46 protein-coding genes (1 of these 46 only partly in view) are annotated in these 51,209 nt (G+C 68.6%); 32 read left to right on the forward strand and 14 right to left on the reverse strand.

What is annotated here, in order from left to right; translation table 11 throughout:
- The 3 genes in view from EV653_RS34165 to EV653_RS34175 are tightly spaced (at most 1 nt apart) and all read right to left on the reverse strand, a layout consistent with a single transcriptional unit that may run on beyond the window.
- Positions 1-1,551 carry the 5' portion of an ABC transporter permease gene (locus EV653_RS34165; RefSeq protein WP_134109156.1) on the reverse strand. It extends 1,083 nt beyond the left edge of the window, so only the first 1,551 of its 2,634 coding nucleotides appear in the window; it begins with the start codon at positions 1,549-1,551; its stop codon lies off the left edge, out of view.
- Position 1,552: 1 nt separating this feature from the next.
- Positions 1,553-2,335 carry an ABC transporter ATP-binding protein gene (locus tag EV653_RS34170; RefSeq protein ID WP_134109158.1) on the reverse strand — a complete coding sequence of 261 codons (783 nt, stop codon included), beginning with the start codon at positions 2,333-2,335 and terminating at the stop codon, positions 1,553-1,555.
- Positions 2,332-2,757: a DUF1707 domain-containing protein gene (locus tag EV653_RS34175; RefSeq protein WP_134109160.1), complete on the reverse strand. Its 426-nt coding sequence runs from the start codon at positions 2,755-2,757 to the stop codon at positions 2,332-2,334. Before EV653_RS34175 ends, EV653_RS34170 begins: the two co-directional genes overlap by 4 nt.
- A 162-nt stretch (positions 2,758-2,919) precedes the next feature.
- Between EV653_RS34175 and EV653_RS34180 the strand changes: the two genes are divergently transcribed.
- Positions 2,920-3,633 carry a TetR/AcrR family transcriptional regulator gene (locus EV653_RS34180; protein ID WP_134109162.1) on the forward strand — a complete coding sequence of 238 codons (714 nt, stop codon included), beginning with the start codon at positions 2,920-2,922 and terminating at the stop codon, positions 3,631-3,633.
- 63 nt (positions 3,634-3,696) lie between these two features.
- Positions 3,697-4,854, forward strand: coding sequence for a serine hydrolase domain-containing protein (locus tag EV653_RS34185; protein ID WP_166679656.1), 1,158 nt, complete (start codon positions 3,697-3,699; stop codon positions 4,852-4,854).
- 6 nt (positions 4,855-4,860) lie between these two features.
- Here EV653_RS34185 and EV653_RS34190 read toward each other — a convergent pair whose 3' ends face one another.
- Both EV653_RS34190 and EV653_RS34195 read right to left on the reverse strand, forming a co-directional pair.
- Positions 4,861-6,024 (reverse strand): glycoside hydrolase 5 family protein, encoded by a 1,164-nt coding sequence (locus EV653_RS34190; protein WP_238160614.1) that lies wholly within the window; start codon positions 6,022-6,024, stop codon positions 4,861-4,863.
- A 305-nt stretch (positions 6,025-6,329) separates the two neighbouring features.
- On the reverse strand, positions 6,330-7,346 hold the full coding sequence (locus EV653_RS34195; RefSeq protein ID WP_134109166.1) for a LacI family DNA-binding transcriptional regulator: 1,017 nt from the start codon (positions 7,344-7,346) through the stop codon (positions 6,330-6,332).
- Positions 7,347-7,432: 86 nt separating this feature from the next.
- Here EV653_RS34195 and EV653_RS34200 point away from each other — a divergent pair, with 86 nt between their 5' ends.
- The 3 genes from EV653_RS34200 to EV653_RS34210 are packed head-to-tail and all read left to right on the forward strand — an operon-like array spanning position 7,433 to position 10,514.
- Positions 7,433-8,725, forward strand: coding sequence for an ABC transporter substrate-binding protein (locus EV653_RS34200; RefSeq protein ID WP_134109168.1), 1,293 nt, complete (start codon positions 7,433-7,435; stop codon positions 8,723-8,725).
- Positions 8,725-9,603 (forward strand): carbohydrate ABC transporter permease, encoded by an 879-nt coding sequence (locus EV653_RS34205; protein ID WP_134109171.1) that lies wholly within the window; start codon positions 8,725-8,727, stop codon positions 9,601-9,603. The genes EV653_RS34200 and EV653_RS34205 overlap by 1 nt, the downstream gene beginning before the upstream one ends.
- Complete coding sequence (locus EV653_RS34210; protein ID WP_134109173.1) at positions 9,600-10,514, forward strand: carbohydrate ABC transporter permease; 915 nt, start codon at positions 9,600-9,602, stop codon at positions 10,512-10,514. Before EV653_RS34205 ends, EV653_RS34210 begins: the two co-directional genes overlap by 4 nt.
- Positions 10,515-10,565: 51 nt before the next feature.
- Here EV653_RS34210 and EV653_RS34215 read toward each other — a convergent pair whose 3' ends face one another.
- The 3 genes from EV653_RS34215 to EV653_RS42375 all read right to left on the reverse strand — a co-directional run bounded on the left by EV653_RS34215 (position 10,566) and on the right by EV653_RS42375 (position 11,926).
- Positions 10,566-10,928 (reverse strand): hypothetical protein, encoded by a 363-nt coding sequence (locus tag EV653_RS34215; protein WP_134109175.1) that lies wholly within the window; start codon positions 10,926-10,928, stop codon positions 10,566-10,568.
- A gap of 120 nt (positions 10,929-11,048) precedes the next feature.
- Positions 11,049-11,396, reverse strand: coding sequence for a phosphotransferase (locus EV653_RS34220; protein WP_238160615.1), 348 nt, complete (start codon positions 11,394-11,396; stop codon positions 11,049-11,051).
- Complete coding sequence (locus EV653_RS42375; RefSeq protein WP_238160616.1) at positions 11,393-11,926, reverse strand: hypothetical protein; 534 nt, start codon at positions 11,924-11,926, stop codon at positions 11,393-11,395. The genes EV653_RS34220 and EV653_RS42375 overlap by 4 nt, the downstream gene beginning before the upstream one ends.
- An 88-nt stretch (positions 11,927-12,014) precedes the next feature.
- On the opposite strand from EV653_RS42375, the gene EV653_RS34225 reads away from it, so the two are divergent.
- Complete coding sequence (locus tag EV653_RS34225) at positions 12,015-12,692, forward strand: TetR/AcrR family transcriptional regulator (protein ID WP_134109179.1); 678 nt, start codon at positions 12,015-12,017, stop codon at positions 12,690-12,692.
- A complete protein-coding gene (locus EV653_RS34230; RefSeq protein ID WP_134109181.1) occupies positions 12,689-13,765 on the forward strand; it encodes an FAD-dependent oxidoreductase in 1,077 nt (358 codons plus the stop codon). The genes EV653_RS34225 and EV653_RS34230 overlap by 4 nt, the downstream gene beginning before the upstream one ends.
- Before the next feature lie 72 nt (positions 13,766-13,837).
- On the opposite strand, the gene EV653_RS34235 is transcribed toward EV653_RS34230, so the two are convergent.
- The gene (locus tag EV653_RS34235) at positions 13,838-14,275 is read right to left on the reverse strand and encodes a DUF1844 domain-containing protein (RefSeq protein WP_238160617.1); all 438 of its coding nucleotides are present in this window, start codon (positions 14,273-14,275) and stop codon (positions 13,838-13,840) included.
- 336 nt (positions 14,276-14,611) lie between these two features.
- Here EV653_RS34235 and infC point away from each other — a divergent pair, with 336 nt between their 5' ends.
- The 6 genes from infC (at position 14,612) to EV653_RS34265 (ending at position 18,636) form a co-directional block, all read left to right on the forward strand.
- Entirely contained in the window at positions 14,612-15,289 is a 678-nt protein-coding gene (gene infC, locus EV653_RS34240) for a translation initiation factor IF-3 (RefSeq protein WP_202871947.1), read from the forward strand.
- Positions 15,290-15,380: 91 nt separating this feature from the next.
- Positions 15,381-15,575, forward strand: coding sequence for a 50S ribosomal protein L35 (gene rpmI / locus EV653_RS34245; protein ID WP_130439409.1), 195 nt, complete (start codon positions 15,381-15,383; stop codon positions 15,573-15,575).
- A 79-nt stretch (positions 15,576-15,654) separates the two neighbouring features.
- A complete protein-coding gene (gene rplT, locus EV653_RS34250; protein ID WP_130439407.1) occupies positions 15,655-16,047 on the forward strand; it encodes a 50S ribosomal protein L20 in 393 nt (130 codons plus the stop codon).
- A gap of 19 nt (positions 16,048-16,066) precedes the next feature.
- A complete protein-coding gene (locus EV653_RS34255) occupies positions 16,067-16,867 on the forward strand; it encodes a TrmH family RNA methyltransferase (protein WP_134109185.1) in 801 nt (266 codons plus the stop codon).
- Positions 16,864-17,757, forward strand: coding sequence for a CehA/McbA family metallohydrolase (locus EV653_RS34260; RefSeq protein WP_134109187.1), 894 nt, complete (start codon positions 16,864-16,866; stop codon positions 17,755-17,757). Before EV653_RS34255 ends, EV653_RS34260 begins: the two co-directional genes overlap by 4 nt.
- A 171-nt stretch (positions 17,758-17,928) precedes the next feature.
- Complete coding sequence (locus EV653_RS34265) at positions 17,929-18,636, forward strand: hypothetical protein (RefSeq protein ID WP_134109189.1); 708 nt, start codon at positions 17,929-17,931, stop codon at positions 18,634-18,636.
- Here EV653_RS34265 and EV653_RS34270 read toward each other — a convergent pair.
- A complete protein-coding gene (locus EV653_RS34270; protein WP_134109191.1) occupies positions 18,626-19,333 on the reverse strand; it encodes a TetR/AcrR family transcriptional regulator in 708 nt (235 codons plus the stop codon). The two genes, EV653_RS34265 and EV653_RS34270, sit on opposite strands and share 11 nt — an antisense overlap.
- 55 nt (positions 19,334-19,388) lie before the next feature.
- On the opposite strand from EV653_RS34270, the gene EV653_RS34275 reads away from it, so the two are divergent.
- The 9 genes from EV653_RS34275 (at position 19,389) to EV653_RS34315 (ending at position 36,923) form a co-directional block, all read left to right on the forward strand.
- The gene (locus EV653_RS34275; protein WP_238160619.1) at positions 19,389-20,930 is read left to right on the forward strand and encodes an MFS transporter; all 1,542 of its coding nucleotides are present in this window, start codon (positions 19,389-19,391) and stop codon (positions 20,928-20,930) included.
- Between the two features lie 12 nt (positions 20,931-20,942).
- On the forward strand, positions 20,943-21,257 hold the full coding sequence (locus tag EV653_RS34280; RefSeq protein ID WP_134109195.1) for a hypothetical protein: 315 nt from the start codon (positions 20,943-20,945) through the stop codon (positions 21,255-21,257).
- 68 nt (positions 21,258-21,325) lie between these two features.
- The gene (locus tag EV653_RS34285) at positions 21,326-22,345 is read left to right on the forward strand and encodes a hypothetical protein (RefSeq protein ID WP_134109197.1); all 1,020 of its coding nucleotides are present in this window, start codon (positions 21,326-21,328) and stop codon (positions 22,343-22,345) included.
- Positions 22,346-22,554: 209 nt separating this feature from the next.
- Positions 22,555-23,664 (forward strand): phenylalanine--tRNA ligase subunit alpha, encoded by a 1,110-nt coding sequence (pheS, locus tag EV653_RS34290; protein WP_134109199.1) that lies wholly within the window; start codon positions 22,555-22,557, stop codon positions 23,662-23,664.
- Positions 23,664-26,303, forward strand: coding sequence for a phenylalanine--tRNA ligase subunit beta (locus tag EV653_RS34295; RefSeq protein ID WP_134109201.1), 2,640 nt, complete (start codon positions 23,664-23,666; stop codon positions 26,301-26,303). Before pheS ends, EV653_RS34295 begins: the two co-directional genes overlap by 1 nt.
- 4 nt (positions 26,304-26,307) lie before the next feature.
- The gene (locus EV653_RS34300) at positions 26,308-27,849 is read left to right on the forward strand and encodes a gamma-glutamyltransferase (RefSeq protein WP_134109203.1); all 1,542 of its coding nucleotides are present in this window, start codon (positions 26,308-26,310) and stop codon (positions 27,847-27,849) included.
- 46 nt (positions 27,850-27,895) lie between these two features.
- On the forward strand, positions 27,896-28,879 hold the full coding sequence (locus EV653_RS34305) for a glycosyltransferase family 2 protein (protein WP_134109205.1): 984 nt from the start codon (positions 27,896-27,898) through the stop codon (positions 28,877-28,879).
- Positions 28,876-31,086 (forward strand): hypothetical protein, encoded by a 2,211-nt coding sequence (locus EV653_RS34310; RefSeq protein WP_134109207.1) that lies wholly within the window; start codon positions 28,876-28,878, stop codon positions 31,084-31,086. The genes EV653_RS34305 and EV653_RS34310 overlap by 4 nt, the downstream gene beginning before the upstream one ends.
- Before the next feature lie 104 nt (positions 31,087-31,190).
- A complete protein-coding gene (locus EV653_RS34315; RefSeq protein WP_238160623.1) occupies positions 31,191-36,923 on the forward strand; it encodes an Ig-like domain-containing protein in 5,733 nt (1,910 codons plus the stop codon).
- A 90-nt stretch (positions 36,924-37,013) separates the two neighbouring features.
- Here the strand turns inward: EV653_RS34315 and EV653_RS34320 are convergent, their stop codons facing one another.
- From EV653_RS34320 to EV653_RS34330, 3 genes are read right to left on the reverse strand one after another with little or no spacing between them, the layout of a single operon-like run.
- Positions 37,014-37,532 (reverse strand): GNAT family N-acetyltransferase, encoded by a 519-nt coding sequence (locus EV653_RS34320; RefSeq protein WP_134109209.1) that lies wholly within the window; start codon positions 37,530-37,532, stop codon positions 37,014-37,016.
- 40 nt (positions 37,533-37,572) lie between these two features.
- Positions 37,573-38,433, reverse strand: a complete 861-nt coding sequence (locus EV653_RS34325; RefSeq protein ID WP_134109211.1) for an RNA polymerase sigma-70 factor — start codon at positions 38,431-38,433, stop codon at positions 37,573-37,575.
- Positions 38,430-38,984 (reverse strand): carboxymuconolactone decarboxylase family protein, encoded by a 555-nt coding sequence (locus EV653_RS34330; RefSeq protein WP_134109213.1) that lies wholly within the window; start codon positions 38,982-38,984, stop codon positions 38,430-38,432. Before EV653_RS34330 ends, EV653_RS34325 begins: the two co-directional genes overlap by 4 nt.
- A gap of 225 nt (positions 38,985-39,209) precedes the next feature.
- Here EV653_RS34330 and argC point away from each other — a divergent pair, with 225 nt between their 5' ends.
- The 8 genes from argC to EV653_RS34370 all read left to right on the forward strand — a co-directional run bounded on the left by argC (position 39,210) and on the right by EV653_RS34370 (position 47,345).
- Positions 39,210-40,241, forward strand: coding sequence for an N-acetyl-gamma-glutamyl-phosphate reductase (gene argC, locus EV653_RS34335; RefSeq protein WP_134109215.1), 1,032 nt, complete (start codon positions 39,210-39,212; stop codon positions 40,239-40,241).
- Positions 40,238-41,440: a bifunctional glutamate N-acetyltransferase/amino-acid acetyltransferase ArgJ gene (gene argJ / locus EV653_RS34340; protein WP_134109217.1), complete on the forward strand. Its 1,203-nt coding sequence runs from the start codon at positions 40,238-40,240 to the stop codon at positions 41,438-41,440. Before argC ends, argJ begins: the two co-directional genes overlap by 4 nt.
- Positions 41,437-42,315, forward strand: coding sequence for an acetylglutamate kinase (argB, locus tag EV653_RS34345; RefSeq protein WP_134109219.1), 879 nt, complete (start codon positions 41,437-41,439; stop codon positions 42,313-42,315). The genes argJ and argB overlap by 4 nt, the downstream gene beginning before the upstream one ends.
- Positions 42,312-43,511 carry an acetylornithine transaminase gene (locus tag EV653_RS34350; protein WP_134109221.1) on the forward strand — a complete coding sequence of 400 codons (1,200 nt, stop codon included), beginning with the start codon at positions 42,312-42,314 and terminating at the stop codon, positions 43,509-43,511. The genes argB and EV653_RS34350 overlap by 4 nt, the downstream gene beginning before the upstream one ends.
- Positions 43,511-44,473, forward strand: a complete 963-nt coding sequence (gene argF, locus EV653_RS34355) for an ornithine carbamoyltransferase (protein ID WP_134109223.1) — start codon at positions 43,511-43,513, stop codon at positions 44,471-44,473. The genes EV653_RS34350 and argF overlap by 1 nt, the downstream gene beginning before the upstream one ends.
- A complete protein-coding gene (locus tag EV653_RS34360; RefSeq protein WP_134109225.1) occupies positions 44,470-44,979 on the forward strand; it encodes an arginine repressor in 510 nt (169 codons plus the stop codon). Before argF ends, EV653_RS34360 begins: the two co-directional genes overlap by 4 nt.
- Before the next feature lie 9 nt (positions 44,980-44,988).
- Positions 44,989-46,395, forward strand: coding sequence for an argininosuccinate lyase (gene argH / locus EV653_RS34365; RefSeq protein ID WP_134109227.1), 1,407 nt, complete (start codon positions 44,989-44,991; stop codon positions 46,393-46,395).
- Positions 46,396-46,667: 272 nt separating this feature from the next.
- Positions 46,668-47,345, forward strand: a complete 678-nt coding sequence (locus EV653_RS34370; RefSeq protein WP_134109229.1) for a DNA-3-methyladenine glycosylase — start codon at positions 46,668-46,670, stop codon at positions 47,343-47,345.
- Here EV653_RS34370 and EV653_RS34375 read toward each other — a convergent pair.
- Positions 47,342-48,289 (reverse strand): LLM class flavin-dependent oxidoreductase, encoded by a 948-nt coding sequence (locus EV653_RS34375; protein WP_238160626.1) that lies wholly within the window; start codon positions 48,287-48,289, stop codon positions 47,342-47,344. The genes EV653_RS34370 and EV653_RS34375 overlap by 4 nt on opposite strands.
- Before the next feature lie 109 nt (positions 48,290-48,398).
- Between EV653_RS34375 and EV653_RS34380 the strand changes: the two genes are divergently transcribed.
- Complete coding sequence (locus tag EV653_RS34380; protein WP_134109231.1) at positions 48,399-49,436, forward strand: App1 family protein; 1,038 nt, start codon at positions 48,399-48,401, stop codon at positions 49,434-49,436.
- A gap of 61 nt (positions 49,437-49,497) precedes the next feature.
- Positions 49,498-50,790 (forward strand): tyrosine--tRNA ligase, encoded by a 1,293-nt coding sequence (gene tyrS, locus EV653_RS34385; RefSeq protein ID WP_134109233.1) that lies wholly within the window; start codon positions 49,498-49,500, stop codon positions 50,788-50,790.
- The last annotated feature ends 419 nt before the right edge of the window (positions 50,791-51,209 follow it).

Raw genomic sequence — 51,209 nt, forward strand, 5'->3', positions numbered from 1 at the left:
CGTACCGCGCTTCTCGACGAGTCGGGTGATGCGGGGGACGAGCGCTCGCTGGATCACGAGTGGGGCAAGGATTGCGACGGCGATCGAGCCGGTGAGACCGGCGGGGCCGCCGATCGCGGCTGCGTTGGTCGGACCCATGAACGGGGTGGACAACGCGATCGCTACCGTGGCACCGACGAAGACCAGGCCGATGATGACGCGGATGCGGCTGAGTGCGACATTCGGTACGGCGGCCTCCGCGACGGCCTGGATCGGACGGATCCGGGCGGCGCGGTTCGCGGCGAATCCGACGGTGATGCGCAGTACTGCGAACGTGAGGATGGCCGCGCCGGCGAAGGGAAGCGGGCCCTGGTCGTACCGGAGCTGGGGAGGCACGATCCCGCCGTTCGCCAGCATGCCGAAGATCCAGTTGCCGGCAAGCCGTCCGCAGAGCAGGCCGAGGACGAGCCCGAGTACGCCGACCACCATGGTCTCCGCGATGACCATCTTGCCGACCTGACGCGGTGTCGCACCGCTTGCCCGCAGCAACGCCAGCTCACGCCGCCGCTGCCGCACCGACAACCCGATCGTCGCCGACACCACGAGCGCCATCACCACAGCCACCATCCCACCGAAGACGCCGGACATGATGATCAGAGGCAGACTCGTAGCAATCCCTTGAAACTCCGCGACACCGCGGTCGTCCCCCATGTACGCCTTCACGCCCGCCGGCAGTTCAAGCCGGTCAGCCAACTCGCGAGCCGACGTACCGTCCGCCGGGAACACCCCAATCGCATCCACCCCAGCGGGCACCTCCGCATCCGCGAAGAAGACCGCCGGCACATCAACCTGCCGGTGAGCCACCGCAACCCCCGCCAGCACAAACCCCCGCGGCTCACCCCCCACAACCACAGTCACCCGTTCCCCAGGCACAGCAGCCCCGACCAGCCGCCGGTCCAGCACAACCTGCCCGGCACGCGGAGCACTCCCCGCCGTCAACTCGTAGGGCGTCAGCGCCGCCGCCGACCAGCCGTGCCCCGCCAGCTCCATACCATACGGTTTGGTATGGCCGCCTTCGGGATCCGGCGCCCCAGCGGTCGCACCGCCGGCCGGCTGACCAGCGGCAGGCTCACCAGCCGTTGGCTGACCAGCCGTTGGCTGACCAGCCGTTGCCTGACCGGTGGCTGGGTGACCAGCCGTTGCCTGACCAGCAGTTGCTTGACCGGTGGCCGGCTGACTGGCTGCCGTTGTCACGGCGGCTGGGAATGACCTGTCGGCGACTGCCTTTGCGACTCCCGGGGTGCTTGCGAGCTTGGCGACGAGCGCGGCGTCTACGCGGTGGCGTTCGGGGAAGGGAGCGGAGCCGCTGCCGTTGGGTGGGTGGTACGCCGGGTCGCCGGCCACGACGATCGGCGCGGCCGCGAGGCGTTGGGGTGGGGCGTTGAGGCGTAGGGCGGTTTCCAGGAGACCCCCGGCGGCGGCCAGGAGTGCCCCGCCCAAGAGGACTGCGACGAAGATCGCGAGGAAGGCGGCGGTGCGGTATCGCAGGGTGGTGACGGCGAGGCGGAACATGTCAGTTCTCCGTGGGTGCGAAGCGGCCGCCGGCTCCACCGCGGGTGCGCCCGTCCGGCGTGCGGCCGGCGCTCAGGTGGGCGAGTTCCGCGGCGACTGACTCGGCGGTGGGGTGGGTGGTTTCGGAAGCGATCCGGCCGTCGACGAGGAAGACCACGCGGTCGGCGTACGACGCCGCGACCGGATCGTGGGTGACCATCACGGTCGTCTGACCGAGTTCGCGGGACTGATCGCGAAGCAGCGCTAACACCTCAAGCGCAGTGGTCGTGTCGAGCGCCCCGGTCGGCTCATCCGCGAACGTGACCGCAGTACGTCCGGCCAACGCTCGCGCAATCGCGACGCGCTGCTGCTGACCGCCGGACAACTCACTCGGCCGGTGCTTCATCCGCGCATCGAGCCCGACCCGCCGGATGACCTCGGTCACCCATGCGTCGTCCGGCGACTTCCCGGCCAGCGTCAGCGGCAGTACGACGTTCTGCCGCACGGTCAGCGCCGGCATCAGATTGAACGACTGGAAGACGAACGCCACGGCCTCGCGCCGCAGCTCCGTCAGCGCAGTCTCATCCAGACCGCGCAGCGACCGCCCGACCAGCGAGACATCGCCGGAGGTCGGTACGTCGAGCCCGGCCGCACAGTGCAACAACGTGCTCTTGCCGGAGCCCGACGGTCCCATCACCGCGGTGAACGTGCCCGCCTTGAAGCCGTAAGTGACACCGCCCAGCGCCTCGACAGCGCCAGGCCCCGTGCCGTACACCTTGCGAACGTCGGTCAGCTGCACACTCATGGCGCGACCAGTACGTCGGACTTGCGGTGGTACGACTCGTTCGTCCACCAGAGGATCGCGACGACCGCGCCGAGACCGAGGTCCGACCAGAGCCACCACGGTCCGTCGAAGTGACCGAACATCGCCAGCGCCACCCAGATGACGAACTGCACCACACAGGTCACCAGCCACACGCCGGTGAATGCACGCAGCGCCGTGGTCAGCCCGCGGGGCGGGGTCGCGTCGGCAACGCCGGCCATGATCGTGCGGAGCTCGCCCCGGGTCTGGGCGGTGAGCAACTGCAACTGCCGATCGCTGGCCTGCGACGAAGTGAGTACAGCCTGCCGTACGGCGCTGTCGAGCTTGGCGACGGCGGCGCGGCGGTCGGCGTCGGTCAGCTGGATCTGGTCGGGCGTCAGGAGGGGTTCGAGGAGCGTGTACATGTGGGTGCCTTTCAGGAGGTCGATGTGAAAAAGCGTAGGGGTTGCACAGTTTCGTCCGCCCGGTGCTCAGGACCCGTTCCGAGGTGGTGCTAACACCCCTCTTCCACCGCTCTTCAGCGCGATCGGCCCGCTCCACGGCCGTCGTACGCCAGGATGGGAGACATGACCGAGGACCACGGGGAGCTGCCGCCGGGGCTCGCGCTGTCCTGGGGTGTGCTGCCGGTCCAGCGGCGCGGGCCGAAGCCGGCGCTGTCGATCGAGCAGATCGTCGCGACCGGCATCGAGTTCGGCGACCGGGACGGGTTCGAGGCGATCTCGCTGCAGCGGATCGCGGCACACCTCGGCGTCACCACGAACGCGATGTACCGCTACGTGCGGTCAAAAGAAGAGCTGATCGTGCTGGTGAACGACAAGGCGGTCGGGCTCCCACCCGAGCTACCGGAAGGCTGGCGGCCGGCGGCGATCGCCTGGGTCGACGCGCAGGTCAAGCTGTACGCCGAACGGCCGTGGCTGCTCGACGTGCCGATCCGCGGCGCCCCGGTGACGCCGAACCAGCTGCGCTGGGTGGAGGCCATGCTCACGGCTCTGTCCGCGACAGGGCTCAGCCAGCACGACAATCTCGGCTGCCTGCTGCTGCTGAGCGGATACGTGCGGAACTACGCCAGCCTGGCCCGCCAGCTCGGCTCGAGTGCGGACGCGCCGGTGCAGGCGGAGCAGGTCGGGCGGTTCCTGGTGCCGCGGCTGATCGAAGGCGGTTACCCGACGCTGACGTCGGTGTACCTCAACCAGGAGTACGAGGACGGCCTCGACGACGACCTGGAGTTCGGGCTCGCGCGGATCCTCGACGGCATCGACGTACTGATCGCCAAGCGGTAACGCCGGGGAAACAGCCTGGCGAGTTGGATCTCAGTGGTCATCGATCACGTCAGGAGAACTCCCTTGGCAATCCAGAGCAGGCGTTCGTTCCTGGGGCGGACCGGCCTGGCCGTCGCACCGGCAGTCGTCGGAGGCAGCTGGGCTCTTCCCGCTGCGGCCGACACCGGGACTGTCCGAGGCCAGCTGGACAAGTACCTTGATCAGCTCGCGGCCGAGGACCGTTTCTCCGGCACGGTGTTGCTGATCCACGGCGACCGCACTGTGCTGTCGCGCTCGATCGGCTTTGCCGACAGGAAGAACGGCGTACGCAACCGGGCGGACACGAGGTACTGCCTGGCCTCGGTGACGAAGATGTTCACCGCGACCGCGATCGCCCAGCTCGCCCAGCGTGGCGCGCTGGATCTCGGCGACACGATCGGCAAGTACCTGAGTGGATTCAAGGCCGAGGTGGCAAACAAGGTCACGGTGCACAACCTCCTCACCCATACGTCCGGCCTGGGCGACTACATGCAGCTCGCGGGCTACTTCGAGGAATCGTCCACCTGGACGACGCCCCGCCAGATGATGGACGGGACCCTGCGGTACATCCGCACCGAGTCGCTCGCCTTCGCGCCTGGTACGGCCAGCAAGTACAGCAACTCCGGCTTTCATGTCCTCGGCTGCATCGTCGAGAAAGTCTCCGGCGAGTCGTACTACGACTACATCCGCAAGCACGTCTTCCGCCCGGCCGGCATGACCTCCGCCGACTTCACCCTGCTGTCCCAGTGGCGAACCGACCGCCGCTTCGCGCATCCGTATCCCACCGATGAATCAGGCAAGCGGTACGACGCCCTCGACACAGACATGTTCGGCGTCATCGGCAGCCCGGCCGGCAACGCGTTCGCGACCGCGTCCGATCTGGTGCGCTTCGTGAAGGCCCTGAACGACGGCACGCTGCTGAGCACGACATGGCGGGACGTGTTCGTCACCCCGAAGTTCGCGATGGGGACGCTGCCGGCCAAGTCCGGACTGCCGCAAGTCATCAACTTCGTCGGGTACGGCGCGGACAGCGCGATCATCAACGGCGCGCTGATCACCGGCCATCTCGGCGGGGCGCCGGGCGTGAGCACGAGCGCCGAGTGGTATCCGAGCCGCGGCTGGACCGCAGTACACCTCAGCAACTACGACCCGACTCCCGGGGCAAACGTCAACCAGGAGCTGCGTCAGGTCCTCACCGGCTAGGCAGGACTAGCTAGGTAGGGCGATCCGCACCGGGCCGGCCGCGCGGGCTTCGACCCAGCGCAGGTGGAATTCGCTGCCGGGGGCAACTTCCGGCCGGCGCTGCGGCTCGGTGCGAAGGTTGACCGGTGCGGTCAGCGTCGTGGCGGCCGGCTGCTCCGGAATGCCATGGGTTCTGACGTCGGCGATCAGTTCGGCGAGGGCTTCGGCGGCCGGCTTGCGTTCGTGGTCGACCGTGAACAGACCGAGGTCGTACTCTCGGTCCGGGAAGTCGAGGAGGCTCCGGTCGATGTCGTGCGACGACCACCACGTCACGCCGTACAGAGCCGGGTTCGGCAGCACGGTCTCGACGGTACGGCGGGTGAACTCGGCCTGCAGGTCCGTGGGGATATCCGGCCCGGGTACGCCGATCTCCTGCAGCCAGACGGGCCGCGCCGGGTCGAGCGCCGCGGCGTGAGCCAGCTCAACCAGGTAGTCGGCGTGGGTGAGCGTGGCCGGCCCGAGAGGACCGTCCACTCGTGAGACCCCGTTGAAAACCCACGAGTGGACAGTGCTCAGATCACCCAGTTCCACGGCATCAACGGGGTGGAAGGGATGATCGGCCTTGTACCAGGCGTCGTCGAACACGGAGTGCAGGGCGAGCACGTCCGGCGCCGCCTTCTTCAACGTGATCAGCAGATCCCGCGCCCAGGCGGTCGAGGCGTCAGGCGTGGTCGGGCTGTCCGGCCAGAGGTTGTTGACCTCGTTCCCGAGCGTGATCGCGAAGACGTTCGGCTTCGTCGCGACCGCGCGTGCCACGGTGCCGACGTACGCCGTGAGGCCGTCGCGGACCGTCGGATCCTCGAACAGGCTGCTCTTGTGCCAGGTCAGCACCCAGGACGGGAGGAAGTCGAAGCTGGACAGGTGACCCTGGATCAGGTCGACCGCGACGGTCAGCCCGTGCTCGGCGGCAGCATCGATCGTGTCGAGCAGGTCGGCGATCGCACGCTCGCGGATGATCGCCCGGTTCGGCTGGATCCAGGGCCAGACCGGGAACACCCGCACGTGGTCCAGCCCGATCGCGGCCAGGTCGGCGAAGTCCCGCCGTACTGCGGCGCCGTCGTAGTCCAGCCAGCTGTAGAACCAGCCGCTGGAGGGGACGTAGTTGGCACCGAACCGGGGGACCGAAGGCATGTCGAGGATGCTAAATCGGTTTAGGCCGTCAGGGCAACTGCGCCAATCCCGACACCCCCGCCCGACAGCGACCCGTCCGCCCACGTCCCACCCAGCGGCCGCCGCCGCCCTCTCAGGGGTTGACCCCTAAGAGGGTCGGTTGCGGAGTCAGAATCTGGGTCCGCAACCGACCGTCTCGGGGGTTGACCCCTGAGACGTACCTGGGCTGGGCGGGGTCGGGCTCGTGTGCGTGGGCCGTGTGGCTGGGCGGGCCGGCGGTCAGGATGGGGGTGTGCGCGGGTAGGCCGGGGTGGGGTGCCGGTGAGTCAGCTGGGGGGAGCGGTGGACTCGCGGACCGTGAGGACCGGGTCGGCGGTGCGGCGGTTGATCACCTGGGCGGGGTCGGCGATGGTCTCGAGCAGCACCTCGGCGGCCTGGCGGCCGAACTCGAAGGTGTCCCGGGACAGGGCCGTCAGCGCCGGGTGCATGAGCTGCGTCAGGATCGAGTCGTCGAACGCGACGATCGACAGGTCGCCGGGGACCGACACGCCCATCTCCATCGCGACGCCGAGTCCGGCGACCGCCATCACGTCACTGTCGTAGACGATCGCAGTCGGTCGCTCCGACTGGGACAGCAGCTTGCGCGTGATCGCGGCGCCCTCCGCGTCGCTGAAGTCCGTGGTCAACGACGGGGCGTCCACCAGCCCCAGGCGTGGGGCTGCGTCGCGGAGCGCCCGGATGCGGCGCTGCGTGTGCTGGAAGATCGGCGTACCGGCGACGTGGGCGATCCGGCGATGGCCGAGCGCGGCCAGGTATTCCACGATCGAGAGCATCGCGTCGCGGTCGTCGGCCCAGACCGACGCGAGCGCGCCCTTCCCGCCCCGGCCGCCGATGACGACGGCAGGCAGCTCGAGCGCCTTGAGCTCGTCGACCCGCGGGTCCTTGACCGTCAGGTCGACCAGGATCACGCCGTCGACGCGGTGCTCGGAGGCCCAGCGCCGGTACACCTCGATCTCGGCGGCCGTGTCCTCGACGATCAGCAGCTGCAGCGAGATCGACTCCGCGGACAGGCCGGACTGTACGCCGGAGAGCAGGTGCGCGAAGAACGGCTCGACCCCCAGCGTCCGCGCCGGCCGCGCGATCACCATCCCGACCGAGTCGACCCGCGATGCTCCGAGCGCCCGCGCCGCGCTGTGCGGCCGCCAGCTCATCTGCTCGGCGATCTTCAGGATCCGCTCGCGGGTCGCGTCGCTGACACCGGGCCGCCCGTTCAGCGCGAACGACACCGCACCCTTGGACACCCCCGCCCGGGTCGCAATATCCGCGATCGTCGGTCTGGCCACGTGGATCCCCTCTCACCCTTGACAGCGGATTCTACGATCCCCGATAGTGCAGGAGCTATACCGGTTTATCAAACCCAGGAGATTCCATGCGTAGACGCCGTCCGGCGCTCGTGGCAAGTCTTGCCGCCGCCGCTCTCACTCTGGCCGGTTGCGGCCTCGGATCCGAGGACTCCGGCAGCGGTGGCGCCAAGCCGACCGTCGACGCGAACGCCCAGGTGACCGGTGAGGTCAGCTTCCAGACGTGGGCGCTGAAGCCGAAGTTCACGTCGTACGTCGAGGGCGTGATCAAGGCCTTCGAAGCGAAGTACCCGGGCACGCATGTGACCTGGCTCGACCAGCCCGGCGACGGCTACGACAAGAAGGTGCTGAGCCAGGCCTCGGCCGGCCAGCTGCCCGACGTCACCAACCTGCCGCCGGACTTCGCGCTCAGCCTGGCCAAGCAGAACATGCTGCTCGACGTCGCGGCCGCCGACCCGAAGATCAAGGACGAGTACGTCGAGGGCGGCGTCCAGGCCTACGAGTACCAGGGGATGAACGGCACGTTCGGCTACCCGTGGTACCTGAACACCGACATCGACTACTGGAACGCGACGAAGTTCGCCGCGGCCGGCCTGGACGTGAAGAACCCGCCGAAGACCTTCGACGAGCTGCTCGCGGCCGCGAAGACGATGCACGACAAGACCGGCGGCAAGGAGTACCTGATGAGCCGCCTGCCGGGCATCGGCGACTTCACCAACGCCGGCGTCAAGATCCTGTCCGACGACGGCAAGAAGTTCGTCTTCAACACCCCCGAGGCCGCCGCGCTGCTGGACAAGTACCGCGACGCGTACAAGGCCGGCTACATGCCGCGCGACATCCTCACCAACGAGTACCTGGGCAACTCCAAGCTCTTCACCCAGGGCAAGGTCGCCTGGACGACCGGTGGCGGCAACGCGATCCAGGACTTCCAGAAGGACAACCCGTCCCTGAAGGGCAAGGTCGTCCCGTCGCCCGCACTCGACACCCCGCCGCTGTACGTGCAGGGTCTGTCGGTGTCGGCCAAGACCAAGAACCAGGCCGCCGCGATCGCGCTCGCCCGGTTCGTCACCAACGCCGAGAACCAGGCCGCGTTCGCGAAGATCGTGAACATCTTCCCGTCCACCAAGGCCTCCGCCCAGGACCCGTACTTCTCGAAGTCCGACGGTACGCCGGAGAGCGACGCGAAGGTGCTCGCGTTCCAGTCGCTGGCCAAGGCCAAGAACCTGCAGCCGCCGGTGATCAGTGGCGCGACCAACGACTTCATCGGGCAGCAGATCTCGCTGGCGATCTCCGGCAAGATCACCTCCCAGGCAGCCCTCGACGCGGCGGTGGCGAAGGCCAACCAGCTTCTCCCCCAGTAATGAGGTATCACCGTTGGTTCACCCCGTGGGTGCTGGTGATCCCAGCACTCGCGTGGTTGCTCGTCTTCAACCTGTGGCCCTCGATCAACACCGTCATCCTGTCGTTCACGAACGCCAGGCCGATCGGCGGCGGCTACTTCGTGGGCCTGAAGAACTTCGAGACCCTGCTGCACGACGAGCAGTTGCGGTGGGCGCTGCTCAACAGCGTCATCTACATGGTGGTCTGCCTGCCGTTCCTCACGGTCCTGCCGCTGCTGCTCGCCGTACTGGTCGAGAAGAAGTTGCCCGGGATCACCTTCTTCCGTACTGCGTTCTACACGCCGGTCGTAGCGTCCGCCGTCGTGGTGGCGCTGATCTGGCAGTGGATCCTCGACGACCGCGGTCTGGTCAATGGGATGGCCGAGAAGCTCGGGTTCATCTCCGGGCCGTTGCCGTTCCTGTCCGACCAGTGGCTGTTGTTGCTGAGCGCAATCAGTCTGACGATCTGGAAGGGGCTCGGGTACTACATGATCATCTACCTGGCCGCCCTCGGGAACGTCGGACGTGAGCTGCACGAGGCCGCCGCGGTCGACGGTGCCGGGCCGCTGCGGCGGTTCGTGCACATCACGATCCCCGGCGTCCGCGGGACGATGATCCTGATCTCGATCCTGATCTCCGTGTCGGCGCTGCGGGTGTTCTCCGAGCTGTTCATCCTCAGCGGCGGCAAGGGCGGTCCGGGCGGCCGGGACAACTCGGTCGTGATGCTGATCCAGCAGTACAGCCAGGGTTTCGAGGGCAACCTCGGGTACGCGTCGGCGTTGTCGATCGTGCTGTTCTTCGTCACCGTCGTACCGATGCTCGTCCTGGCTCGCCTGAACCGTCGAGGAGCCGAAGCATGAGCGTTGTCACCGATCCAGCCCGGCCGGCCGTTGTCGAGGCGCCTGGTAAGCCGCCTGCTCGTCGACGCGGTTCTTTCGGCTTCAACACGGTGTCACCGCGCGAGAAGGTCGTGCGCTACCTGCTACTGGCGTTCGTGCTGCTGATCACGATCGGGCCGTTCCTGTGGCAGTTGTCGACCTCGCTGAAGGGATCCGGGGAGGACATCTACACCCGGATCCCGCGGCTGCTGCCGTCCCAGCCGACGTTCTCCCATTACAAGGAAGTCACCGACACCATCCCGGTACTGGACTACGCGCGGAACTCGCTGGTGGTCGCCGTACTGGTTGTCGGCGGCAACGTGATCGGCGCGTCGCTGGCCGGGTTCGCGATCTCGCGGTTGCAGTTCCGCGGCCGTCGCATCGTGCTCGGACTGTTCCTCGCGACGTTGGTGCTGCCGGGTGAGGTCACGATCATCTCGCAGTACGTGACGGTTCGGGAGTTCGGGCTGGCGAACACGCTGGTCGGCGTCGCGCTGCCCGGCATGATCGGCGCGCTCAACGTCCTGCTGATGTACAACGCGTTCCGCGCCCTGCCGCTGGAGGTCGACCAGGCCGCGATCGTCGACGGCGCGAACGCCTGGCAACGCTTCGTGTACGTCGCTCTGCCGTCGGTGCGCGGGACGATCAGCGTGATCGCGATCTTCGCGTTCATCGGCGCGTGGGACGACTTCCTCTGGCCGTTGATCGTGCTCACCGACCCGAACAAGTACACGCTGACCGTCGGCCTGCAGTACCTGTCCGGGACCTTCAGCAACAACCCTCGCCTGATCGCCGCCGGCACGATGATCGCGTTCATCCCGATCGTGATCGTGTTCGCGACGCTGCAGCGGTTCTTCTTCAAGGGCGTCGAAGAAGGCGCCGTCAAGGGATAGCAGGACCGGCTCCGACCCTTGCAGAGGTCGGAGCCGGACGCCGTTACCGGACTAGCGCACGAGCACGATCGAGTTGATCGGGGTGAAGTCGTGCGGGAGGTACTCGCCGGTCTCGCGGTAGACCGGACCGCAGCCGGTGCCGTTGTAGCCCGTGCAGATCTGGAAGCCCGCACCCCCGGTCTGGCTGTTGACCGCCACCTTGGAGCCGATCACGTTCGACAGGTTGTGCGCGCCGTAGCTGTACCAGATGTTCTTGCTCAGGATGCTGCCGTTCGGCTCCCGCAGGCAGACGGCGCCTGACGGGCAGGCCGTTGCCGTGCCGGTGGTCGCCGCGTTCGCGGTCGGCGCGAGCGCCACGCCCGTACCGATCACAGCAGCGGCGATTCCGGCGGCAGTCATCGCGATCTTGCGCATGGTCTCATCCCCTCCGAGTGGTGGCCGCCGGTCGGCGGCCTCACCATCGAACGTAGGAGGGATGCGGCCCGCAGTGGGCCGTTCCGGAACGGTTTCGATCTGCTCCGAAACGGGTTGCGATCAGTTCATCCGCGTCTCGGCGAAGTCCAGCCAGCGGGTGGTGTCGGCCGGCGTGTGGTGACGGATCGACCAGTCCACCAGGCGCAGGCTCATGTGCGCCCAGTACAGCCGCAGTACGGCGGGATCGAGCAGGTCGTCGAGCATTTCGTCGTACCAGTCGAGCGGCAGCCGCGACTCCGCGTCGAACTGCAGCCGCGACTCAGCGTCGAACCGCAACGTGACGAGGCCGAACCGGCTGTCGCCGCGTCCGATGCCGTCCCAGTCGACGATGCCGGTCAGCTCGCCGCGCTCGTCGACCAGCACGTTGCCGGTGTGGAAGTCGAGGTGGACCAGGTCGTCGCCGGTCATGCCGCTCGGCTCGTCGCGGCCGACTTCGCGGACCCAGTCGAGCAGCCGGCGCGTGCGATCGTCGTACCGCTGAAGGGACTCGCGCAGGCAGAAGCCGGGGCCGCTCTCGAGCAGGTGCATCGACGGGACCGGAAGGTCAGCGGCCCGTCCGCGAAGCGGTCGGTCAGCGCGATGATCGCTTCGAGCAGAGCGCGGTCGATCACGTCGGGCGGCCGACCCGGCAGGCGCTCCTGGACGACACCGACGCCGTCGGTCACCTCGGTCAGCAGTTGGTACTGCGGCACCGGTAACCCGTCCGAGCGCGCCGCGTCGAGCACTCTCGCCGTACGCCGGAGGTCGTCGAGCGAGCCGAACCCCCGGGTGAGGACGCCTTCACGTCCGTCGGGCCACCGCACGAACCCGGCACCGACCTCACCGGCGGCCGCCCGCCCGACGAAGGTCAAGCCGGCTCCGGACCGCTCGTTCACCTCCAGCAGCAACTGCTCGGCGTCGAGCTTGGCGACCGGCGCGGGCATCTCGTCAACAGACACGTTTGCCGACCGTAGTCGGCCGGGCTGTCCGGCACCATCGGATTCGGCGAACTTGTTCGTAACGAACATGTTCGTTAGCCTGGGTGGCATGGATGAACCGAGGAGCAGGCGGGAGCGGCCGGCCAAGGAGGCGCTGACGCGGCGGGGCATCGTGGCGGCCGCGGTCGACGTGATGCGGGCCGAGGGGCTCGATCGCGTCACGATGCGGCGGCTGGCGAAGGAGCTCGACACCGGGCCGGCGTCGCTGTACGTCTACTTCCGCAACACGGCCCAGCTGCACGCCGCGGTGCTCGACGAGCTGCTCGGCGCCGTGGACCTGGCACCGGTCGACGCGGACGGCGATTGGCGAGAGCGGCTCGAGGCGGTGCTGGCGTCGTACACGCTGGTGCTGTTCGAGTATCCGAGCCTCGCCCAATCTGCCGTGACTGCGCGGCCGACCGGGGCGAACTACCTCCGTCTGGTCGAGTCGATCCTCGCCCTGCTCGACGAGGGCGGCGTGCCGCCGGGGCAGGCGTCGTGGGGGATCGACCTCCTGCTGCAGCTGGCCACCTCGACCGCCGCCGAGCACGCGGGCGGCGACGACCCGGAAGCCTGGGACGCACTGGCCGCCGTACTGCGGGCGGTCAAGCCGGAGACGTATCCGCGGATCGCGGCCCTGGGGGAGGACCTGCTCAGCGGAGCGGGGCCGGACCGGAGCTCGTGGGGCATCCGTGCGCTGATCAACGGGGTGCTGGCCACTCCACGACCTGAAGGAGAGACAACATGATCACGATCATCGGCGCCGGCCTGGGCGGTTTGACCCTGGCCCGCATCCTGCACGTCAACGGCATCGACGCCGTCGTCTACGAAGCTGACGCCTCACCGACCGCCCGCACCCAGGGCGGCATGCTCGACATCCACGAGGAGTCCGGCCAGGCAGCGCTCACGGCAGCCGGTCTGTACGACGACTTCCTGGGCCTGGTGATGCCGGGCGGCGAGGCGATGAAGGTCTACGACCGGCACGCCGTACTGCGGTTGTCACACGACCACGAAGGCAGCGGCCGGCCGGAGGTGCACCGTCGCGACCTGCGCACTCTGCTGCTCGGCAGCTTGCCGGACGGCATGATCCGCTGGGGCTCGAAGGTTGTCGAGATCTCCGCCGATCGGGAGGTGCGGCTGGTGGACGGGAGCACGTTCGAGGCCGAGGTGCTGATCGGCGCGGATGGTGCGTGGTCGAAGGTGCGGCCCTTGGTTTCGGCCGCGACCCCGGCGTACCTGGGTCTCTCGTTCGCCGAGCTGAATCTGCTCGACCCCGAGACGCGCCACCGGGACGCGGCCGACCTGATCGGCGGCGGCATGATGATGGCGCTCGGCGACGGCCGCGGCTTCCTGGCCCACCGGGAACCCGACCGCCTGCACGTGTACGCCGCCGTGCGGGTCGACGTGCCATGGACCGCGATGACGAAGGACGACCTGCTGGCGGAGTTCAAGGACTGGGACGACCGTTTTCTCCGCCTCGTGCACGAAGCCGACGGCGAGCTGACGCCACGCGCGATCCACGCCCTGCCGATCGGTCACAGCTGGAGCCGCGTCCCTGGCGTCACGCTGCTCGGTGACGCCGCACACCTGATGTCGCCGTTCGCCGGTGAGGGCGCGAACCTGGCCATGCAGGACGCCGCCGAACTGGCCGCCGCCCTGATCGCACAGCCCGACGACACCGAGGCCGCACTGGCGACCTACGAGTCGGCGCTCTTCCCCCGCGCCGAGGCTTCGGCCGCCGAGTCCGCGCAGAACCTCGAGATCTCCTTCGCCCCCGACGCCCCGGCCGGCATCCTCAACTTCTTCGCCGGTCTGGGTTGACCCGGCGGTTTCCGGAAGATATTTCGCGCCTGGTGGCGAATATGTTCCGGAGATCGGCAGTGCGGGTTCCGGTCAGCGGCTGGAGGCGGCCGGGAACACGGCTCCGGTGTACTTCTCGCCGGGGCCCTGTCCGGCCTCGTCCTGGATGCTGCTGGCTTCGCGGAACGCGAGTTGGAGCGAGCGCAGACCGTCCTTCAGCGGGGCGGCGTGGTGGTGGCCGAGGGCGGGCGCGGCCGCGTCGAGCAGGCCGGCCAGGGAGTCGATCAGGGAGCGGGCCTCGTCGAGGTCCTTGTGGTCGGGGAGGTCGGCGGCCAGGCCGAGGTTGACGGCCGCGGCGCTCATCAGGTGGAGTGCGGCGGTCGAGATGATCTCGACGGCGGGGACCTCGGCGATGTCGCGGGAAGCGGTCGACAGCGGGTCCGGCTGTCCGGCGTCGGGCTGTCCGGCGTCGGTCTGTTCGGCGTCAGGGCGTTCGGCGCCGGAACGTGGAGTGGCATCTGCGTCGGTCATGCTGTTACTCTTGCACGGCGACCGACCAGGTCCGATGGTGACCCCTGAGTGGAATATTCAAGGGCCGCCGGCGGTTCTGGTCTAAGCGGAGGGCCACCTCCCACCCAGTCGATGAACAGTCGGCGGGTCCCGGTCAACGCTGAGAAATTCTGGAGGACATCCGGAGCATCACAGCGATCGTACGGCGTACCACCCGGAGGGGTTGGGGCGTCGTCGATCTGGGAATTGGGCCTTCGTGTGATCGCACGGGGGCCTTTCGCGTTTTCCGGGGGGCTCGCGGCGATAACAAGGTGGCACAAGTACTAGTTCAACCCAGGAGGACCCATCACCACTGATTTGCGCGTCAACGAGCGCATCCGCGTTCCCGAGGTGCGACTGGTCGGACCGAACGGTGAGCAGGTTGGCATCGTCCGGATCGAAGACGCACTGCGGCTGGCCCAGGAGGCCGATCTCGACCTGGTCGAGGTCGCGGCAACCGCCCGGCCTCCGGTCTGCAAGTTGATGGATTTCGGCAAGTACAAGTACGAGACCGCGCAGAAGGCGCGCGAGTCCCGCCGGAACCAGACCAACACCATCATCAAAGAGATGAAGCTGCGGCCGAAGATCGACCCGCACGACTACGAGACCAAGAAGGGTCACGTGGTCCGGTTCCTGAAGGCCGGGGACAAGGTCAAGATCACCATCATGTTCCGCGGACGTGAGCAGTCCCGGCCCGAGCTCGGGTTCCGGTTGCTGCAGCGGCTGGCCGAAGACGTGAACGAGCTCGGCTTCGTCGAGTCCTCGCCGCGGCAGGACGGCCGGAACATGATCATGGTGCTCGGACCGCACAAGAAGAAGTCCGAGGCGCGCGTGGACGTGGAAGCCGAGAAGGCGCAGCGCAAGGCCGAGCGAGAGGCCGAGGAGCAGGCGGAGCGTGCGGAGCGCGCCGAGCAGGCCCAGGCCCACGAGGCAGAACGCGCCGCCGGTGCCACGAAGAAGCCGAAGGGTCCGGCCGACAACCTCGACCCGGAGTGACGAAACGCTCCGGCGGCCAGGTCAGTCACAGCAGCCGGAGCCGGTCACACCGAAGTTCGAGTCAACGAAAATAATCAGGAGCACAACAGCCATGCCGAAGATGAAGACCCACTCGGGGATGAAGAAGCGCGTCCGGATCACCGGAACGGGCAAGGTTCGCCGCGAGCAGACCGGTGTCCGCCACCTCGCCGAGGCGAAGACGTCCAAGCGCAAGCGGCGCCTGAGCGGCACCGTCGAGGTTGCACCCGCGTTCGCGAAGAAGGCCAAGAAGCTTCTCGGCATCTGAGCATCACCCTCACCCCCCGAACATCCCCGCCGAGTGGGCCACCCTCTCTCCGGCGCAGAAATACAAGGAGTAACACCTCATGGCACGCGTGAAGCGGGCAGTCAACGCCCACAAGAAGCGTCGTACCGTACTTGAGCAGGCCAGCGGCTACCGCGGCCAGCGCTCGCGGCTGTACCGCAAGGCCAAGGAGCAGGTCACCCACTCGCTCGTCTACGCCTACCGTGACCGCAAGGCGCGCAAGGGCGACTTCCGCAAGCTGTGGATCCAGCGGATCAACGCCGCGGTCCGGGCCGAGGACCTGACCTACAACCGCTTCATCCAGGGCCTGCGGCTGGCCGAGGTCGAGGTCGACCGCAAGATCCTGGCCGACTTGGCTGTCAACGACCCGGCCGCGTTCTCCGCGCTCGTGCAGGTGGCCAAGGCCGCCCTGCCGGCCGACGTGAACGCCCCGAAGACCGACGCCGCGGCCTGAGCAACACCCTTACACCACAGTGGCGAGTCCCGGTCTGCTGACCGCGCAATCAGCGCGCATCAAGCAGGCTCGGCGGCTCGCCACTCGTGCGTTCCGGCGTAAAGCCGGCCGGTTCCTCGTCGAGGGACCGCAGGCCGTCCGGGAAGCACTCGAGCACCGCGAGCTCGTCGTCGAGGTGTACGCGGAGCCCGAGGTCGCGACCCGTCATCGCGACCTCCACGACCTGGCCGCGGCCGCCGGCGTCCCGTGGTTCGAGGTCAACCGTGCCGCCGTCGAGGCGTTGAGCGAGACCGTCACCTCGCAGGGCGTCGTCGCCGTCTGCTCGCTGGTGACCGTGCCGTTCGCGCCCACCGGCACGCTGATCGCGGCCGGCGTACAGGTTCGCGATCCCGGCAACGTCGGCACCCTGATCCGTACTGCGGACGCGGCCGGCGCCGGTGCCGTCGTACTGTCGGCCGAGTCCGTCGACCCGCACAACCCGAAGGCGGTCCGGGCCAGCGTCGGCAGCATCTTCCACGTGCCGATCAGCACCGACGTCGACATCGTCGAGGCCGTCGAGTCGTGGCGCGATCACGGTCTGCAGGTGCTCGCCGCCGACGGGTACGGCGCGACCGACTTGGACACGTGCATCGACGACGGGACGCTGGCCAAGCCGACCGTGTGGCTGTTCGGCAACGAGGCGCACGGTCTGCCCGACGGCATCAACGCGATCGTTGATCACTCGGTCAAGGTCCCGATCTACGGTCGCGCGGAGTCACTCAACCTCGCGACGGCCGCCGCGGTCTGCTTGTACGCCTCTGCCCGTGCCCAACGCCGATGACGTTCGACCTGCCGGGGCAGTTCTGGCGCGGCAACCTGCACACGCACACGAACCTCTCGGACGGTTACCTGTCACCGGCTGAGACCGCGCAGGTCTACCGGGGCGCCGGGTACGACTTCGTCGCGATCACCGACCACTTCCGGCCCGAGTACGGGTACCCGGTGACGGACACCCACGACCTGCGGACGGACGACTTCACCACGCTGATCGGCGCCGAACTCCACGCTCCGCGGACGGAAGCCGGCCAGCAATGGCACATCATCGCGGCCGGCCTCCCGCTCGACTTCACCCAGCCGTCGGGGAGCGAGACCGGTCCTGAGTTGGCGCGACGTGCGCGGGCCGCGGGTGCGTTCATCGGCATGGCGCACCCGTCGGCGTCGCTCCTGACCGCTGTCGACGCGGAGAGCCTCGACGCGGCGCATTCGGTCGAGGTCTACAACGCACTGTCCGACCGCGAGAACCGCGGCGACAGCTGGCACCTTGCCGATGTCCTGCTGAACCGCGGTCACCGGCTGACGACGTACGCCGCCGACGACGCTCACCTGCAACCCCAGGACCCGCCGCCGTGCCAGGCCTGGGTCCAGGTCCGCGCCGAAACGCTCGCCCCGGACGCACTGCTCACCGCCCTCAAGGCCGGCCATTTCTACTCCAGCACCGGCCCCGAGCTGTACGACGTACGCATCGAGGGCGAGATGGTCGTCGTCCGCTGCTCACCCGCAACGAAGATCCTGCTGACCGGCGGCCACCCGGGCGCAGAACTTGCCCAAGGCACCGATCTCACCGAGTGCGCCCTCCCATGGGCCTTGTTCCGCGGCCGGCACTGCCGCATCACCGTCGAGGACGCCACCGGCCACCGCGCCCGGACCAACCCGATGTACTTGCCGTTCTGATTGACGGTTCGGGGTGGGGCGTGTCAGCGTTGGGCTAGCGCGCGCCAGGGCGCCTCCTCTTCGCGGCAAGCACCGAGTGCACCTGGATGGTGGGAGTAGGACTTGTGTCGGCCGGTGAACCCTTCGGGACGGCCTGATTCAGCGGAGCGGGCTGTTCTGGAAGGACCGTTGATGTCGACTACACCGCTGCCCGCCAAGGCGAGTCTCAGCCAGCTGCGCGCCCGGGCGAAGGAACTCCGGAAGGCGGTCGCCAAAGGCAGGCCCGACGCGATCGAGCGGGCCCGCGCGCACCACCCGGCGTACGACGACGCGACCTTCACGCTGCGGGATGCGCAGTTGACGATCGCACGGGAGTACGGCCTGGCCAGCTGGCCGGAATTGATGGAGAAGGTCGCGACCGAGCTGGTCGAAGGCCGCGAGCTGCACCGGTACTTCGGCGTCGAGCTGAACAACGAGACCTGGGACCTGCTCGAAGAGATCGACGAGATGAGCCCCTTGGAGGACCAGGAGCGGTTGCTGTACGGCGCTTATGCCGCCTGCCTGCACTGGTTAGAGGCGGGCAACGAAGCCAATCACGCCCGCGGCGAGCACCTGATCGCGAGGGTCGCGCTCCGCATCGGGCGGATCGAGGTCGGACTGCAGCATGCGCGACGCTGTCTCGAACTCATCGAGACGCACCGCGAGCAGATGAGCGACTGGGACGAACCGTTCGCCCGCGAGGCCCTGGCTCGGGCTCTCGCGGCGACCGGTCACACAGCTGCCGCACGCGCAGAGTTGGAGAAAGCGCGCGAACTGACCAAGCTCGTCGCGAACGAGGGCGATCGGAAGGTGCTGGAGGAGGAGTTCGCCAAGGAGCCGTGGTTCGGCCTTACTTCTTGACCCGTGCCTGCAGGCCGTCGAGCAGTGCGTCGAGCCCGAAGACGAAGTTCTCGGTGAGCTCGCCGTCCAGGTCGACCGACGTACGGCGGCGGACCGACTCCTGCATCTGCGGGTAGTCGGTCGCGACGGACTGCGCCTGCTCGAGCATCTCGCTAACCCAGCTCTCCTCGGAGCGGCCGGACTTCCGGACCATCTCGCGGGTCGCGACCTCGGCGCTGACCGTGCCGAGCACGTACGACATCACGCTGCCCATGGCCAGATCGACCTCGTGTGGTGTGACGAACCCGGCCGCTCCGAACAGCACCAGGCCACGCTCGCCGAGCGCCATCGCGTTCGGCCCGATGCTCGGCCGCGTGTACATCACCTCGGGCAGCCACGGATGCCGTAGTACGGCGGAGCGCAGGCTGTGCCCGAACAACAGCGCCCCGCTCCGCCATCCGGCGAGCTCCGGCTCGGGCACGTCGATCTCGGCCCAGACCTGGTCGATGAGCAGGTCGATCAGATCGTCCTTGGTCGGCACGTGCCAGTAGAGGCTGGTCGCGCCGGAGCCGAGCCGGGCGGCGAGCTTGCGCATGCTCAGCCCGGCGACGCCCTCGCTGTCCAGGATCTCCATCGCGTTCTTCACGATCTGCTCCCGGCTGAGCGTCTCGCGCGCCGGTGCAGCCGACCGTTGCCGGGTCCAGATCGTTTCCCTCATGCGCCCATCCTACAAAGCACTCGCACACCGTACGAGTTTGTCGTACAGTGTGCGAGTGACTAGTACACCGTTCGAGTCGTCCGAATCCGAGTCGGTCGGGAATGCCGCGACCGGTCACCCGCGTCGCTGGTGGATCCTGCTGATCCTGTGCCTGAGCCTGATGGTCCTGGTCGTCGACAACACCGTCCTCAACCTGGCGATCCCGTCGCTGATGCGCGATCTGGGCGCGACGCCCGCGGACATCCAGTGGGTGATCGACGCCTACATCCTGGCGTTCGCCGGACTGCTGCTGACGGCCGGAAGCCTGTCCGACCGGTTCGGCCGGCGGAAGATGCTGCTCCTGGGTCTGGTGGTCTTCGGCGCGGCCTCGCTGCTGGCGACCCTGGCCGACAATCCGTGGCAGCTGATCGCCTGCCGTTTCCTGATGGGCGTCGGCGGATCGCTGCTGATGCCGAGCACGCTGTCGCTGCTGTTCACCGTGTTCCCGCCGGAGGAGCAGCGCAAGGCGATGGCCGGCTGGTCGATGGTCGCGATGCTCGGCGTGGTCGCCGGCCCGACCGTCGGTGGAGTGTTGCTGAACCACTTCTGGTGGGGCTCGATCTTCCTGCTGAACGTCCCGATCGCCCTGCTCGCGATCATCGGGACGCTGGCGCTGATCCCGGAGTCGAAGGGCCCCGCGCGTGACGTCGACCCGGTCGGCGCGGTGCTGACGATCGTCGGGATGGCATCGATCGTCTGGGCGATCGTGTCGATCCCGGCGCACGGCTGGGGCTCCGGCCGGGTGCTCGGTGGTCTCGCGGTCGGAGTGGTCGCGTTGACCGCCTTCGCGCTGTGGGAGAAGCGCAGTGAACACCCGATGGTGCCGCTCGCGCTGTTCCGGGATCGGCGGTTCAGTGGGACGAGCTTCTCGATCGTGCTGTTGTCGTTCACGGCGGGCGGGTTGCTGCTGGCGTTGACGCAGTACCTGCAGTTCGTGCTCGGGTACAGCCCGTTGAAGGCCGGGCTGGCCCTGATTCCGTACGCCGTTGCGGCGGCTGCGTTCAACGGCCTCGGCGCTGCGCTGGGCAAGAAGGTAGCGGACCGGACGCTGATCTCCCTCGGGCTGCTGATCATCGCGGGCAGCTTCGGGATCCTGACGCAGGTGTCCGACTCGAGCGGGTACGGGCTGTTGATCATCGGCCTGCTGGTGATGGGCATCGGCGGTGGCCTGGCCGGACCGGCGGCGTACACGCTGTTGATGCAGGCCGTTCCGGCGGAGCACCGCGGCGTCGGCTCAGCGATGAACGACACCGTGCAGCAGACCGGGGCGGCGCTGTCGGTCGCCGTACTGGGCAGTGTGCTCGCGGCGGCGTACTCGTCGGCGCTGCCGGACTCCGTGCCCGATGCGGCTCGGAAGTCGATCGCAGACACCCTCGCGCTCGGCCCGGACTTCTTCGGCTCCGCGAAGCATGCCTTCATCGACGCGATGTCGATCTCGATGACCGTCGGCGCAGGCGGGGCGATCGCGGGCGCGGTGGTTGCGGTGGTGCTCCTCCCGCGCGACGAGGCCAAGATGCAGGACGCCGCTCCGGCGGCAGTGGACGACCCAGTGCACTGACAGCATGCGGGTATGCAGGACGCCCAGGGGATCGTGAACCTGATGCTCGTCGTAGTACTCGGCCTGATACCGGTCGCCCTCGTCACGTTGATCGTCGGTCGGTGGAGATCCCAGCGGTTCGTCCTCAAATGGGCTCAGGCGGCCGGCATCCTGTCGGCCGCCCTGTCCACGGGATACCTCCTCGCCGGGGCAGCCTGCCTCATTCTCGAAAGCCGCACTCCGACCCCGACGTACCCGCTCTTCCTCCTACCGGTCGGCGGCGTCGCCCTGGCGACCTCCCTGGCAATCCTCGTCACCACCATCCGAACCAGGTGGCGGATGGGTTGAGTCGTTCTTGTCCACAGCGCGAGGACCGGACCGAGCGCGAACGGCGCGACGACTGCATCTTGTTCGGTGTGACGGAGAGCATCGAGACTTTCGCGGAGGTGCGTCGGCGCCAGGCGGGAGCGTTCAGCCGAGAGCAGGCGATGACGCACGGAATCACCGACAGGGTGCTGCAGGGACGCTGCCGGGCACGGCAGGCGCAGCGGGTTCATACAGGTGTGTACGCCGACTTCACCGGACCGCTGCCCTGGGAGACCCGGATGTGGGCAGCATGGCTGGCATGTGGGCTGGGCGCGGCGCTGACCGGAGCGACCGCGCTCCGTATGTACGGCATCGCAGGGGACTGGGACGACCGGATCCATGTCGCAGTGCCGCACTCGCGGCGGGTCGGTCGGAGGTTCGGGATCGTCATCTCCCGGCACCGGGACCTGTCCTCGCTCGTGCACTCGTCTCGCCAACCGCCGGCGGTTCGACTGGAGGTCGCGGTGCTGATCGCCGCCGGCGCAGAACAGGATGTGTCGAAACGAGCCGCCGTACTGTTCGACGCGTGTCGGCAGCGCCGGACGACACCGGCGCGATTGCTGGCCGAGCTGGCTTTGCTGCCGGTACTGCCCGGCCGCCGGGTCATCGGGCGGATCCTGGCGGAGGCGGCCGAAGGGGTTCAGTCGTTCCTCGAGCAGGCGTACCTCCGGCGCGTCGAGCGCGCTCACGGCCTGCCGCGGGCGCGACGGCAGGTCCGCGCCACCGACAGCGGTGCAGTCGTCTATCGGGACTCGGAGTACACGCCGTACGACGTGATCGTCGAGCTCGACGGCCGCGCCGGCCACGCGGACTCGATCAGTCGCTGGCGTGACATGACCAGGGACAACGCCGCCGCGACGACCGGCAAGGTGACGCTGCGCTTCGGCTACCAGGTGGTCAGCCGGCCATGCCAAGCGGCGTCGCAGGTAGCCGCCACCCTCCACCTCCACGGCTGGCCCGGCCACCCCCACCCCTGCTCCCCCACCTGCCCCCTCCCTCCCGTCCCGTCCAGCAAGGTTGGGGAGGATCTTGTACCAAATCGGGGGCAAAATCCTCCCCAACCTGGGTGAGGCGCGGGGTGCGCGCGGGGTGGGCGCGGGGGTGGGCGCGGGGGTGGGCGTGTGGGTGGGCGTGTGGGTGGGCGTGGGGTGTGGGCGTGGGGTGTGGGCGCGGGGGTGGGTGTGTGGGTGTGGGGTGGGGTTGTGGACAGCCGATTCACGCTCTTGGGGTTCGGGTTTCTAGACTGCAATTCGCAGAAGTTCCGAATTGAGAGCGAGCCATGTCCGGTCCCAACACTGATTACGACCCGGTCGAAGTGACGCCGCTGCATGCCGAAGAGGTGGAGCGGACCCGCGACGAGGCGCTGAAGGCGTTTACCGAGGCGGCCGATCTGGCTGCCCTGCAGGAAGCCAAGTCCACCCACCTCGGCGACAAGTCGCCGATCGTGCTGGCCAACCGGGAGATCGGCGCGCTGCCGCCGCAGGCCCGCAAGGAGGCCGGTCAGCGGATCGGCGCGGCCCGGAAGGCGATCAACGAGGGCTTCGCGTCCCGGCTGGCCGTCCTCGAGGCCGAGCACGAGGAGCAGATGCTCGCCACCGAGCGTGTCGACGTCACGCTGCCGTGGCACACCCCCGAGCTCGGCGCGCGGCACCCGCTCTCGCTGATCTCCGAGCAGGTCGCGGATGTCTTCACCGCGCTCGGCTGGGACGTCGCCGAGGGTCCCGAGGTCGAGGCCGAGTGGCTCAACTTCGACGCGCTGAACTTCCAGCCCGACCACCCGGCGCGGCAGATGCAGGACACGTTCTTCGTCGAGCCGGCCGGCTCCGGGAAGGTCCTGCGCACCCACACCTCGCCGGTGCAGGCGCGCTCGATGCTGAGCCGCAAGCCCCCGATCTACGTGATCTGCCCGGGCCGCGTGTTCCGCACCGACGAGCTCGACGCGACCCACACGCCGGTCTTCAACCAGGTCGAGGGCCTGGTCGTGGACGAAGGCATCACGCTCGCGCACCTCAAGGGCACGCTCGACCACTTCGTCGTCTCGATGTTCGGCGAGGGCCTCGAGGCGCGCCTCCGGCCGAACTTCTTCCCGTTCACCGAGCCGTCGGCCGAGGTCGACCTGAAGTGCTTCGTCTGCCGCGGCGCGTCCGTCGGCAACCCGGACCGCCCGTGCCGCACCTGTGGCAGCGAGGGCTGGATCGAGTGGGGCGGCTGCGGCGTGGTGAACCCGCGGGTCCTGCAGGCCAACGGCATCGACACGGATCGGTACTCCGGATTCGCCTTCGGCATGGGCCTGGAGCGGACGCTGATGTTCCGCAACGGCGTCGAGGACATGCGGGACATGGTCGAGGGTGACGTGCGGTTCAGCCGCCAGTTCGGGATGGAGATCTGATGCGGGTCCCACTGTCATGGCTTCGTGAGTACGTCGACCTCCCAGCCGGGGTGACCGGCCGCGACGTCGGGGAGAAGCTGATCCGGGCCGGCCTCGAGGTCGAGACCGTCGAGGAGTCCGACCTGACGGGTCCGCTCGTGGTCGGCAAGGTGCTGACCTTCGAGGACGAGCCGCAGAAGAACGGCAAGACGATCCGCTGGTGCTCGCTCGACATCGGCAAGGACGAGCCGCAGTGGGTCGTCTGCGGTGCGAACAACTTCGCGGTCGGCGATCTCGTGGTCGTCGTGCTGCCGGGTGCGGTGCTGCCCGGCGGCTTCGCGATCTCCGCGCGGAAGACGTACGGGCATGTCTCCAACGGGATGATCTGCTCGAGCCAGGAGCTCGGCCTGGGCGACGACGGTACGCACGGCATCGTCGTGCTGGAGCCGGGCGAGGCCACGCCGGGTGACGACGCGATCGAGCTGCTCGCGCTGAAGGACGACGTGCTCGATATCGCGGTGACGCCGGATCGCGGGTACTGCCTGTCGATCCGCGGCGTCGCGCGCGAGGCAGCGACGGCGTACGGCGTTGCGCTGAAGGATCCTGCGGAGCTGGCACTGGACGGGTCCGGCTCGGGTGGTTACCCGGTGCGGGTCGACGACCCCGAGGCGTGCAGCGTGTTCGTCACGCGGACGGTGACCGGGATCGACGCCAAGGCGTTGTCGCCGCGGTGGATGCAGAAGCGGCTGCTCGCGTCCGGGATGCGGCCGATCTCGATCGGGGTCGACGTCGCGAACTACGTGATGCTCGAGCTCGGTCAGCCGATCCACACCTACGACAAGGCGCGGCTGTCCGGCGAGATCGTCGTACGCCGGGCAAACGCCGGCGAGAAGCTGATGACGCTCGACGACCAGACCCGCGAACTGGACGTCGAGGACCTGCTGATCACCGACGACTCCGGCGCGATCGGTGTCGCCGGCGTGATGGGCGGTGCGTCCACGGAGATCTCCGACGCGACCACCGACGTGGTGATCGAGGCCGCGCACTTCGACCCGATCGTGATCGCGCGCGCGTCCCGCCGGCACAAGCTGTCGTCGGAGGCATCCCGCCGGTTCGAGCGCGAGGTAGACCCACTGCTCCCGAGGTACGCCGCCCAACGCGTAGCCGACCTCCTCGGCGAGTACGCGGGCGGCACGATCCTCCCCGAAGAAACCGTCGTAGACACCCACACACTGCCCGAGCCGGTAACCATCCGAGCCGACCACGCAGCGCGGGTGGCAGGTGCTCCAATCACCATCGAGGAGACGCTGCAGCATCTGCGGTCGGTCGGATGCACGGTCGACCGCGCGGCTGCGGACGCGGTGCCCGCGCCGCTCGCGGCAGGCGTTCACGCCCCAGCGCTCGTGATCCCCGCGCCGGCCCGGCCTGCGGCCGGGCCGGCGCGGGGGGAAGCAGAAGGCGGCGCGGCGGCCGGTGGGTCGGCGGTGGCGGCTGAGCTCGTGGGTGATGATCTGCTGACTGTTACCCCGCCGTCGTGGCGGCCGGATTTGCGGGATCCTAATGACTTTGCCGAAGAGGCTATTCGGTTGTTCGGGTTCGACAATGTGCCGTCGATCCTGCCGGCCGCGCCTGGTGGGCAGGGGCTGACTGTTTCGCAGAAGCGCCGGCGGAAGGTGGCGACCGCGCTGGTTGGTGCGGGGCTGACGGAAGTGGTGTCGTACCCGTTCACCGGTGAGGCCGACTTCGACGCGATGGGTCTGCCCGCCGACGACCCACGCCGTACGACGGTGAAGTTGGTCAACCCGATCTCCGACGAAGAGCCGTCGATGCAGACCATGCTGCTGTCGACGCTCCTGCGCACCGCCGAGCGCAACGTCGGCCGCGGGGCAACGGATCTCGCGATCTTCCAGACCGGGCTCGTCTTCCTTCCGAAGGCGGAGACGAAGCCCGCGCCGCTTCCGTCGGTCGCGCACCGCCCGAGCGACGCCGAGATCCAATCGCTGTACGACGCGCTCCCGGACCAGCCGCTGCATATCGGTGTAGTGCTGACCGGTTTGCGGACCCCGACCGGTTGGTGGGGCAAGGGCCGTCCGGCCGGCTGGGCCGACGCGGTGCAGATCGCCCGGCTGATCGCGTCGGCGGTCGGCGTCGAGCCGGTCGTGACGAACGTCGAGCTCGCGCCGTGGCACCCCGGCCGGTGCGCGCAGTTCGCCATCGGCGGCCCGGACGGCAAGGTCGTCGGCCACGCGGGTGAGCTGCACCCGAAGGTCTGCCAGGCGTTCGGCCTGCCGGCCCGGTCGAGTGCGGTCGAGCTCGATCTCGAAGCGCTGATCGCGGCCGGTCCCGAGTCGATCACCGCGCACCCCTTCTCGTCGTACCCGGTGGCCAAGGAGGACGTGGCGCTGATCGTCGCGGCCGACGTGCCCGCGGCGGACGTGCAGGCTGCGCTGGCCGAGGGCGCGGGCGAGCTGTTGGAGTCGGTGCGGCTGTTCGACGTGTACACCGGCGAGCAGATCGGCGAAGGCAAGAAGTCGCTCGCGTTCGCGCTGCGCTTCCGGGCACCTGACCGGACTCTCAAGGAGAGCGAGGTCGCCGCCGCGCGGCAGGCCGCCGTCCAAGTGGCCGTCGACCGCTTCAACGCCGTCCAACGGGTCGGCTGACGTCATGAGTGGCCATCACCCCAGGGTGGCGGTTGCGGCGCCGAACGCTGCCGCGGCCGAGGCTGGGGTGCGGGTGGCTGCCGAGGGTGGCAACGCGGTGGATGCTGCCATCGCGGCCACCCTGGTCACGATGGTGAACGAGATCGGCGTGGTGTCGCCGGCGTCGGGTGGGTTCGTCACCTTGCAGGTCGCGGGTGGTGAGGCGATCACCATCGACGGCTGGGTCGAGATGCCCGGCCGCGGCCTGCCCAGCGAGCGATTCGGCCAGGGCGTCTGGGACATCACCACCGATTACGGCGGCGGTACGACGACCACCGTCGGCCACGGCTCCGTCGCCACGCCTGGCGGGATGAAGGCGCTCGACCTGGCCCATCGCCGGGCAGGTAAGGCGGCGTGGCGCGAGGTCGTCCAGCCGGCGATCGACGTCGCCCGCAACGGCTTCCCGCTCAGCCGCACCTCGGGGTACTACCTGGGCTTCACCCACGAGATCATCTTCGGCTGGCACCAACCCAGCCACGGCGTTGTCCACGACGAGGACGGCGAGGTGATCAAGGCCGGCAGCACGGTCGTGATCCCCGAGCTCGCCGAAGCCCTCGAGCTGATCGCCCGCGAGGGCGCCGAGACCATGTACACCGGCCGGCTCGCGCAACTCCTGATCCACGACATGGCCGCGAACGACGGCATCCTGACCGCCGAGGACCTCGCGGCGTACGAGGCCGTCGTCCGTCCGGCCCTTGTCGTCAAGCAGAACGGATGGCGCCTCGCGACCAACCCGCCGCCGGCCGTCGGGGGAGTCGCAGCCGCCGCGATGCTCGCGTTGCTCGACGGCGTACCGGCCGACGGTGGCTGGAACCAGTTCGAGCTGGAGCGACTGGTCGACGTGCAGCACGCCGTGCTCGGCCGCCGGCTCGCGGAGCTCGACGAAGAAGATGTACGGCGGCTCGAAGGCCAGAAGCTGCTCGACCTGGCCGCGGCCGGCGACTTGCGCGCGCTGACCTCGCCCAGCACGGCGACGGTCTCGGTCGTCGACGACGAGGGTGACGCTTGCGCGATCACGGTCTCGTCCGGCTACGGCTCCGGCGTACTCACCCCGGGCACCGGCATCTGGCTCAACAACGCCCTCGGTGAGCAGGAGCTCCTCCACGGCGGCCCGCACAGCCTCGCGCCGGGCACCCGCCTCACCTCGAACATGGCCCCGAGCGTGGCCCGCCGCGACAGCGACGGCGCCGTCCTCGCGATCAGCTCACCCGGCTCGGACCGGATCCCGACCGCGCTCGCCCAGGTCTATGCGCTCTATACCCACGGCGGCCTGTCGCTCCGTGAAGCCGTCGAGCACCCGCGCCTGCACGTCCGCGTCCGCGAGGACATCATCGTCGACTACGAGGACGACCTCCCGGTCTCCGGCTCGACGTCGCTCCCGACCCGCCCGATGCCGCCGCATTCGATGTACTTCGGCGGCGTCGCGGCCGCGTTCTGGGACCCGACCGAAGGCTTGCTCGCCGTCGGCGACCCCCGCCGAACCGGCGCGGTGGCGATTTCCCCCTGACCGCACGCTGTTAAGGTCAGCCACCTCAGACCCGAAAGGTGACCCGATGCGGGACCATCCCGAGCTCTCCGTCGTCGTACCGATGTACGACGAGGAGGAGGTGCTGCCGATCTTCTTCGAGCGGATGCACCCGCTGCTCGACGGTCTGGGGATCACCTATGAGCTGCTCGTCGTCGACGACGGCAGCCGGGACAAGACTGCGGAGCTGCTGCTCGCGGCCGCCGAGGACTGGCCGCAGCTCCGCGTTGTCCGGCTGCTCCGCAACAGCGGTCACCAAGCCGCGCAGTCGGCCGGGTTCCGTCGAGCGCGTGGTCAGTACGTCGTCACGATCGACGCCGACCTCCAGGATCCGCCGGAGGTCATCGCGGAGTTTCTCCAAGCGGTGAACGAGCAGGACGTCGACGTCGTGTACGGCGTCCGCTCCGATCGCTCGAGCGACTCGTGGGCGAAGCGGACCAGCGCCCGGCTGTACTACCGGCTGATGTGCCGGCTGGTCGGCAAGGACATCCCGTTCGACGCGGCCGACTTCCGGTTGGTGACGCGGCGCGTGGTCGATGCGGTGAACGCGCTGCCGGACGACGGGCGGGTCTTCCGCCTGGTGATCCCGTGGCTCGGCTTCCCGAGCGCCGAGGTGCGGTATGTCCGGGCCGAGCGGGCCGCCGGTACGACGAAGTACAACTTCTCGAAGATGCTGAGGCTCGCGTTCGACAGCGTGACCGCCTTCTCCGCCGCGCCGCTGCGGCTGGCGACGTGGCTGGGGCTGCTCGGTGGGGCGATGTCCGGGTTGTTCGTCGTCGGCGCGCTGGTGATCAAGCTGACCGGGCGGAGCATCCCCGGCTGGACGTCGACCGTGCTCGCGGTCAGCGTGATCGGCGCGATCCAGTTGCTGTGTCTCGGGCTGCTCGGCGAGTACGTCGCGCGCCTGTTCCAGTCGAGTCAGCGCAGACCGCAGTTCCTCGTCGGGTACGACAGCCTCGGCGACCACGGCCATCAGGAGCCCCTGCACCACAAGGCCCCGTCTGACAGATGAAGAGGTCGCTTCCGTGGCTGCTGCCGATCCTGGTGGCAGCCGGCGGGTTCGTTTCGCTGGGTGATGTCGGACCGGGTCCGCTGATCAAGTACGCCGCGTACTTCGCGGTGGCGATCGCGCTTCCCGGCACGCTCCTGCTCCGCGCGGCCTGGCGCAGTACCGGTAACTGGGCCGAGGATCTCGGACTCGGCTCGGTCGTCGGCGCAACCTGGCAGCTGATCGGCTGGGCGATCTTCACCGCGCTCGGCTGGCAACGCTGGTTGATCGTCTGGCCGGCGATCGTCCTGGCCGGCTTCGCGATCTTCGGGCGCAGCTATTGGCGGATTGCCGATCCCAAACCGCTACCGGCCGCCTGGACCTGGGGTCTCGCTGTCTCGGCTGCGGTGATGATGGGTGCGGCCACGTTCGGAGTGATGGCTTATCACCCGATGCCGCCGAACGGCGAGGCCTACTACCCGGACCTTCTCTACCACCTGTCGATGGTGAGCGAGCTGACCCGGACGGTGCCGCCCGAGATCCCGCAGGTGGTGGGGGAGCGGCTGGAGTACCACTGGTTCGCGAACGCCGACATGGCCGCCGCGGTCGACACCACCCGACTGACTCCGATGGTCGTGCTCTTTCGGCTGTGGGTCCTGCCCTGGCTCGTCGTCTCACTGCTCGTTTGCGCGACACTGGCCCGCATCGTCAGCCGCACGTGGTGGACTGGCGTACTTGCGGCTCTCGCACTTGCCGCCCCGCAACTGTTCCTGCTCGTCGACACGAGCGTGAACCTCGCACCACCAGTCAGCCTGCTCAGTCCGTCGCAGACGTTCGGCATGGTCGCCGGTGTCGCGGTAGCGGTCTTCCTGATCGAGCTGCTATTCAAGGGCGGCACTAAGTGGTTGTGGTTGCTCATCGCGCCGGTCGCAATCGTCGGCGGTGGTTCGAAGCCCACAGTGCTCCCCTTGCTTGTCGCAGCAGTTGGACTGGCCGCCTTGTACCTCCTGATCACCACGCGGCGTCTGCCGTGGCGTCTGGTCGGCACGACGGTCGCACTGCTGCTAGTAGGTGCACTGACCTTCCTGACCGTTGCCGGGAGTACCAGTGGATCGCGGCTGCAGTTCCTCGCCGTTCTGAAGTCGCTGCCCGTCTACACAGCGGCCACCGGCGACACCACTCAACCAGGCGACGGCGGTCTGATCCTCCCGGCGCTCGCGCACGGACACGTGATCGGCACGCTCAGCCTGCTGCTCGGTCTACTGCTGACTCTGCAGGCGATGTCCTGGGCCGGGTTCGGCGTTGTCGGTCGCAAGGAGCCGGTCGCATGGTTCCTGCTCGGCGCGATGATCGCGGGCTGGGCCGGCTACCTGCTGATCGACCATCCGTCGGTCAGCGAGTCGTACTTCGTTTACACCGCCGCGCCGTTCAGCCTGGCCGGCGCCGGCTGGTTCGCAGCGACCAGTGCACGCGCGGCCCGTCGGCCGGTCCCGATAGCGATCGCTGCCTTCGCACTCTCGATCGTGTATGCCGGCATGCTCGTCTGGGCGCGTGGTGTGCCGGCCGCATCGACCGGTCGGCAGCTGTGGTCGAGCACGCGGATGTTGCTCGTGGTCCTCGGCATCACGCTCGTACTGCTCGTGGCGTGGCGGTTGTTCTTCCGGCAAGCCGGCGGCGGCATGTTCGTCGTCCTCGTGCTGTTGTCGACGGCACCGATCAGCTCCTTCCTGCAGAGCGCCGTACGCGGAGACACCGAGAAGGCGCCGACGTACCGGGCCGCGCGCTGGTGGGTCTATCCGGATGAGGCCGAGGCAGCCCTGTGGCTCGGCGAGAACTCGGCCCCGGCAGACGTCGTCGCGACCAACACCTGGTGCCGTCCGGCCGGTACGACGGCGCCGGGCTGCGATGCGCGTGGGTACCTCGTCAGCGGGATCGCCGGTCGACGCACCCTGATCGAAGGCTGGGCGTATACGAACCAGGCGATGGCCAAGCAAGGCAACGGCGGCCGCCGCTACACCGAGCAGCCGTCGCCCTGGCCGGACCGCGTCGCCCTCACCAACCAAGCCCTCACCGCGCCGACCCCCGAAGTACTCCGGCAGCTGCGAACCGAGTACGACGTCCGCTGGCTGTACGCCGACGCACGCAACGGCCCGATCTCGCCCGCCCTCGACCGGCTCGCCGTCCGCCGACACAGCATCGGCAAGGTTCTGATCTACGAACTCGGAGAGTGAACTTCCCGTAACATTGTGTCGGCGCAGACCGTTACGTCTACGCAGGTCCGCCCGCCCGCGGCCGATGCACTTCGGCACCCTGATTGCTCGGGAGGGCGGGACACATGCGGGCTACCCGACCCGGGGCCATTCTTCTTGCCACCGCTCTGTTGAGCCTGGGCGCTATCACCGCAACGGCCTACGAGGTGCCGGCGACGCCGTTCACCTCGGCTGCCACCGCGGTGATGCCCGGTTCAGGGTTGCGCCAGACGATCACGGCGAGCGGACAGACCGAGCTCGGCGATCCGACCACCGCGGGCTTCCGCGGCACCGGCCCGACCACCTATCGGCCCGCGATCGGCAAGAACGTCCCGGCTCAGGACGTCGTCGTGAACACCGGCGACTGCGCGTCCACCGGCGGCTGCGGCGATCGCGGCACAGTGACGATCGCGTTCTCGCAGCCCGTCCGCAACCCGGTCCTGCACTTCGGCGGCATCGGCGGCTCCGTCACGCGGACCGACAGCGGCAAGCCGATCGCCCAGTCCGAGTTGCACTCGGTCCTCAAGCTGACGACCGCGGGCCTCAGCCTGACGAAACTTGGGCAAGGCAACAATCTCGCCGTCACCAGCGACACGATCAGCGCCGCTAACCATGACGCCGGCCCGAACTGCGTCAACACGAAGTCCCCATCCGGTCTCGATACCTCCGCGACCGCCGCGTGCGGATCGGTCCGGGTGAACGGCATCGTCGACAAGCTCGCCTTCGCCGTCACTGCGCAGTTCACGAAGCATCCGAAGCTCCCACCCATGAACAATGCGTCCTCCGGTGACGCGTTCTCGATCGTTGCGTCGACGCCGGAGGACTTCGGGGACGCGCCGGCGTCGTACGGCGCCGCCTGGTCGGTGCTCAGCGACGTACAGCTCGGGAAGGACGTCACTGAGGACAACGCCGATGTTGCGAACGGCACGACCGGTCCGGCAACACCTGATCAGGCCGATGACGGCGTCGTCTTCAAGCCGCTTCACACCAACCAGACGACGTACTCCGCCGACCTGCAGCTCGCCGGTACGTCGAAGGCCGGTCGCGCCTGCGCGTGGATCGACCTCAACGTCAACGGGACGTTCGAGCCGGGTGAGCGAGCCTGTGCCCCCTTTGCCGCGAAGCAGACGACCGTCACGCTGAGGTGGTCGGAGATCGCGCCCAAGGCGGGCGCGTCGTACGCGCGCGTGCGGGTCGGCTACAACGACGTACAGATCGAGAAGCCGACCGGCGCGGCGGATTCGGGTGAGGTTGAGGACTATCCGTTCGCGATCACACCGCCGCCTCCGCCAGTGCTGACCGACGACACCGCGACGACCGCGTTCAACACAGCAGTCATCGTTCCGGTGCTCGCCAACGACAAACCGGGCGATCCGTCGGCGCCGCTCGCACCCGCGACCCTCTGTCTCGTTGACGGCGGCAAATGCGTCGAGATGGTGAACGTCGTCGGCCAGGCGAAGTACGTCGCCAAGTCCGACGGGACGATCCGCGTCGAGCCCGTCCCCGGGTTCGTCGGCTCGGCCAAGCCGGTCACGTACCGCGTTGCCGACAGCAACGGCATCACCGCCACCGCCGAGCTCGCTGTGACGGTATCGCTCCCGGATCGACCGGTAGCGATGCCCGACACCGCGACCACCCCGCAGAACATGAGTGTGTCGGTCAAACCACTGGCGAACGACCACGCCGCGGCGGGCGTGCAACTCGAGCCCGACTCCGTCGTACTGCGCGATCCGGCCGACGCCATCTTCAAGAAGAAGGTGGTGATCGCCGGCGAGGGCGAGTACGTGGTGAAGCCCGACGGCGGCGTGGACTTCGTTCCGCAACCGCAGTTCATCGGCGTCGGTACGTCGATCGGCTACCGAGTCATCGATACCACCGGCCAGACCGCCGAGTCGACGCTCGCCGTGACGGTCACGCCGGTCACGCCGACCGCCAACGGCGACTCGATCTCGACCGCGTTCGACACCGACGTCGTCGTCCCCGTGCTCGACAACGACCTACCTGGTTCGCCCGACGCACCTCTTGTCCCGAGCACGCTGCGACTCGTCGACCCGGGCAGCAGGCAGCTCGTCGACAAGGTGACGATCGCGCAACAGGGGACCTATCTGGTCGCGGCGGGCGAGGTGGCGTTCCAACCGATCCACGGGTTCAAGGGCGTTGGTACGCCGTTGACCTACCAGGTGCTCGACAAGAACGGGACCCCGGCGCGCGCCGTACTCACCGTCTCCGTCGACGCGCCCGGGCCGCCGGTGGCGAACCCGGATGTGATCACCACGCTGCAGGGTCGCTCGGTGGTGGTCGCGGTCCTCGACAACGACAAGCCCGGTCCGACCGGTGCTGCGCTGAAGCCGGAGAGCGTGCGGCTGCTGGCGCTGTCCGACGGGGATCCGTTGACGAGTCTGGTGGTCACAGGTCAGGGCAAGTACACGGTCAAGCCGGACGGCCAGGTGCTGTTCGAGCCGTTGCCGACCTTCAACGGTACTGCGACCGCGATTCCCTATCAGGTTGCGGATAGCAACGATGCGTTGGGGAAGTCGACGTTGACCGTCCGGGTGACCAAGGTTCAGCCCGATGCGTCCGACGACACGGCGAGTACAGCGTACGACACGAACGTGACGGTGCCGGTGCTGTCGAACGACGACGCCGGCGACCCGGCGGTACCGCTGGTGCCGAGCAGCGTGCGGCTGATCGACCCGGTGTCGAAGGAGCCGAAGGCAACGGTGGTGATCGCCGGCCAGGCGAAGTACACGACCACGCCGGAGGGCAAGGTCGTGGTCGATCCGATGCCGAAGTTCACCGGCGCCGCGACGCCCGTCACCTACCGCGTCTCGGACGTGAACGGTACGACGACCTCGGCAGCGTTGACCGTTACGGTCGCCAAGCCGCCCGCGCCGACCGCCGCGCCCGACACGGCGACCGGCAGACAGAACCTCCCGCTGCAGGTGAAGCCGTTGGGTAACGACACCGCCGGGCTTGGGTCCGGACTCGATCCGCTCAGCCTCACCCTCGTGGATCCGGCAGATGGCTCGCTGAAGAAGCTGGTCAAGGTCCCCGGACAGGCCGACTACCAGGTCAATCCCGACGGCACGGTCGCTGTCGACCCCCTGCCGGGTTTCACCGGTACGGCAACCAAGGTCACGTACCGGATCTCGGACTGGTTCGGTCAGACTGCGCGATCGACGATCACGGTCACGATCACCCCGATCACGCCGGTCGCGGCCGACGACACCGCGCGAACGCCGTACGGGAAGACCGTCACGGTCAAGGTGCTCGCGAACGACAAGCCGGGCGACCCGTCGGCGCCGCTGGTGCCTGGCAGTCTGCTCCTGGTCAACCCTGCCGACGGGTTGCCGAAGGCATCGGTGAGAATCCCGAACGAGGGGGAGTACACGGCGGCTGGGGGAGTGGTCCGGTTCGATCCGGCGGCGACCTTCCGCGGTCCTGGTACGCCGCTGACGTACCAGGTTGCCGATAGCAACGGCACCAAGGCGACGGCTCGGTTGACCGTCACGGTCGGCAAGCCGCCGCTCGCCGTCGCCGACACCGCGTCGACTCTGCAGAACGTGACCGTGACGGTGAACGTGCTGTCCAACGACGTCCCGGGCACCGACGCGACGCTCGACCGCGGTTCGGTCGGTCTGCTCGACGCGAACGGGTACGTCAAGAAGCTGACGGTTGCCAAACAGGGGACGTACGCCGTGCAGCCGAGCGGCGCGATCGAGTTCGATCCGCTGCCGGCGTTCCAGGGCAAGGCCGCCGCGGTCCGCTACCGGGTCGCGGATTCGGACGGCAACTACGCGGCCACCACGTTGAGCATGACCGTGACGCCGGTCCGGCCTGTCGCGATCGGGGACTCGGCGATCACGCCGTACGGGCAGGTGGTCGCGGTCGACGTACTGGCGAACGACAAGCCGGGTGATCCGTCGGCGCCGCTGGTCCCGTCGAGCCTCGTGCTGAAGGATGCAGCCGGCCAGTATGGCAAGACTCTGATGCGGGCCGGCGAGGGGATCTACCGCGCCGGCGACGACGGGTCGGTCACGTTCACACCGGCGAAGGGTTTCCAGGGTGTGACGACGCCGACGACGTACCGGATTGCCGACGGCAACGGGACGACCGCGGAAGGTCTGCTGGTGCTGACCGTCGGCAAGGGGCCGTCGGCGGTGGCCGACACTTCGGAGACCAAGCAGAACGTGACGGTCACCGTCGATCCGCTCGCGAACGACGAGCCGGGGACGGGTGCGCAGTTCGATCGGACCAGCTTGCAGGTGTATAGCGGTTCGTGGAGCGGCAAGGTGGTGATCCCGGGAGAGGGTGTGTTCTCGGTCGTATCCGGGAAGCTCGTGTTCGATCCCGAGCCGGCGTACCGCGGTGTCGTCTCGGTCGCGTATCGGGTCACGGACACCACTGGGAACACGGCGAGCGCGTTGGTCTCGGTGACGGTCGCGGCGGTTACGCCGGTGATCGCGGACGACGCGGCGACGACGCCGTACGGGACACCGGTGACGATCGACGTGCTTGCCAACGACAAGCCGGGTGATGCCAGTGCGCCGTTGGGCGCCGTACATCTTGTTGATCCGGCGACCGGGGATCCGGTGGCCACGCTGGCTGTGCCGGGGGAGGGGACGTTCACCGTGCAGCCGACCGGGGCGATCCAGTTCGCGCCCGTGGACGGGTTCGCGGGCGTGGTGGTTCCTGTCGGGTATCAGGTTGCCGACCGCAACGGGACGGTCGGTACAGCCACGTTGACGGTCACGGTGCAGGATCGGCCGGTGGCAATGCCGGATGTGGCGCGGACCAAGCAGCATGTCGCCGTGACGATGGACCCGCTCGCGAACGACAAACCGGGCCCGGGCGCGACGCTTGCCCCCGACTCGCTGCTCCTGGTCGGACCTGGCGGCGCGTTGCTGGATCAGGTGAGCGTCGACGGACAGGGTACGTACGTGGTTGCCAGCGGCAAGATCACGTTCCGGCCGGTGGCGACGTTCACAGGCACCGCGCGACCGACGGCGTACGACGTGAAGGACACGAACGAGAACTCGGCCCGCGCAACTATCACCGTCACAGTCGCGCCGGTGCGTCCGGTCGCCGTTGACGACAACGCCCACACAGCCTTCGGTACGGCGGTCGTGGTGCCGGTCCTCGACAACGACAAACCCGGCGATCCGTCTGCACCGCTCCGACCGGCTTCCGTCGTACTGCGCGACCCGGCCGACGGTAAGGAGAAGAAGTCCGTCGCGGTGCCGCGCGAAGGCTCATATGCGGTTGGTGCAGACGGTGCCGTCACGTTCACCCCGGTCAAGGACTTCATAGGTACGTCGCGATCGCTGGCCTACCGCGTCACCGATGCGAACGGCACATCCGACACCGCATTGCTCGACGTGACAGTCGCCGGACCATTGCTCGCCAAGGCAGTGCCCGACACGGCGACCGGTACGCCGGGCAACCCGGTCGTCGTCAACCCGCTCCTCAACGACAGCGGAGCGATCGAACCGGGCTCGGTCTGCCTCCGCACCACCACTGGCTCCTGCGCGAAGCAGGTCACCGATGGCGCTGGCACCTGGTCGGTCGCCGGCGACGGAACGGTCACCCTCAAACCGGCCGCAGCCTTCATCGGTACCGCGAAGGCGACCTACCAGATCGGCGACGCCACCGCACCGGTCAAGGTCACCGTCGGCGCCCAGCCCACCGAGGTCAGTCGCCCGCTCAACCGCGCCGAACTCCCACCAACAGGCGGCCCGCCCGCGATCGTCCTCACCCTCGGCACCCTCCTGGCAGTGCTGGGCGCCACCCTTCTCGCCCTAGCCCGCACGCGACGGTGAATCCCCAGGCCATCACAATCCCACCGGCAGGGTGACGCGTCGCGGACCGGCGCCGCGGCCGCCCGATTGTGATGGCCTGGCGATCCGCTGTCAGAGGTCCTTGACCAGCATGATTTCGTCGCGGTAGTCGTCGGGGGCGACGCGGATCGCGCGTGGATGGGTGCCGACGACGCGGTAGCCGAGGGGACCGTAGAACTTCTCCAGGCCGAGCCCGTCGCGGATCGTCAGCTGGAGCTGCTCGAGGCCGAGGTCGACCGCCGACCCGCGCAACCCCTCCATCAGCACGCGGCCGGCGCCGTTGCCCTGGTGGCCCGGGTGGACCATCACCCGCAACACGGTGCGCCAGTGTGCGTTCAGCGTGCTGCCCGAGCGGACGAGAAGGCCCATCCCGGCGTACCGCTCACCGGTGTGCAGCACGCCGAGCAGGTCCAACCCGGCTGCGACCCGGCCCAGTGCGCCGTCCAGGTTCTCGGCGATCCGCTCGACCGGCGCGGGCGGCGTGTAGCCGACCGCGCCGCCGGCGTTCGTCGCCGCGACCCAGGTGTCCAGCAGGTCTGCCCGCAAGCTCGGGTCGAGCGCCTCGTCCGAGTCGATCACCAGGTACTTCACCGCACCTCCATCTGCGACTGAGTTGCAGATAGTCTACGGCTCAGTGGATGTGTTCCAGCTTGTCCGGGTTCCGGATCAGGTACAGCTCGTTGATCAGCCCGTCCTCGGTCTTCAGGAACGCGACCGTGTCCGGCACCTCGCCGTCGTACGCGATGTAGGCGATCTCGCCGTTCAGCGTGCCCATCCGGATCTCGAAGCCCGGGTTCTCCGCGATCACCGCGAACAGCCAGCGCGCGATCTTGTCCGCACCGTGGATCGGCCGGAGCGCCGCCTTCTTCTTGCCGCCACCGTCGCTGATCAGGACGGCGTCCGGCGCGAGCAGTGCGACCACCTGGTCGAAGTCGCCCGACCCGGCCGCCTGCATGAACCGCATCGTTACCTCGTCATGGCGCGCCTTGTCGACGTGGTGCCGCGGCTGCCGCGCCTGGACGTGCTCGCGGGCGCGGTGGGCGAGCTGCCGTACGGCGGGCTCGGATCGTCCTAGCGTGTCCGCGATCTCGTCGTACGGGAGATCGAACACCTCACGCAGTACGAACGTGGCCCGCTCGAGTGGGGACAGCGTCTCGAGTACGACGAGCATCGCCATGCTGACCGAGTCGGCCATCTCGACCGCTGCCTCGGGGTCGTCGTCCGTCGCGAGGGGTTCCGGTAGCCAGGGGCCGACGTACTGCTCGCGTCGGGCCTTCTGCTCGCGCAGCCGGTTCAGGGCCAACCGGGTGGTGATGCGGATCAGGTAGGCGCGGGTGTCGCGCACCTCGTCGTGGTCGACGCCGGTCCACCGCAGCCACGCCTCCTGGACCACGTCCTCGGCGTCGCTCACGCTGCCGACGACCCGGTACGCCGCGCCGACCAGCACGGACCGATGCTCGGCGAACTCACTCGCCAGCTGCTCCTCGGTCATTTGACCGGCCTCAGTTCGCAGGTCTCCTTGAAGCCCTGGCTGGTCAGCCCGAGGGCGGCGTTCGTGCGGGAGCGGTAGTTCTCCAGCGAGATGAGCGAGGTGAGCTCGACCAGTTGCTCATCGGTGAGATCCGCGCGCAACCGCTCGACCTGCTCATCGGTGACCTCCGGCGGGGTCGCCGTCATTGCCTCGGCGTAGTCCATCACCGCGCGCTCCAGATCCGAGTAGACGTCGCTGTCCCGCCACCCTGGCACATCGCGCAGCTTCGCCTGGTCGACACCCTGATGGTGGAATTCCCAGAAGCCGAAGTCCATGCACCAGCTGCACCCGATCCGCGCCGACGTCACCATCACCGCGAGCGCCTTCAGCCCCGGGTCCAGCTTGTTCCACCGAGCCGCAGACCCCTCCAGCAGCAGCATCGACGCCAGCACTCGCCGGTTATGCAGCGCCGCCTGCCCCGGCTCCAGCACCGTCCCGTACTTCCGCCGACTACCCCACTCCGCCAGCCGCACAACCCATCCCCGCCGATGCTCCAACCCGATCCGAGCCATCTCACCCTCCAAAGTCCGTCGTCCCTCCCTGGACACCCGCCACCCCACCCCGCGTGACATGACGCACGTCACAACCCGTGGTTGGCTGGAGCCCTGCGCCATCCGACCCCGGCGGACGCGGGCTCCCTCTCCTTTCCCCGCCCCGAGCGGAGCGAGGGGCGGGGCTCTTCTTCCACGACTCGAGAGTGGTTGGATATTCATTCGGTTCGTGGCATACTCATTCATATGAGTGTGAAGGTGGCGGTGGCCGGGGCCAGTGGGTACGCCGGGGGTGAGCTGCTCCGGTTGCTGAGCAGTCACCCCGAGGTGGAGATCGGCGCCCTGACCGCCGGCGGGAACGCCGGTACGGCGCTCGGAGTGCACCACCCGCACCTCGTGCCGCTGGCCGGGCGCATCCTGGTCGAGACCACGGCGGAGAATCTCGCCGGTCACGACGTGGTGTTCCTGGCCCTGCCGCACGGACAGTCCGCCGGAATCGCCGAGCAGCTCGGCGAGGACGTCACCGTGATCGACTGCGGCGCGGACTTCCGGCTGACCGAGGCCGAGGTGTGGGTCGAGTTCTACGGCGGCGAGCACGCCGGCTCGTGGCCGTACGGGCTCCCGGAGCTCCCCGGACAGCGGGACAAGCTCCGCGGGTCGAACCGGGTCGCCGTACCGGGTTGTTACCCCACCGTCTCCACCCTCGCCCTGCTCCCCGCCGTACAGCACGGCCTCGTCGACCCCACCCAACTGGTCGTGGTCGCCGTCAGCGGTACGTCGGGCGCGGGCAAGGCCCCGAAGACGCATCTGCTCGGCGCCGAGGTGATGGGCTCCGCGTCGGCGTACGGCGTCGGCGGCGTGCACCGTCATACGCCGGAGATCGAGCAGAACCTCACGCCGTACGCCGAGCAGCCGGTCAGCGTGTCGTTCACGCCGGTGCTCGTCCCGATGGCCCGCGGCATCCTCGCCACCTGCAGCGCACCGATTGCCGACGGCACCGATCTGGCCGCGCTCCGGCAGGCCTATGAAGATGCCTACCGCAACGAGCCGTTCATCCACCTGCTGCCCGAGGGACAGTGGCCGCAGACGCAGGCCACCCTCGGCGCGAACACCGTGCAGTTGCAAGTAGCCCTCGACCAGCGCACCGGCCGCGCCGTCATCGTGGCCGCGATGGACAACCTCACCAAGGGCACCGCCGGCGGAGCCGTGCAGTGCATGAACCTGGCCATCGGGCTCGACGAAGCCCTGGCCCTGCCCCTCGTAGGAGTCGCACCGTGACCGTTGCAGTTACCCCAGCCACCCAAGTCGATCGGAGCGCCGGGGTCACCGCGCCGGCCGGCTTCCGCGCGGCCGGGGTGATCGCCGGGATCAAACCAGCCGGTACGCCGGACCTCACCGTCGTCGTGAACGACGGTCCGTACGACGTCGCCGCCGGCGTCTTCACCACGAACAAGGTGAAGGCCGCGCCGGTGCTCTGGTCCCAGCAGGTCCTGACCGCCGGGAAGCTCAAGGCCGTCGTACTGAACTCCGGCGGCGCGAACGCGTGCACCGGACCGGAAGGTTTCCAGGACACGCACAAGACCGCGGAGAAGCTGGCTTCCGTTCTGGGCGTCGGGGCCGCCGAGATAGGCGTCTGTTCGACCGGCCTGATCGGCGAACGCCTCCCGATGGACCAGCTGATCCCCGGGATCGAGACCGCGGTCGGTGCCCTCGGTGCGACGACCGGCCACGACCTGTCCGCCGCGACCGCCGTGATGACGACCGACAACGTGCCGAAGCTGGGCGCGCTGCGGCACCCGGACGGCTGGAGCATCGGCGGGTTCGCGAAGGGCGCCGGGATGTGCGCGCCGAACATGGCGACGATGCTGAGCGTGATCACCACCGACGCCGTCCTCGACCAGCCGCATCTCGACCACGCGCTGCGCAACGCGGTCGCCAAGACGTTCAACCGGCTCGACGTCGACGGGGGAACGTCGACCAACGACACGGTGCTCCTGCTCAGCTCGGGCGCATCCGGTGTGACCGTCACGCCCGAGGCGTTCGAGGCGGCGTTGACCGTGCTGGCTGCTGACCTGGTGAAGCAGTTGCAGGCCGATGCCGAGGGCGTCACCAAGCACGTCAGCATCACCGTCCAGGGCGCCGCGACCGAGGCCGAGGCGCTGGCCGCCGCCAAGGTCGTTGCCGAGGACAACCTCTGCAAGACCGCGTTCTTCGCCTCCGACCCGAACTGGGGCCGGATCGCGATGGCCGTCGGCAATGCACCTACCGCCTTCGATCCGTCGTTGCTCGACATCACGCTGAACGGCGCCGCCATTTGTGTTGCCGGTGGCAAGGGTGTCGATCGCTCCGAGGCGGACCTCAGCGGCCTGGAGATCGACGTACTGATCGATCTGCACGCCGGCCCGGCGTCCGCGACCGTGTTGACCACCGACCTGTCCCACGCCTACGTCGAAGAGAACTCGGCCTACTCCTCGTGAACAGTCACGCAGACGCGGTCGAGAAGGCCGCCGTACTGACCGAAGCCCTGCCCTGGCTCAAGGAGTTCCACGGCAAGACCGTCGTCGTGAAGTACGGCGGCAACGCAATGGTCGACGACAAGCTCAAGCAGGCGTTCGCATCCGACATCGTCTTTCTCCGGTACGCCGGGGTGCGCGTCGTCGTCGTCCACGGCGGCGGACCGCAGATCAGCGACATGCTCGGCCGGCTCGGTATCGACAGCGAGTTCCGCGGCGGCCTGCGAGTCACCACGCCGGAGGCGATGGACGTCGTCGGCATGGTCCTCGTCGGCAAGGTCGGCCGCGAGCTGGTCGGTCTACTGAACGCGCACGGTCCGTTCGCGGTTGGCATGTCCGGCGAGGACGCGGGCCTGTTCACCGCGGAGCGTCGTACGGCGTTGGTGGACGGCGAGCATGTCGACATCGGGCTGGTCGGCGACGTGGTCGAAGTACGTCCGGAGGCGGTGGTCGACCTGATCGATGCCGGCCGGATCCCGGTGGTGTCGACGATCGCGCCGGACGAGGACGGCCAGGCGCACAACGTCAACGCCGATACCGCGGCCGCCGCGCTCGCGGTCGCGCTCGGCGCCGAGAAGCTCGTCGTACTGACCGATGTCGCCGGGCTCTACCGGAACTGGCCGGACAGCGACGAGATCATCACGCAGATCGACGCGGCCGAGCTGGCCGAGTTGCTGCCGTCACTGGCGTCGGGCATGGTGCCGAAGATGGAAGCCTGCCTGCGCGCGGTCCAGTCGGGCGTCTCCCGTGCCACCGTGATCGACGGCCGCGTCCCGCACTCGCTGCTCCTCGAGATCTTCACCGACGCCGGAAGTGGAACCCAGGTGATCCCGTCATGACCGAACTGCTGACCGTCGACGGCACGCAGGCTGCGCTCACCGAGCGCTACAGCAGTGCGCTGATGAACACCTTCGGTGCGCCGAAGCGCGTGCTGGTGCGCGGCGAGGGCGCGTACCTGTGGGATGCCGACGGCAACAAGTACCTCGACCTGCTCGGCGGCCTCGCGGTGAACTGTCTCGGTCACGCGCATCCGTTCGTGGTGTCCGCGGTGACGTCGCAGCTCGCCACCCTCGGCCACGTCTCGAACTTCTTCGCCTCCGCACCGCAGATCGCGCTGGCCGAGAAACTGCTCGGTCTCTTCGATGCCCCGGGCAAGGTGTTCTTCACCAACTCGGGCACCGAGGCGAACGAGGCCGCGTTCAAGATGACCCGGCGGACTGGCCGGACCAAGATCGTCTCGACAGTCGGCGCGTTCCACGGGCGGTCCATGGGCGCGCTCGCGATCACCTGGAAACCGGCGTACCGCGAAGCGTTCGCGCCACTGCCCGGCGACGTGGAGTTCGTCCCGTACGGCGATGCGGAAGCACTGGCCGCAGCGGTCGACGACGAGACGGCTGCTGTTGTCCTCGAGCCGATCCAGGGCGAGAACGGCGTCGTCGTACCGCCGGCCGGGTATCTGCGGGCCGCGCGGAGCATCACGTCCGAGCACGGCGCGCTGCTGTGGCTCGACGAGATCCAGACCGGGATCGGGCGGACCGGGACGTGGTTCGCTTTCGAGCCCGAGGGCATCACGCCGGACATCGTGACGGTGGCGAAGGGCCTCGGCGCCGGAATCCCGATCGGCGCCTGCATCGGTCTCGGCGCGGCCGCGGACCTACTGCAGCCCGGCAACCACGGTACGACGTTCGGCGGCAACCCGGTCGCGTCGATCGCGGGCCTCGCGGTGCTGACCGTGATCGAGCGGGACGGCCTGCTCGCGCAGGTGAATGCCGTGGGCAACCACCTCGCGTCGTCGATCATCGCCCTCGACCACCCGATGATCGCGGGTGTCCGCGGGCGCGGGATGTTGCTCGCGATCGAGTTGACCGAGCCCGTGTCGGACCAGGTGGCGGCGCTGGCGCTGGAGGCCGGTTTCGTGATCAACAATCCGATCCCGAACGCGTTGCGGCTGGCGCCGCCGTACATCCTGAGCAAGGCTGATGCGGACAGTTTCGTCGCGGCCCTTCCCGGGCTGCTCGACAAGGTGGAGGTCTGATGGCTGCGAGGGGCGAGCGGACCGAGTCCACCGTTCGGCACTTCCTGCGGGACGACGACCTGTCGCCGGTCGAGCAGGACGAAGTACTCACGCTGGCCGCGCAGTTGGCGGGGGACCGGCACGGGCACAAGCCGTTGAGCGGCCCGAAGACGGTCGCAGTCATCTTCGACAAGACCTCGACGCGGACCCGGATCTCGTTCGCTGTCGGGATCTCCGAGCTCGGCGGCGTACCGCTGATCATCGACGCGCAGACGTCGCAGATGGGCCGCGGCGAACCGATCGCTGACACGGCCCGCGTGCTGGACCGGCAGGTCGCGGCGATCGTCTGGCGGACTTTCGGTCAGAGCCGCGTCGAGGAGATGGCGGCGGCGTCGCGGGTGCCGGTGATCAACGCGCTGACCGACGAGTTCCACCCGTGCCAGATCCTGGCCGACCTGCAGACCGTGCGGCAGCACAAAGGCTCGACCGCCGGGCTGAAGCTGGTCTACCTCGGGGACGGTGCCAACAACATGGCCCACTCGTACCTGTTGGGCGGGGCGACAGCGGGCATGCACGTCGTCGTGGGATCGCCTGCGGAGTACCAGCCGGACCCCGCGATCCTGGCGCGCGCCGGCGAGATCGCCGCGTCGACTGGGGGATCGGTGGCCTGGACGGCGGACGCGGTCACCGCGGCCGACGGAGCGGATGTGCTTGCCACCGACACCTGGGTGTCGATGGGGCAGGAGGCCGAGGCGGCTTCGCGTGAGGCGCCGTTCGTGCCGTACGCCGTGACGGAGCAACTGCTGTCCAAGGCGAAGCCGGATGCGATCGTGCTGCACTGCCTGCCCGCGTACCGTGGCAAGGAGATCGACGCGGCCGTGATCGACGGCCCGCAGTCGGTCGTCTGGGACGAGGCCGAGAACCGGCTGCACGCGCAGAAGGCGCTGCTGTCGTGGCTGCTTGCGAGGAGTTTCGGGGCATGAGCATCGCCGTACCGACTACCAAGACCGCGCGTCAGCAACGGATCGTCGATCTGCTCGGTCGGCAGCCGGTGCGGTCGCAGACCGAGCTCGCTGATCTGCTCGCTGCGTCCGGACTGGTTGTCGGGCAGGCGACGCTGTCGCGCGACCTGGTCGAGATCGGTGCGGTGAAGGTCCGCGATTCGACCGGCCAGCTCGTGTACGCCGTACCGGGTGAAGGCGGTGACCGTACGCCGCGAGCCGGCGAGGCGGCCGCATTCGAGGCGCGTCTGGCCAGGGTGGCGTCCGAGCTGCTGGTATCGGCCGAGGGCAGCGCCAACCTCGTGATCCTGCGAACCCCGCCGGGTGCGGCCCAGTACTTCGCGTCGGCGATCGACCACGTGGGACTGGACGACGTACTCGGCACCATCGCCGGCGACGACACCGTCATGGTCGTATCCCGCAACCCGGTCGGCGGCGAGGCGCTCGCCGCCCGCTTCCTGTCTCTTGCCGCACGCGAACCGAAGTAAGGAACTGCATTGAGTACAGCTGGACTATGGGGTGGCCGGTTCGCCGGCGGACCGGCAGACGCGTTGGCGGCGCTGAGTAAGTCGACGCAGTTCGATTGGCGGCTGGCGCCGTACGACATCGCCGGATCGAAGGCGCACGCCAAGGTGCTGCATCGCGCGGGCCTGCTGACCGACGAGGATCTGGCCGCGATGCTGGCCGGTCTGGACGGGCTGCTCGAGGACGTCCTGTCCGGGAAGTTCCTCCCGGCCGAAGCTGACGAAGATGTGCACACTGCGCTCGAGCACGGTCTGCTCGATCGGCTCGGCGCTGAGTTGGGTGGTCGACTGCGGGCCGGGCGCTCGCGGAACGACCAGGTTGCGACGCTGTTCAAGAGCTACCTGCGTGAGCACGGGCGGATCATCGGCCGGCTCGTGCTGGAGCAGGTGAACGCGCTGGCGGATCAGGCTGCTCAGCACCTGGGCGTTGCGATGCCCGGACGGACGCACCTGCAGCACGCGCAGCCGGTGTTGCTGTCCCACCATCTGCTCGCGCACGCCTGGCCGCTGATCCGGGACCTGGATCGGCTGGCAGATTGGGACGCGCGGGTTGCCGCGGATTCGCCGTACGGCTCGGGAGCTCTGGCCGGGAGCTCGCTGGGGCTGGATCCGGTCTTTGTCGCTCACGAGCTGGGCTTCACGAACTCGTCGGCGAACTCGATCGACGGGACCTCGTCGCGGGACTTCGTCGCGGAGTTCGCGTTCATCACCGCACAGATCGGGGTCGACCTGTCCCGGCAGGCCGAAGAGGTGATCATCTGGGCGACGAAGGAGTTCGGCTTCGTCGAGCTGGACGACGCGTTCTCGACCGGGTCGAGCATCATGCCGCAGAAGAAGAACCCGGACATCGCGGAGCTGGCCCGCGGCAAGGCGGGCCGTCTGATCGGGAACCTGAGCGGTCTGCTGGCGACGCTCAAGGCGCAGCCGCTCGCGTACAACCGGGACCTGCAGGAGGACAAGGAGCCGGTCTTCGACTCGATCGACACACTCGAGGTCCTGCTGCCCGCGTTCACCGGGATGATCCGGACGCTGCGCTTCAACACCGCCCGCCTCGAAGAGCTCGCACCGCAGGGCTTCTCCCTGGCAACCGACATCGCCGAGTGGCTCGTCCGCCAGAAGGTCCCGTTCCGCGTCGCCCACGAACTCGCCGGCGCCTGCGTCCAGGCCTGCGAAAAACGCGGCATCGAACTCTGGGACCTGTCCGACGAGGACCTGGCCGCCATCTCCCCCCACCTGACCCCCGACGTCCGCTCGGTCCTCACCGTCCAAGGCTCCCTGAACTCCCGCAACACCCGAGGCGGCACAGCCCAACCCCGGGTAGAAGCCCAACTAACCGAACTCCGCACCCGCGCCGCCCAACACACCACCCGCCTGACCTAACCCCCCGCCCGACCGCTCCCCGCCCGACCGACCCCACGCCCCGCCCGACCGACCCCACCCCCCGCCCGACCGACCCCACCCGCGCCGCGCCCGCGCCCCGCCCGACCCCACCCGCGCCCCGCCCCATCCCACGGCGCACCATCCATCCGCTGGTGTACGTCTGAGGGGTCAACCCCTGACCTGGTCGGTTGACCCCTGAGAATCTCGGTGCCTAACCGACCATCTCAGGGGTCAACCCCTCGGATGGTCTTGAGTCATTTAGGGTGCTGGGCATGCCTGTGCGCCGGTCTCTGCTCGATGGTCCTGTGTTGGAGGTGGCGCCGAAGTTGCTCGGCATGCTGGTGCGCAGCACCACCGACGAGGGCACCGTCGTCGCCCGGCTCACCGAGGTCGAGGCGTACGACGGGCCCAACGACCCGGGCTCGCACGCCTACCGCGGCGAAACCCCGCGCAACGCGATCATGTTCGGCCCGCCTGGCTTCCTGTACGTCTACTTCACCTACGGCATGCACTTCTGCATGAACGTGGTCGTCGGCCCGCCCGGCAAACCGTCGGCCGTCCTCTTGCGCGCCGGCGAGATCGTCGAAGGCGTCGAACTGGCCCGCGCCCGCCGCGGCCAACCAGCCGTCGAGAAGGTCGCGTTCAACCAGGCCGGCGTCAGGCAAGGTCCGGTGGTGAAGCGCCCGAAGGCCGACCCGGACCGGGACCTCGCCCGAGGCCCTGCTCGCCTGTGTGTTGCCCTCGGCATCAGAGGCGAGGGCAACGGCACCGACCTGCTAGCCAAGGACTCACCGATCCAGCTCTTGCCAGGCCCCGGCTTCGACGGCGAGCCGTCCATCGGTCCGCGCGTCGGCCTCCGCGAGGCAGCCGACCGCGCATGGCGCTTCTGGATCCCGGGCGACCCGACGGTCTCGCCGTACCGCCCACACGTCCCGAAGCGCCGGGCCTAACGCCTCGCCAGCTCCAGCACGTAGTCGAGCTGCGGAAGCCCGTGCTCCACCTCGGGGTCCGGAAACAGCCCGATGTGATGCACCCCGGCCGCCTCCAGCGCATCGACATGCGCAGCGGCATCGTCGAGCGTCCCGATCGCGCCGATCTGCGTCCACCAGTCCGTCGGCATCCCCACCAACCCATCGACACCGGAGTCGTCGAACAACTTCTTCATGTCGTCGAAGAACGGCAACGCAGTCACGCCCGGGTGGTTGTCACCGATCCGCCAGCCCAGCCACGGCGCAGTCCACTCGTACGCCGTCTTGCGGTCCTCCCGCACGCACATCGCCGCGAAGACCGCGACCACGAACCCGTCAGGCGATCTGGCGTACTCCACCGACTGACGCACGTACGCCGGAGTCGCGGGCTCCGCGAGCACGACGCCGCCCGCGACCCGCCCGGCCAGCGCCATCGACTTCGGGCCCATCACCCCGAGCAGGATCGGCGGCGGAGTAACCGGCGGCGCGTCCAGCTTCACGTCCTTCAGGTAGACCGCCTTGCCCTCGAAGCTGACCTCTTCGCCGCCGAGCAGACGGGTGACCGTCGTGGTGACTTCCTCGAGAGTTGTCAGCGGCGACTTCGGCCGGACGCCCATCTGCTCCATCCACGACTGCACGCCGTGCCCGATGCCCGGCAGGAACCTCCCCGGCCCGAGGGCCTCGAGTGTCGCGAACTCCATCGCCGTCACCGCCGCCGTACGCGCGACTGCGGGCGCGATGCCGAGACCGACGGTCAGCCGCTCGGTCGACGTCAGCGCGGCCGACACCAGCGACGGACCGGCGGTGAAGAAGCAGTCCTCGATGATCCACAGCTCGTCAGCCCCACCCTGCTCGAGACGCCGGGCCACGTCGGTGACCAGGGCAGCTGGGTAGGTACGCGGGAAGCACATTCCGAGACCGGTCATGGGGTGACAGTAGGAGAGCGCACCGACAGTTCGTGAAGTGCGGGTCAAAGCTTCCCGCCGCGCGCGAGTGAGGACGACGAGGGGACCATGCTCCGGGTAGGTTTCTGGTATGGCCCGTCCGCACTACGCGTCCCGTCTCGAGGACTGGTTCAACGTCGGGGTGCAGGCCGTCTTGCGGCGTCGTGGCTGGCAGGAGCGGATCATCCCGCAGGTCGGCTACGGCAACACGGAGTTCGTCCGCGTGCTCGCGCGGGTCGTGCTCGGCCGGGACCCGCGCAACCAGCCGCGGTACGACGAGGACCAGGTGGTGCGCGGCTGGCGGGTTTTCGTCACGGCGCCGGCGACCAAGGTGCTGGTCTCGGTCACGATCAACGGGCGGACGTACGACGCCGTCACCGACCGCGGCGGGTTCATCGACCTGACCGTTCCGGAGGTGTTGCCGGCGGGCTGGCACGAGATCATGCTCGGCGTCCACGGCGAACGCCAGGCCCGGGCGCGGATCTTCGTACCGGACCCCGACGCGACGTTCGGCCTGGTCAGCGACATCGACGACACGGTCATCCTGACGATGCTGCCGCGGCCGATGATCGCCGCGTGGAACACGTTCGTCCGCGACGAGCAGGCGCGCCGCGTCGTGCCAGGGATGGCCGGGCTGTACGACGAGCTGCTGGCGGACCACCCCGGTGCGCCGATGTTCTACCTGTCGACGGGAGCGTGGAACACCGCGCCGACGCTGACCCGCTTCCTCGCGCGGCACGGGTACCCGCCGGGGCCGTTGCTGATGACGGACTGGGGGCCGACCAACACAGGCTGGTTCCGCAGCGGCCAGGAGCACAAGCGGACCGCACTGCGCCGGCTGGCGCGCGAGTTCCCCAAGGTGCGCTGGGTGCTGATCGGTGACGACGGCCAGCACGACCCGCAGCTGTACGGCGACTTCGCGCAGTCGCACCCGGATCATGTCCTGGCCATCGGCATCCGCCAGCTGACTCCGGCGGAGCAGGTGCTGTCACACGGTCTGCCCGTGCCGAACCCAGATCCGGGCGCCCACGACCCGCAGCGCCCGACCGCGGTCACGGTGCAGGGGCCCGACGGGCATGCGCTCCGTCCGCAGCTGCGTGACGTGCTGGCACGTCCGGAACCCACCTGAGCGTCGGTCCGCCCGAGTACAGGACACTAGTAGGTGACCGACGTACGCGAGGAGAGACGAAGTGACCGAACGCCGCACCCAGGTACTGGATGACCTGGAGAGCCGTGGCCTGATTGCCCACTCCACTGACCCGGACGCCCTTCGGGCCTCGATGGCAGCGGGACCGATCACCTCCTATGTCGGCTTCGACCCCACCGCGCCCAGTCTGCACATGGGGAACCTGCTGCAGCTGCTGACGCTACGGCGACTTCAGTTGGCCGGCCACAACCCGATCGGGCTCGTCGGCGGCGCCACCGGGTTGATCGGTGATCCGAAGGAGACGTCGGAGCGGGTGCTGAACCCGAAGGACGTCGTCCAGGAGTGGGTCGAGAAGGTCCGTGCCCAGGTCGAGAAGTTCGTCGACTTCGACGAGTCGCTGCCGAACCCGGCCCGGATCGTCAACAACTACGACTGGACCAAGGACCTCAACACCCTCGACTTCCTGCGGGACATCGGGAAGCACTTCCCGGTGAACCGCATGCTCGGCCGCGAGGTGGTGAAGGCGCGGCTGGAGCAGGGGATCAGCTACACGGAGTTCAGCTACGTCCTGCTGCAGTCGCTGGACTACCTGGAGCTCTACCGCCGCCACAACTGCACACTGCAGACCGGCGGTAGCGACCAGTGGGGGAACCTGACTGCCGGCGTGGAGCTCATCCGCCGCAGTGAGGGAGGGAAGGCGCATGCATTGGCCACCCCGCTGGTGACCAAGGCCGACGGGACCAAGTTCGGCAAGACGGAGTCGGGCACGGTGTGGCTCGACCGCGAGCTGACCTCGCCGTACGCCTTCTACCAGTTCTGGTTCAACACCGACGACCGAGACGTCATGCAGCTGGTGCGGTTCTACACCTTCCGTACTCCGGAGGAGATCGCGGCACTCGAGCAGGCGACCGCAGAGCGTCCGCAGGCCCGCGAAGCGCAACGTGTCCTCGCGGAAGACGTGACCACGCTCGTGCACGGCGAGGAGCAGACGCGACGCGTGCAGGAGGCCTCGAGGGCGTTGTTTGGCCAGGGGGAGCTGGCGTCGCTCGACGGCTCCACGCTGGTCGCGGCACTACGAGAAGCACCCCATGTCGAGCTGGGCGCCGGCGAGCCGATGCCAACGTACGGCGACCTCCTGGTGAAGTCCGGACTCGTCGCCAGCAAGTCGGCTGCACGGCGGACCGTGGCCGAGGGCGGCGGGTACCTGAACAACGAGAAGGTGAAGGACGCGGAGTACGTGCCTGGCACGGACGACCTGCTGCCGGGCGGCGTACTGGTGCTGCGGCGCGGGAAGCGTTCATTTGCAGGGGTTCTGGCGTCGCCGGCCCAAGGCTGATAGGTCGGGTGTGGGAGTGGTCTCCACTCCCACATGTGGCTTGCCGAAGGCAAATTACAAGCCTGTGATTCAGCACACCGGGAACCGATTTGACCGGCCACCTGCGGGCCACGTAATGTTCTTCTTGTTGGAGCGAGGCGCGGGACGCGAAAGCGGCCGGTCGCTCCGAACCCCCCAAGGCTAGCTGAGCCGAACCGGGTTGTCTGATCCGGGGCGGTAGCTTGGATGCGGGTGGAAGGTCAGAAAAATCGGGTCTTGACTCGGTGGATCTGGTCCGGTAAGGTAGCGCAGGTTGCCCCGGGAGCGTGGCCGAAAGGTCAAGCTGCGGTGTGCGTCCGATTCTTGAGAACTCAACAGCGTGCCGAAAGTCAATGCCGAAAGATGCATTATCCCCGTGCATGGGCTTCGGATGATTGTCT

This window comes from Kribbella pratensis, from assembly GCF_004365355.1.
GTDB lineage: Bacteria > Actinomycetota > Actinomycetes > Propionibacteriales > Kribbellaceae > Kribbella.

What these genes read in the sequence shown, in the direction of transcription:
- EV653_RS34170 (WP_134109158.1), bottom strand. Translation starts at nt 2,335, where the DNA reads ATGAGTGTGCAGCTGACCGACGTTCGCAAGGTGTACGGCACGGGGCCT.
- EV653_RS34175 (WP_134109160.1), bottom strand. Translation starts at nt 2,757, where the DNA reads ATGTACACGCTCCTCGAACCCCTCCTGACGCCCGACCAGATCCAGCTG.
- EV653_RS34180 (WP_134109162.1), top strand. Translation starts at nt 2,920, where the DNA reads ATGACCGAGGACCACGGGGAGCTGCCGCCGGGGCTCGCGCTGTCCTGG.
- EV653_RS34190 (WP_238160614.1), bottom strand. Translation starts at nt 6,024, where the DNA reads ATGCCTTCGGTCCCCCGGTTCGGTGCCAACTACGTCCCCTCCAGCGGC.
- EV653_RS34200 (WP_134109168.1), top strand. Translation starts at nt 7,433, where the DNA reads ATGCGTAGACGCCGTCCGGCGCTCGTGGCAAGTCTTGCCGCCGCCGCT.
- EV653_RS34205 (WP_134109171.1), top strand. Translation starts at nt 8,725, where the DNA reads ATGAGGTATCACCGTTGGTTCACCCCGTGGGTGCTGGTGATCCCAGCA.
- EV653_RS34210 (WP_134109173.1), top strand. Translation starts at nt 9,600, where the DNA reads ATGAGCGTTGTCACCGATCCAGCCCGGCCGGCCGTTGTCGAGGCGCCT.
- EV653_RS34215 (WP_134109175.1), bottom strand. Translation starts at nt 10,928, where the DNA reads ATGCGCAAGATCGCGATGACTGCCGCCGGAATCGCCGCTGCTGTGATC.
- EV653_RS34220 (WP_238160615.1), bottom strand. Translation starts at nt 11,396, where the DNA reads ATGACCGGCGACGACCTGGTCCACCTCGACTTCCACACCGGCAACGTG.
- EV653_RS34225 (WP_134109179.1), top strand. Translation starts at nt 12,015, where the DNA reads ATGGATGAACCGAGGAGCAGGCGGGAGCGGCCGGCCAAGGAGGCGCTG.
- EV653_RS34230 (WP_134109181.1), top strand. Translation starts at nt 12,689, where the DNA reads ATGATCACGATCATCGGCGCCGGCCTGGGCGGTTTGACCCTGGCCCGC.
- EV653_RS34235 (WP_238160617.1), bottom strand. Translation starts at nt 14,275, where the DNA reads ATGACCGACGCAGATGCCACTCCACGTTCCGGCGCCGAACGCCCTGAC.
- rpmI (WP_130439409.1), top strand. Translation starts at nt 15,381, where the DNA reads ATGCCGAAGATGAAGACCCACTCGGGGATGAAGAAGCGCGTCCGGATC.
- rplT (WP_130439407.1), top strand. Translation starts at nt 15,655, where the DNA reads ATGGCACGCGTGAAGCGGGCAGTCAACGCCCACAAGAAGCGTCGTACC.
- EV653_RS34260 (WP_134109187.1), top strand. Translation starts at nt 16,864, where the DNA reads ATGACGTTCGACCTGCCGGGGCAGTTCTGGCGCGGCAACCTGCACACG.
- EV653_RS34265 (WP_134109189.1), top strand. Translation starts at nt 17,929, where the DNA reads ATGTCGACTACACCGCTGCCCGCCAAGGCGAGTCTCAGCCAGCTGCGC.
- EV653_RS34270 (WP_134109191.1), bottom strand. Translation starts at nt 19,333, where the DNA reads ATGAGGGAAACGATCTGGACCCGGCAACGGTCGGCTGCACCGGCGCGC.
- EV653_RS34280 (WP_134109195.1), top strand. Translation starts at nt 20,943, where the DNA reads ATGCAGGACGCCCAGGGGATCGTGAACCTGATGCTCGTCGTAGTACTC.
- pheS (WP_134109199.1), top strand. Translation starts at nt 22,555, where the DNA reads ATGTCCGGTCCCAACACTGATTACGACCCGGTCGAAGTGACGCCGCTG.
- EV653_RS34295 (WP_134109201.1), top strand. Translation starts at nt 23,664, where the DNA reads ATGCGGGTCCCACTGTCATGGCTTCGTGAGTACGTCGACCTCCCAGCC.
- EV653_RS34300 (WP_134109203.1), top strand. Translation starts at nt 26,308, where the DNA reads ATGAGTGGCCATCACCCCAGGGTGGCGGTTGCGGCGCCGAACGCTGCC.
- EV653_RS34305 (WP_134109205.1), top strand. Translation starts at nt 27,896, where the DNA reads ATGCGGGACCATCCCGAGCTCTCCGTCGTCGTACCGATGTACGACGAG.
- EV653_RS34310 (WP_134109207.1), top strand. Translation starts at nt 28,876, where the DNA reads ATGAAGAGGTCGCTTCCGTGGCTGCTGCCGATCCTGGTGGCAGCCGGC.
- EV653_RS34315 (WP_238160623.1), top strand. Translation starts at nt 31,191, where the DNA reads ATGCGGGCTACCCGACCCGGGGCCATTCTTCTTGCCACCGCTCTGTTG.
- EV653_RS34325 (WP_134109211.1), bottom strand. Translation starts at nt 38,433, where the DNA reads ATGACCGAGGAGCAGCTGGCGAGTGAGTTCGCCGAGCATCGGTCCGTG.
- EV653_RS34330 (WP_134109213.1), bottom strand. Translation starts at nt 38,984, where the DNA reads ATGGCTCGGATCGGGTTGGAGCATCGGCGGGGATGGGTTGTGCGGCTG.
- argC (WP_134109215.1), top strand. Translation starts at nt 39,210, where the DNA reads ATGAGTGTGAAGGTGGCGGTGGCCGGGGCCAGTGGGTACGCCGGGGGT.
- EV653_RS34350 (WP_134109221.1), top strand. Translation starts at nt 42,312, where the DNA reads ATGACCGAACTGCTGACCGTCGACGGCACGCAGGCTGCGCTCACCGAG.
- argF (WP_134109223.1), top strand. Translation starts at nt 43,511, where the DNA reads ATGGCTGCGAGGGGCGAGCGGACCGAGTCCACCGTTCGGCACTTCCTG.
- EV653_RS34360 (WP_134109225.1), top strand. Translation starts at nt 44,470, where the DNA reads ATGAGCATCGCCGTACCGACTACCAAGACCGCGCGTCAGCAACGGATC.
- EV653_RS34370 (WP_134109229.1), top strand. Translation starts at nt 46,668, where the DNA reads ATGCCTGTGCGCCGGTCTCTGCTCGATGGTCCTGTGTTGGAGGTGGCG.
- EV653_RS34375 (WP_238160626.1), bottom strand. Translation starts at nt 48,289, where the DNA reads ATGACCGGTCTCGGAATGTGCTTCCCGCGTACCTACCCAGCTGCCCTG.
- EV653_RS34380 (WP_134109231.1), top strand. Translation starts at nt 48,399, where the DNA reads ATGGCCCGTCCGCACTACGCGTCCCGTCTCGAGGACTGGTTCAACGTC.